This is a genomic window from Xanthomonas hydrangeae (assembly GCF_032697525.1).
GTDB classification, from domain to species: Bacteria; Pseudomonadota; Gammaproteobacteria; order Xanthomonadales; family Xanthomonadaceae; genus Xanthomonas; species Xanthomonas hydrangeae.
Genome location: NZ_CP103836.1, coordinates 2465858 through 2522235 on the forward strand (window position 1 = coordinate 2465858; position 56378 = coordinate 2522235).

The following is a 56378-nucleotide window of genomic DNA, read 5'->3' on the forward strand; positions in this document are numbered from 1 at the left end:
CCTGCACGGGCCGCGCGGGCAGGGCAGTGTGCAAGTGGACGCCACGCGCAGGCACGGCCGCTGGACGTACCAGACGTTGACATTCGCCAGCGCACAGGCCGATCCGATCAGTCTGTTGCCCGCCGCGCAACCGCCGCCTTGCCAGCCATGACCTAAGACGCATTGCCGCCACCGCCGCAGATGGGTAGGGTCGCGCTACTTCTCCTTGCAGATGCCTTTCCATGAAACCACTTGTCGTTGCAATCGCGCTCGTTCTGGGCACCGCGTTGCCGGTGTCGCAAGCCCCGGCCCAGAGCCAGACGACCAAGGCCGCGCCGGCCCAACGCGCCACGCCGGCCTGGGTACAGACCAGCAACGGCTACGCGCAGATCCTGCTCACTGCGCAGGCGCCGTTCCAGCCCGAATACGCCAGCTTCTTCGGCGTGCCCGGCTACGACGACCAGGTCATCGACCTGGGCCCGGACAACGCCGCGCGCTATCGCGATGCGATGAGCAAGGCGCGTACCGCGTTGCAGGCCAAGCTGGCGACCGAGCGCGATGCCAACGTGCGCCAGGATCTGCAGATCATGATCGGCGCGGCCGAACAGAATATCGAAGGCAGCGAGCTCAACGAGCGCTACCTGTTGCCGTGGAACGACGCCCCGCAGCTGGTCTTCAGCGGCCTCAACGGGTTGTTGTCCGACCAGACCGTGCCCGAGCGCCGCGCCAAGGCGCTGGACCGCCTCAAGCGTTACGTCGGCCTGGTGCCGGGCAGCACGCCCACCACCACGCTGGCCCGCAAACGTTACGAAGAACAGCTCGGCAATAAGGCCTTGTTGCAGCCGACCGAACGCGAAGTGGAGCAGGCACTGGCGAACGTGGACACCTACGTCGCCGGCATCGGCGAGCTGTTCGCCAAGTACAAGATCGCCGGCGCCGACGACGCGCTCAAGGCGATGTCCACCCAGTTGAAGGACTACGCCAACTGGACCCGCACCACGGTGCTGCCCAAGGCGCGCAAGGACACCCGCCTGCCCGAGCCGCTGTACGCGTTCCAGCTCAAGCAGGTCGGCATCGATATCGCCCCGCAGCAGTTGATCCAGCGCGCGCAGCTGGAATTTATGGAAACCCGCTCGGTCATGCAACAGCTCGCACCGCTGGTGGCCAAGGCCAAGGGCGTGCAGGGCAGCGACTACGTGCAGGTGATCCGTGCGCTCAAGGGCAACACCATCGCCGACGATCAGCTGGAAACCCACTACCGCGGCGTGATCGACCAGATCGACCCGATCATCCGTCAGCAGCGCATCGTCGATGTGCCCAAGCGCCCGATGCAGATGCGCCTGGGCAGCGCCGCCGAAAGCGCCGCCCAACCGGCACCGCACTTCCTGCCCGCACCGCTGATCGGCAACACCGGCCAGCAGGGCCAGTTCGTGCTGCCACTGGGCAACCCGACCGCCGATGGCGCCAAGAAGGAGCAGTACGACGACTTCAACTTCGGCTCGGCCGCCTGGACGCTCAGCGCGCACGAGGGCCGCCCTGGCCACGAACTGCAATTCACCGCCATGGTCGAACGCGGCGTCTCGCTGGCGCGCAGCATGTTCGCGTTCAACTCGGTCAACGTCGAAGGCTGGGCGCTGTATGCCGAAGCCGAAATGGTCCCGTACGAACCGCTCGACGGCCAGCTGATCGCCCTGCAGTTCCGCCTGCTGCGCGCCGCCCGCGCCATGCTCGACCCGATGCTCAACCTCGGCCTGATCGACCGCGAACGCGCCCGCCAGGTACTGGAAGACGACGTCGGCCTCTCGCCAGCGATGACCCGCCAGGAACTGGACCGTTACACCGTCCGCGCCCCCGGCCAGGCCGGCAGCTACTTCTACGGCTACACCCGCATCCTCGAGCTACGCATGCGCACCGAACTGGCGCTAGGCAAGAAGTTCGACCGCCTGGCCTTCAACAACTTCCTGCTCGACCAGGGCCTGCTGCCGCCGGATCAGCTGGCCAAGGCAGTAGAGACGCAGTTCATTCCGGCGCAGCAAGGCAAGCGCTAGGTCACGGCTTAGGGGTAACGTTCGCTACGTCGGCTGCGGCAATGTGACCAAATGGAGGCACACCGCAGCCACCGAATGACGTGGTGCCCTGACGGTGGTCAGCAGCAGGCCGATGCCGCCTTGCTGCATGGCTTGCGAGACTGATCTTTGCCTCTGGGTCCTCTCGAATCCACTTCGCTGATTGCTCTGCAAATTTCACGTACATTTCTTCAAGGCGTGCCTCATAGGTGTAGCCCTGCATGAGATCGCGTGTACCGCCTAGCCCACCTTGGGTGCCAACACCTTCGACATATCCGGCACCGATATTTTCCAGTCCCTCTTTCCTCCGTGCAGCATCAATCTGCAGGTAGGACTCAGCGACATTCGTTCGATGCTCGGGCGCATCTTTGTATAGATTATTGCCTGTGCCATCGAAAGCGGCAATAAATAGCCGGGAGTGCGGCTGTGCCGAGTCCACTAAGATTGGCACTTCCTGAGCTGAGAGTGCTTGGGTCGCGTTATTGTAGCTGGCAAGATTCCTTTGCATCGGCTGGATAAGTGGTCACACCATCCGGAAGGGGTTTCTTCTCCATGAAACATCTCCATGATTACAATGACAAAAAAACAGCGAGCGCTAGTACGATCTTGTCCAAGCTACGACCAAGTCATCTCTAAAGCCACTGCGAGGATTTCCTGGGATCTGAGGGGTTTTTGTAGGGATGAAGGCACGCATGTAAACATTCACCGTACGATCATTCACCTCCAATACGATTTCCGGATCACCAATTGAAATACCCTCCGGGATATCTTCGCGTTTGACGTTATGACGAATCAGACGGTCGTGGAAAATTTCTTCCAGATCGACCTTGGCCTCATGGGCTTGACCATCTTTGGAGCGCCAGGAGATTTCAATGGGCGGCGGGAAGTTCTTTACGCCAAGATAGCCGCCACCGAGGTTGGAAGGATACTTGGCGCCCAGCGAGGCCGAAGACACTTCGAGCTTGTCATCCGGATCGTCAATGAAGAGGAAATTGTTATAGCGGACCTTGCATCCGTACGTCGAATAGCAGGCTGCACCAAAACTATGGCGTACAAACTTTAAGGGCCAATCTGCTACGGTGTTATCCGGTTTCGCGTAAGCGGTATTCATGGGGTTGCAACCTGTCAGAAAAAGTAAAGACAAGTAAAGCATTAGCATTACATTTATACGCTGGCTCATGTCATGGAGCCTTTTAGGCCCAGGGTAAGCCTTCGTGCAATAAGTATGGTTTTGAGAGTTGCCCATCTGCGTCCTGTCACCCCTAAAACCTCTCAAAAATTTTTTCTGTGCAGTTCTCATAAATTAACTTGCACTGAGCGCCTGTATTTTTTTTTCTGCAAGCGGCAAGTGCGTCATTACTTGCTTCTTGAGAAGTTGCTCTTCCAATATAATAAGTGATTCCACCAGATGGCTTTCCATTTATCTGCGGGGCAGCCACCGCTGCGCACTGATTATTATAAGCCAGCACAAGCTCTCAATTCTGCTCGCCATGAGAAGAACATTGCGAAATTGCTTCTTTTACAGCATCTGATTTTGTAAGCTGCCCGGTAGAGACGCCATAATTTATAACGGAGTCAATAGAGCCAGTGGCAATAGCGCCCCACGTTTTAATCCACTTCCCAATAGGCTTTGGCCGTGGAGCTTCGCTTTGGGGAAGCGGAGCGCATGCCATGGCTCCCTGTCCGCCAATGGGATATTGCCCCGGAGGGCAGCCGCCTTCAGCGCTTGCATCGTGCAGAAGAAATACGATAAAGAACACAAGTGGAAATAAGGACTTCACGGGCAGAAGTCAAAATTTTTCAAAAGTTGCTTCAGAACAAGCTGTGTACACTACCTTGCACTGAGCATTAGGTGTTGCGCTATTCCCTTTTCTACACTTTTCCGTAGCCAACATACTTGCTCTTGCTACACTACTGGCTCCCATAAATGCAGAAAACCCATCAGCGAAAGGTAGCCCGTTTGTCTGAGGCTCAGCAACAGCTGCGCACTGGTTTTTGTAAGCTAGGCCAATACGACAATTCGTCTCCCCATGCGACGAGCAGCGAGTTAGTGCGTCTTCTACAGCATCCGATTTGGATGATTTACCCGTTGTTACACCATATGTGGTAATTGAATTCATGGAGCCCATTGCAATAGCCCCCCAGCTATCAACCCACTTGCCAATTGGACGTTGAGGAGCGGCTTGGGGAAGTGGCGCGCACGATATTGCGCCTTGCCCGCCAATTGGATACTGCCCTGGGGGGCAACCGCCTTCAGCGTACGAATTGCCAGTAAAAGTTGCTATAAGGCAAATCAAAAGCAGAGGAATTTTCATATTTTTTCCAGGATCAGGCAAATCTACTAGGTCCTTGGTTGTTAGCCACGCCCCTAGATCCACTGCCCTCTACAGGAGGCGTAGATTGAGGCATGTTCGAAACTCTTTGATTGCCGGATGTGCTTAGTAGCGGTCCCTCTGAGTCAGTTGTAACTCTTGGCTGCTGTGGCATTTGCCCTTGCCCCTGCGCGGCCGAGCTTGCGGTAGGCCGATCAAACGCCGAGAACGCCATAAAACTCCCCATGCTGCCCTGCCACAACGCCGCTGCCACGGTGGGCATAGTGATGATGACGGTAGTCAGCAACAAGCCGATGCCGCCTTGCTGCATGGCTTGCGAGCTCAGGCCTTCCACATCGTTGCCCATCAGGCTGTTGATGCCTTTTGCGGCCCACAGTGCTGCAGCCACCTTGTAGGAGAGCTTGAGCACGATGGCCGAGACCACCGAGAGCATGGACATCGAGAACAGCGTGCCGATGACGTAGAACAGCCATTTCTTGAACAGGTCCTTGGTGGCATCGAACATGAGCGCCAGGACGAAGATCGGCCCGACGCCGATGTCGATTGGGCTAGAACGCTTTATAGTTCCTAGCTTCACGAAAGATTTATTTTAAAATTGAATAAAATAGAATCAGCTCTAATCTCCTTAGAACTTCTCAAAAATTGGTTCAGAGCATGCTGTATAGATAACTCTGCAATTAAAATACTTGTTGTCTTTTCGGCATAATGAGAGTGCGTCATCGCTTGCAAGTTGTTTGGATGGTGCTCCAGTAAATGCAAGCTTTCCTGACGCGGCTTTCTCTCCCTGATATGGTTCAGCTATCGCTGCGCATTGGTTTTGATAAGAGAAAACGACATTGCATTTCTTTCCGCTTTGAGAGCTGCATTTTGATTCTGCATCTTGCTGGGCATCATTTTTTTTTATTTTACCGGCCGCGACGCCTAAATTGTCGCCACCATCGCTAGCAATTGCTCCCCAAGTCTTAATCCATTTTCCAATTGGTCGAGGTTGCTGCTGAGTGTTATCTTGCGGCATTGGAGCGCATGCCATCGCTCCTTGCCCTCCGATCGGATATTGACCGGGAGGGCAACCACCTTCAGCTAGCGCGCTGGTAGCAGGCATGAGTAAAAAAAAGGCTAACAAAATTGAATTTGAACTGGAGATATTCATTGATACTTCCGAATAATTCTGCTGTGACGGAGTTCAGATGTCATATCGGTTATTTTGTCCCGCAAGTCCCCGCGAACCTGGAGTCACAGTCTCAGAAGCTCCTGCGCCACTTATGGACTTAGTGGCAGCATGAGTTGTAGTGTCTGTGCTCTGGCTAGGCCTTTCGTTGTTAGAAGCAGACATAGCTGGAATATATCCACCCCCTGCCTGTCCCTGGGCAGCTGAACTTGCAGTCGGGCGATCAAACGCCGAGAACGCCATAAAGCTCCCCATGCTGCCCTGCCACAACGCCGCAGCCACCGTGGGCATGGTGATGATGACGGTGGTCAGCAACAAGCCGATACCGCCTTGCTGCATGGCTTGCGAGCTCAGGCCTTCCACGTCATTGCCCATCAGGCTGTTGATGCCTTTTGCGGCCCACAGTGCTGCAGCCACCTTGTAGGAGAGCTTGAGCACGATGGCCGAGACCACCGAGAGCATGGACATCGAGAACAGCGTGCCGATGACGTAGAACAGCCATTTCTTGAACAGGTCCTTGGTGGCATCGAACATGAGCGCCAGGACGAAGATCGGCCCGACGCCGATCAAGAAGGCCATGGTGAACTTGAACAGCAGCAACATCGCACCGGCCGCCATGGCCGGGCTGGATGCGCCAACGCCTGCCATCAGCATGGCACTGCGCTTTTGCTCGAGCGACTCCGGGTCGTCCGGGTCGATGCGCACCACATCCACCGCCGCCAAGGCGAGCTGGGTCAGCGCCAGATTCTGGTCGATCGCATCGGCCGACGTGGTGTCTTCTTCATCGGTGAACAGCTGATGCAGCTCCTTGTCCAGGTTCTGGGTGAGCGTCTTGTGCAGCGGGGCGCCGTTGGCGCCCAGACTGGTGGCGATCATCACGATGAAGACGATCTTGGTCGCCTTGCCCATCACAGCCATGGCCGACTCGCGCGACTGCCCGGTGGCCAGGCGGTACCCCACGACCATCACCCAGAGCGTGGCCAACACCAGGGCTGCGATATTGACCCAATCCATCGCATTCTTCAGCAGTTGCATGCCGAATTGGTCGATCTCGTGATTCAGGTAATCGTTGATCAGTTTGAAAAAAACGTAATCGCCGATGCCTGTATCGGCCATTGGCCGCAACCAGCTCATCGCCCCCTGGAAAACGCTGTCCATGATTCTTCCCGTTAATGCTGATAATGCTGATATTGCGCGCCGTGATTCTCCGACACGTGTTTAGTCGACCGACAGTGCCGTCTTCAATGCAGCAGCCTGAACGAGCTGGCCCAGTATCTTGTTTGGCCCCTTGTCGCCGTTGAGTGCGCGTTTGGCCAACCGCTTCTGATCGTTCTTGAGTGCTACTTCGTAAGAGTCGTACGCCTTGACCCTGGCCTGCCAATAATCAAGATCCATGGAGTTCTGCGTCATGAAGCGCGCTACTTCATTATCGTTGGCTGCCAGGGCGCCCTGGCTCGTGCCAACCGTTCTGCGCTGCCGTTCCACCCTGTTCTGGAAGTCCTGGTTGCGTTGGACCAACCGCTTGAGCATGCGTACCGATTCGTTGTAACGCGCATTGTCGGTCATCACCAGCAACTGGCAGACCTTGAGTTGTTGCGTGACCAAATCACCCTGCATATCGAGTGATATGTTCGGCATCGAGGACTTGATGGCGTTGCCCACCATCGAGACCATGTCACTGCCTCCGGCTCCGGGGCAGGCGTTCTCCATCCCGTAGTTGAGGTCACGCTCGGTAAAATTGTCCTGCATCGTTGAGCCAGTCAGGTTCAGGCTCTGCAGTTTGATCAGCTGTTGCTGGTAGTGATCGTATTCTTTCTTATACTGCGCAGCAGTCTCACCCCAGCGTTTCAATTCCTTTCCGTATTCAGCAATAATGCTTTCCAGCGTCACCGGGTCATGGGTAATCACCTGTGCATTTGCTTGACCAGCACAGAGCGCGATGGCGAGCAGGCCTGCTGCAAGGCGTGACAGCGGCGCGCGCGAACGACGGGCATGTTCAATCATGGCGTGTCTCATTAGGTTGTGACGTAATGCAGAAGTGGTGACGGGCGGCAAGCCCGCAGGACCTTCCTGATCCTGGCCTATTAGCAAGCGCATGTAAGTGTTGAAGCGTCGACAGATGCCCGCGCCGACGTGGTCGTCGACGCAGAGATCATTTCTGTAAGTGCCTGCCACGGCCATCTTCCTTGTATGCGGTTAAACGCAGGTCTGCCGTAAGGTGCCACAACTTACGGCGGTTTTCCATAATTTTAATGAGTTGCCAAAAGCTGACTGTGTTCAGCTTTTGCCGGGCTCATCAGGTGCGCCAGTGTGCACCGTCAGCTGGCGCGATCATCCTGAAAGTCGCTGTTGAACTGCGGCATCACCGTATTTTTGGGGGCACCTGCGAGCCTGCATCATTACCTCCCGCCGGCACCCAGATCGCCATACCAGCCGCGCGTTTCTGCGTGGTCGGGATCCCGATCCCCAGCCCGCCGCCGACGCGGCCGCCGTAGCTGCCGCCGCCCACCGACAGGCCGCCGCCGGAGCGTTCCGAGCCAACGCCCACAATGACCACGCCGTTTGCGCCGAGCTTGGCGGCTTCGCGCTTCAGCCGCATGACGGCAGCATCGGTCTGGCCCTGGGTGCCGAAGCCGGCCGCGCTGGTGGATTCGAGCTGGGCGATCTCCACCGAGCCGACCGGGGCGTTGGAGTACACCTGGACCTGCGCCGGGTCGATCGGCGCACGCGCCTGACCCAGCATGACCTTGGAGCTGCTGGCGCAGCCGGCCAGGAGCATGGCGAGCCCAGCGGCGATGACGACATGCTTGTTCATGGTGAAGCCCCCTGTTGAACGACAGTGACAGCGATGATCCGGCGCCCGGACTGAATCGCGCCGGACTTTGCCGCACCCTAGCCATGCCCGTGTGAGGCTGCCGCCAAGCCGCCATTGGTCAGGGTGACCACCTGCCCACTGCGTCTTGGCGAGCGCGGCGCTAAGCTCAGGCCTTCGATGAATGACGAGGTGACACGTGGGATTGATCAGCCTGCTGTGGGGCATTGTGGCGCTGCTGTGGATGGTTCTGGCCTTTATCCCCCTGTTGGGTTGGGGCAACTGGTTCCTGATTCCGTTTGCGGCGGTGGGCGCGCTGATCGCGGCGATCGCGCTGCTGTTTACCTCGGCCGGCAACCGCGGGCGTGCCAAGACCGGCTTGCTGCTCAATGCCGTGGTGATCGTGGTCGGGGTGATCCGCCTGGGCCTGGGCGGTGGCCTGATCTGACCCGTTGCAGCGCTGCGACACAGCGTCGCAGCGCGTCTAGCGAGGAATGGCGGGCGTAGACTTGTGGGCTGCTGACAGGAGCCCACGATGGCCCATCCCCACTACCGTCCCCGCCGCATGCGCCATGACGCGTTTTCGCGTCGGTTGATGCGCGAAAACACGCTGACCACCGACGATTTGATCTGGCCGGTGTTCGTGCATGAGTTGCCTGGCCGTGCGCCGATCGCGTCGATGCCGGGCGTGGAACGCCTGTCGCTGGACGAGTTGCTGCGCGAGGCGGAAAACGCGCTGGAACTGGGCATCCCGGTGATCGATCTGTTTCCGGTGATCGACCCGGCCGGCAAGAGCCTGGACGCGGCCGAAGCCTGGAACCCGGACGGTCTGGCGCAGCGTGCGGTGCGGGCGCTCAAATCGCGCTTCCCCGAGCTGGGCATCATGACCGACGTGGCGCTGGATCCGTACACCACGCACGGTCAGGACGGCATCATCGATCACAAGGGCTATGTCCTCAACGAGATCACCGTCGAAGCACTGGTCAAACAATCGCTGTCGCACGCGCAGGCCGGCGTGGACATCATTTCGCCCTCGGACATGATGGATGGCCGCATCGGTGCGATCCGCCGCGCGCTGGATGCCGACGACCATCTCAACGTGCGCATCATGGCGTATTCGGCCAAGTACGCCTCGGCGTTCTACGGCCCGTTCCGCGATGCGGTGGGCAGCGCCGGCAATCTGGGCAAGGCCGACAAGACCACCTATCAGATGGACCCGGCCAACAGCGACGAGGCGATGCGCGAGATTGCGCTGGATCTGGAAGAAGGCGCGGACATGGTGATGGTCAAGCCAGGCATGCCGTATCTGGATGTGGTGCGGCGGGTCAAAGAAGAGTTCCGCGTGCCGACCTTCGCGTATCAGGTCAGCGGCGAGTACGCGATGCTCAAGGCGGCCGCCGCCAACGGCTGGCTGGACGAGCGCCGCTGCGTGCTGGAAGCGCTGATGGCCTTCAAGCGTGCCGGTGCCGATGGCGTGCTGACGTATTTCGCGCCGCAGGTGGCGCGTTGGTTGCGCGAGGGCTGATTCCCGTGCAGCCAGTACGCACGCGGATGACGGTGGGTATCGAGCAGTAATCAAGCGTGGCGTGCCGGCATTCGAGTGCCGCGGCACCACCAGTCGTACGCCAAACTGCGATAACGATTCTCATCTACAATGGCGAGCCCACTGCTCCAGGCTGCTCGCGCGTGCTCAAGACCGTTCTGTTCCAACTGCACTGGCTGCTCGGCATCACCGCCGGGCTGGTGCTGTCGGTGATGGGGCTGACCGGCGCGCTGATGTCCTTCGAAAACGAGATCGTGCGGCTGGCCAATCCGGCCATCGCGCAGTTGGCCGAGCGGCATGCGGCAGGTGAGCGGCCGTTGCCGATCGATGCATTGCTGCGCAAGCTCGATCTGGATCAGCAGCAGGCGGTCACGCGCATGCTGATCGACCCCACCGGCGCGCGTCCTTCCACCGCACGTCTGGCCGGCAAAGGTGGCGGGCGGCTGTATTTCGATCCCTATACCGGCGAACAGGTCGCCGCTCCCCGGTTGAGTGGCGCGTTTGCCTTTATCGAAGATCTGCATCGCCACCTGACCGCCGGCAAGCGCGGCCAGGCAGTGACCGGTGCAAGCACCTTGATCCTGCTGTTCTTCTGCGCATCGGGCCTGTATCTGCGTTGGCCGCGACGTTGGTGGAGTCTGCGCACCTGGTGGGCGGTGGAATGGCGACGGCAGGGGCGCAGTTTTCTGTGGAGCCTGCACGCGGTATTCGGCACCTGGTGTCTGCTGGTGTATCTGCTGGTTGCGTTGACCGGGCTGACCTGGTCCTACACCTGGTATCGCGATGGCATGGTGGCCTTGCTCGGCACCGAGCCGGCAATGCGCGGCGACGGGCGCGATCATCGGCCGGCGACGGTGGATTTTGCAGCCGTGCAGCGCACTCTGGATTCGGTCCCGGCCACACGCACGTCTGCGCTGGATCTGCGTATACCCCCCCGCGCCGGGCAACCGCTGAGCGCGCGATTCCTGCCCGACAATCCCGAGCACGATCGTGCTTACGACAATCTGGAAATCGATCCGGCCAGCGGCACGCTGCTGAAACGCCAGGACTACGCATTGCTGCCGTACGGGCAGCAGTTGCTGGTCAGCATGTTCCCGCTGCATTCGGGCAGTTTCTTCGGTCTGCCGGGCCGCATCGTGGTGATGCTGGCCAGTGTCGGCATGTCGGTGTTCTTCGTCACCGGCTGGATGCTGTACCTGGATCGCCGCCGCAAGAAGCGCGAGCTGCGCGCCGCGCGCGTTGTATTGCACAGCGCACCGGCGGCCTCGCAGGCCGAGCCGTGGTTGATCGGATTCGCCAGTCAGAGCGGATTCGCCGAGCGCCTTGCCTGGCAGGCGGCCGGGCATTTGCAGGCCGCCGGTCTGCCGGTGCAGGTGCGCTCGCTGGCGCAGCTGGACGCGCAGCACCTGCAGGGCACCCGGCATGCACTGTTCGTAGTCAGCACCTTCGGCGACGGCGAGCCGCCGGACGCGGCGCGCGGTTTCGAGCGTGAGTTGCTGCGTCAGCGGCTGGCGTTGCCGCAGCTGGCGTATGCGGTGCTTGCGCTGGGCGACCGCCAGTACGCGCAGTTCTGCGGGTTTTCGCGGCGGATCGAGCAGTGGTTGAACATGCAGGGCGCGCAGCCGTTGTTCCCCACGGTGGAAATGGACAACGCCGATCCGCAGGCCCTGGCGCAGTGGCATGCGCAATTGGGGCAGATCGCCGGCGCACCGGTTGCCGCCGTCCCATTGACGCGGCCGACGCTGATGCACTGGACACTGTCATCGCGCACCCACCTCAACCCGGGCAGCGAAGGCGCGCCGATCTGGCGCATCGATCTGCATCCGCCGGCCGATGCGCACTGGCAGGCCGGCGACATCCTCGAAGTGCAGCCCGCGCATGCCGACGTACAGGTACGCACCTGTCTGGCTGCGTGGGGGCTGCAGCCAGATGCGCTGGTGCATGTGCACGCGCAGCTGCTGCCGCTGCAGCAAGCCGCTGCCGAGCGTGTATTGCCGGAAGCGCCAACGCCGCCGCCGGCCTCCACTCCCGATCCACAAACGTGGCTGGATGCCTGCGCCTGGCTCCCCACCCGCGACTACTCGCTGGCCAGCGTGCCGGCAGATGGCACCGCGACCGCCGTCGTGCGCCTGACCACCTGCGCCGATGGCAGTCCCGGTCTGGGCTCGGGTTGGTTGATCTGTCATGCGCCTGTGGGCGCGCCAGTGCATGCGCGTCTGCGCACCAATCCCGGTTTCCATCGTGTCGAACACGCGCCGATGGTGTTGATCGGTAACGGCACCGGCATCGCAGGCCTGCGCAGCTTGTTGCGTGAAGCCGAACTGGCCGGGGTGCACGGACATTGGTTGCTGTTCGGCGAACGTCATGCCGCGCACGACCGGCTGTTTGCCGAGGAACTGCAGGCCTGGCAGCGCAGTGGTCATCTGCAGCAACTGGATTGGGTGTTCTCGCGCGACCAGGCGCACAAGCGCTACGTGCAGCATCAACTGCGCGAAGCCGGTGATGCACTACGCCACTGGATCGATCGCGGCGCGGTGATGTACGTCTGCGGCAGCCTGGACAGCATGGCGCGCGAAGTCGATGCCGCGCTGCGCGAGATCCTGGGCGAAACGCGACTGGAATCGTTGACCGCAGCGGGGCGTTATCGGCGCGATGTGTATTGAGCGTGGTCATGACGACTGCATCGAAGCCTTGGAGGAGCCGACAACACGTCAAAAGCCTGGATGGTTGAGGGCGCGGTGCCCTCACCGCTCGCGGGACACGCCGTAAATCCGTCCGTGGAGGCTCGGTGGCGGCATCCATGCCGCCATACGGTCCCGCAATCGGTGAGGACACCGCACCAGAGGGTGGGTCGATAGCCTTGTGAAAAGCGGACCATCTCGCTGGTTGCCCTGGCTCGCTGATGCGGGCCGCAACTACATGAGAGTTAAGCGCATTAAAGGCAGCTCATGCATGGCTTGCACCATGCACACCGACCATCTCGACTGGTCCTTGCCCGCCCACCGTCGCGGGACCTTACGCGGCATGGATGCCGCGTAAGAGCCTACAGGGACGTACTTGCAGCGTGTCCCGCGACGGTGGGCGGGCAAGGACCCTGCTGCCAAGCCGAAGATCACCGGCTCTACAACTGATCCATCTGCATTGTCTAAACGCTCCTTACTTGCAGCGTGTCCCGCGACGGTGGGCGGGCAAGGACCCTGCTGCCAAGCCGAAGATCACCGGCTCTACAACTGATCCATCTGCATTGTCTAAACACTCCTTACTTTCGGTGTGTCCCGCGATGGTGGGCAGGCAAGGGCCCTGCAGCAAATCCACAGATCAGCCGCAGCCAAGCCCCCAGCGAAGACCCAGATCATCCGCCCTGCAACAGACCGGCGTGACGTAAGTTTTGTCAGCCGCTCTCAGTCTGATTTCGCGCATCCACTCACCCTCAACGGCAACTGGCATCCCCATCCACCGCCGGCGCCTTCATCCGATAGATATCCAACTGCCCCGCACGCGGTGCACGCGCGCTGCCGGTCACCAGCAATTCGCCCGGCTTGGCCGCATCCACCACCGCCCCGAAGGTGCGTTCCTGCGGACCGTTGAACGACAGCGGCAACGCCTGGCCCGCACCGTAATGCCCGTTCTTGCACGTCGCCAGCATTAACTGGCTGGGCCCATCTGTCTGCCCGCGCGCCCACACCAGTCCGCGCCCATCGCCGAGCCAGGCCGCATCCAGCTCATCGGCAGCGCTGTTGATGTCGCTCAACGGCGCAGGTGCAACGAAGGCCTGCCCGTCCCAACGTGCCACGAATACGTCCATGCCGCCGGCACCGCCGTGCCCATCGCTGGCGAACAGCAGGCGCGTGCCGTCCAGCGACAGCGTTGGGGAATGCTCGTTGCCCCGGCTGTTGACCGCCGCGCCCAGCGATTGCACTGCACCGATCCCGCCCTGCGCATCCACTGGCGCGCGATACAGATCCGCGCTCCCGGCACCGCCGGGCCGGGTGGAGGCGAACAGCAGCCAGCGGCCATCGGCACTGAACAATGGCGAAGTCTCGTCATGCGTGCTGTTGATCGGCAGCGGCTGCGCGTTTTGCCAACGCCCGCCGCGCAGTTGGGCCTGCCACAGATCCCAGCCGCCGGCACCCCCGGCGCGGTCGCTTGCCCAGACGATGCGCTGGCCGTCCGGGCTCAACGTGGCACGTGCTTCGTTGGCCGGCGTGGAGACCACGCCCATGCCTTCGATGCCGAACTCGGCAAGCCCCGACGCGGCCGGGACGAAGAGTAAACTTGCCGCCAGCGCGAGCAGCGTCCATCGGTATTGCATGCGGTGTTCCTGCCTAAAGTCGCGCACAGTCTAGTCAACCAGAGAACGTTTCATGCCCGTATCCCGTTATGCCGTGTTCGGTCACCCCGTCGCCCATTCGCTGTCGCCGGCCATCCATGCCGACTTCGGGAAGCAGACCGGCATCGCGCTGGACTACACCGCCATCGACGCGCCGCCGGAGGAGTTCACCGCCGCGCTGGAGCGCTTCGCCGAGGCAGGCGGCAAGGGCGCCAACGTCACGCTGCCGCTGAAAGAGGCCGCCTGTGCGTTGTCGGCCAGCCTGAGCGACCGCGCGCGGCTGGCTGGCGCGGTCAACACGCTGGTGCGCAACGACGGCCAGTGGCAGGGCGACAACACCGATGGCGCCGGCCTGGTGCGCGATCTCACCGACCGCCACGGGCTGGATCTGCGCGGTCGCCGCGTGCTGCTGCTCGGCGCCGGTGGCGCCGCACGCGGCGTGGCGCCGGCATTGCTGGAAGCGGGCATCACCGAAATGGTGGTGGTCAATCGCTCGCCCGAGCGCGCCGATGCGCTGTGCGATGCATTGGGCGAACCGGCACGGGTGATGTCGCGCTATATCGAAGACCTGCGCGATCTGGGCGACTTCGAGCTGATCGTCAATGCCACGGCCGCCGGGCGCGATCGCGACGCTGGTGCGTTCTCGCTGCCGTTGGGGCTGGTCAACAGCCTCACCGCAGCGGTCGATCTCAACTATGGCGAAACCGCCATCGCCTTCCTGGCCTGGGCACGTGCGGCGCAGTGCCGCTACGCCATCGACGGCCTGGGCATGCTGGTCGAGCAGGCGGCCGAAAGCTTCGCGCTATGGCACGGCGTGCGCCCGGACACCAACCCGGTCTACGCCGCGCTGCGCGCACGCGATGCCGTCCTGATCAGCGCCGACTGAGGTGGGCAGCGTGACCGCCACCGATATCCTGCTGACCCTGGTCACCAGCCTGCTGTCGCGCGTGCCGCTGTTGATCGCCTTGCTGTTGGGGCTGGTGCTGCTGTGGCGTGCCCAGCGCGGGTCGCTGCGGCGCGCCGGGCTGGCCGCGCTGTGGGTGCTGCTGGGCTGTTTGCTGGCTGAAGTCGCCTTTCAGGCCATTCCGATGCTGTTGCTGCAACAAGGCAATGTGCGCCAGATCAGCAGGGTGGTCGGTGTCGCACATTTCGTGCTGATGGCCGTGCAGGCCGTGGGCATCGGCGTGCTGGTGTGGACGCTGGCGCGCAGCCTGCAACGCTCATCGCCCGCAGCCAGCGAGCGGCCATGATTCCGATCAAGGCCCTGGGGCTGACCATGGTCGGCCTGGTCAGCATTGGCCAAGGCATCTGGACGCTGCTGTATCCGCACAACCTGGCGGCGGTCAACCGGGGCGGCAGCTTGTACGAACGCTTCGGGCCGACCGGTGTGGGCGCCGGCATGCTGGTCATGGGCCTGGCGATGGTGGTGATCGGCGTGGTATGGGCGCGCTACGCCTGGCTGCGACGTACCTAGAGTGGCGAACAAAACCGCGCGGTAGTTTTGATGGCCGCTCTTAGGTAAAGACAACCGCGTTCAGTTGTTCCGCACGCCGGTCGCAGCCGCTGCGCCGGTCCGTGCGAAAATAGCGCGATGAGTGAAGTCGCCACACCGGCCGCGCCGTCGGCGCCCGTCCCTCCCCAGCGCAGCCTGACCGATCCGGTCAAGGCCAGCATCCGCGAGGCTTACGCCAAGCTGCAGGCCAACACGCCCGGCTTCGCCACGCGGCGGGCGCAGAGTCAGATGATCGGCCTGGTCTCGCGCGCACTTGCCACCTCTGGCGGCATCGGCATTGCCGAGGCGCCCACTGGCGTCGGCAAGAGCCTGGGCTATCTCACTGCCGGCGTGCCGATCGCCCTGGCCACCAAGAAAAAGCTGGTGATCAGCACCGGCACCGTGGCCTTGCAATCGCAGTTGGTGGAGCGCGATATCCCGGCCTTCCTCAAGGCCACCGGCCTGGAAGCGACCGTAGCACTGGCCAAGGGCCGCACGCGCTATCTGTGCACCCGGAATGCCGCTGAACTCGAAGGCGACACCAGCCAGAACGCGATGTTCGAAGACGAGCAGGCGCTCTACGACCGCCCGCTCAGTCCTGTCGATGCCGATCTGGCCAAACGTCTGGCCAAGGCCTACGCCGCGCGCAGCTGGAACGGCGACCTGGACGACGCGCCCGAACAGGTCTCGGTGCCGCTGCGCATGCGCATCACCACGCCGGCCTCCGGTTGTGCGGGCCGCCGTTGCAGCTACGCCGCGCAGTGCCCGGTGCTCAAGGCACGTACCGATGTGCGCGAGGCGCAGATCGTGGTCACCAACCACGCCTTGCTGCTGTCTTCGCTGTCGCTGGGCGATGCCGAAAACGGCCAGCCGTTGATCGCCCCGCCCGCCGACATGCTGCTGGTGCTCGACGAAGGCCATCACATCGCCGGCGTGGCGATCGACCAGGGCGCGGCCAATCTGCCATTGGACGAAATGGCCAGGCGCACCGGCCGGTTGCAGATCCTCATCGCCGCCGCCTACCGCGCGGTGGACAAGGACAAGATCGGCAATCTGCTGCCCAACGAAGCCATTGAGGTCGCCGCGCGCGTTTCCAAATTGCTCAAGGCCTTCCACACCGAAGTCGAACACGTGTGGAAGCCCGAACCCGGCGAGCGCGATCCGCTGTGGCGCGCGGCCAACGGCAAGTTGCCGCCGCAGTGGGGCCCGGCGATCGAAGAACTCGGCGAAGAAACCCGCGCGCTGTTCAACTGGGTGCATGCCGCACACAGTGCGATCGCCAAGGGCAAGCAGGACGATTCGGCGCGCGAACGCCTGCAGCGCAGCCTCGGCATGGCCTTGGAAATGGCCGAGCAGCAACACAATCTGTGGAGCGGCTGGCGACGCGAAGACAAGGAAGGCCAGCCGCCGATGGCGCGTTGGATCACCCTGTCGCGCGATGGCGATCTGATCTGCCATTGCTCGCCGGTGTCGGCCGCGCAGGTGTTGCGCACCATGATCTGGAACGAGGTGGATTCGGTGGTGATGACCTCGGCCACGCTCACCGGCGGCGGCGATTTCCAATCCTTCGCCATCGACAACGGTCTGCCCGATCACGCCGAGATGGCCTCGCTGGCCTCGCCGTTCGACCTGCCCAATCAGGCCGAATTGATCGTGCCCAATTTTCCGGTCACCCCGGACGATCGCGAAGGCCACCCGAAGGAAGTCGCGCGTTATCTGGTGCGCGAGCTGGATTGGACGTCCAAGGGCAGCATCGTGCTGTTCACCTCGCGCTGGAAGATGGAAAAGGTCGCCGACCTGATGCCGCTGGCGCAGCGCAACCGCGTGCTGGTGCAGGGCGAGGGCAACAAGTCGCAACTGATCACCGAACACATGCGCCGCATTGCCGCCGGCGAGGGCTCGGTGCTGTTCGGTTTGAACTCGTTCGGCGAAGGCCTGGATCTGCCCGGCGATGCCTGCACCACGGTGGTCATCACCCAGGTGCCGTTCGCGGTGCCGACCGACCCGCAGACTTCGACCCTGAGCGAATGGCTGGAAAGCCGCGGTCATAACGCTTTCAACCTGATCGCCATCCCGCACGCGCTGCGCACACTCACGCAATTTGCCGGCCGCCTGATCCGCAGTTCCAACGACCACGGCCGCGTGATCATTCTCGACTCACGCCTGCTCACGCGTCGCTATGGAAAACGCATCATCGACGCGCTGCCGCCGTTCAAGCGGGTGATCGGTTGATTGGCTGATCGAACCTTGCGACGCAGCATTGTTGGAAGCGTCATGCGCGCTTGCGTTACGCAATACGAAGTTCGTCAGTTCACAGATCAAATCGGCAATGCCGTTATCTGCAACCTGCTGCCCGCATATTTGGCGATGCATATCACGCTACACAGTCATCATCATGTTCGCCTATCGCAGCGATCATAACTAACGACTTCTCACACTTCGGCCTGCTGGCCATGATTCAGTTCCTTCAAACGAGCTGACGCCATGCGCCCTGGATCCCTCATGGTGCTAGCCCTGCTAGCCCCGACGCTGATCGCCCCGCCGGTCTTCGCCCAATCCGTTCTGACCCGCGACAATGGCGCCAAGGTCGGTGATAACCAGAATTCCCAGACGGCCGGTCCGACCGGCCCGGTCTTGCTGCAGGACGTGCAGCTGATCCAGAAACTGCAGCGCTTCGATCGCGAGCGCATCCCGGAGCGTGTGGTGCATGCCCGCGGCACCGGCGTCAAAGGCGAGTTCACCGCCACCGCCGATCTGTCCAGCCTGACCAAGGCCAAGGTGTTCAGTGCCGGCGAAAAGACCCCGGTGTTCGTGCGCTTTTCCTCGGTAGTGCACGGCAACCATTCGCCGGAAACGCTGCGCGACCCGCACGGGTTTGCCACCAAGTTCTACACCAGCGAAGGCAACTGGGATCTGGTCGGCAACAACTTCCCCACCTTCTTCATTCGCGATGCGATCAAGTTCCCCGACATGGTCCACGCGTTCAAGCCGGACCCGCGCACCAACCTGGATGACGATTCGCGTCGTTTCGATTTCTTCTCGCACGTGCCCGAAAGCACGCGCACGCTGACGCTGCTGTATTCCAACGAAGGCACGCCCGCCGGCTATCGCTTCATGGACGGCAACGGCGTGCACGCCTACAAGCTGGTCAATGCGCAGGGTGAAGTGCACTACGTCAAGTTCCACTGGAAGACGCTGCAAGGCATCAAGAACCTCGATCCCAAGCAGGTTGCTGCCGTCCAGTCAAAGGACTATAGCCACCTGACCAACGATCTGGTCGGTGCGATCAAGAAGGGCGACTTCCCGAAGTGGGACCTGTACGTGCAGGTGCTCAAGCCGGAAGACCTGGCCAAGTTCGATTTCGATCCGCTGGATGCCACCAAGATCTGGCCGGACGTGCCGGAGCAGAAGGTCGGCCAGATGGTGTTGGACAAGAACGTGGACAACTTCTTCCAGGAAACCGAGCAGGTGGCGATGGCGCCGGCAAATCTGGTGCCGGGTATCGAGCCGTCGGAAGACCGTCTGCTGCAGGGCCGTATTTTCTCCTACGCCGATACCCAGCTGTATCGCATCGGTACCAACGGCCTGAGCCTGCCGGTCAACCGCCCGCGTGTGGCCGTCAATAACGGCAACCAGGACGGCGAAGCCAATAACGGGCACACCACCAGCGGCGTGAACTACGAGCCTAGCCGCCTTGAACCGCGTCCGCAGGACACCGCTGCGCGTTACAGCGAGCTGCCGCTGTCGGGCACCACCCAGCAGGCCAAGATCACCCGCGAGCAGAACTTCAAGCAGGCTGGCGAGTTGTATCGGTCCTACAGCAAGAAGGATCGTGCCGACCTGGTGCAGAGCTTCGGCGAGTCGCTGGCCACCACCGACACCGAGAGCAAGCATCTGATGCTGTCGTTCCTGTACAAGGCCGACCCCGAGTACGGCACCGGCGTAACCCGCGTTGCCAAGGGTGACCTGGCCCGCGTCAAGCAGCTGGCCTCCAGCCTGCAGGACTGATCCACCCGACGGCATCGCGGCCTGTGCCGCGGTGCCGTTCTCGTTTTCGGGAGAGCCACATGCGCACCCTGCTATTTCTGATGCTCGGCACCTTGTCTGCGGTTGCCAACGCTGCTTCACCCGCGTCTGTCCCTGCCAGTACCACGAATGCGGCCACCAACCCTGCGCAGATCAAGCTGCAGTTGCGCGAGTATTTTTTCGATGCGGCACGCGAAGGTCGGCAGGACATGCTCGCCGAGTTCATCCGCTCGCACTACGACCTCAACACCCGCGACGAGAAGGGCTATACCGCCCTGATTCTGGCCGCCTATCACGGCCAGCGCCCGGCGGTGGAGCAGTTGCTCAATGCCGGCGCCGACCCTTGCGCGCAGGACAAACGCGGCAACACTGCGCTGATGGGCGCCATCTTCAAGGGCGAGCTGGGCATCGCCAAACGGTTGATGCAGGCTGATTGCGCCCCGGACCAGCGCAACAATGCCGGCCAGACCGCGGCCATGTACGCGGCACTGTTTCAACGCACCGATGTCCTCAAGGATCTGGCTGCCAAAGGCGCAGACCTCAGCCTCAAGGACGGGCAGGGCAACGATGTGACCAAGCTGCAACGCGGCGAGTTCGCCACCGCTCCGGCGCGCTGAGCGCGCCTTTCCTGTTGGCCGGTCGGGTCCTCCTGAGAAGACACCTGGCCCAATGATGCACGTCGGCTCCGGCGACTGGCTCTACCGCCAGGGGGCATCGAAGCACTGCCTCCAGTAGCGAAGGTTGATGGCCTGGACGATGCTCAGTCGTGATGCCTGTCGCACCGTGCTCGCACGCGCGGCAACCGATTCGCTAAAGCCGGTAACTGCCCGATAGGTGTCGTTGCCATGGCTTATGCAGGCACGCCATTGTCCGGGCAACGAAGTCCCCCAATCCTGTTCCTCCATCGGTAACCATGCGCGTCCTCCGCCATGGCAGGCCCAGACCCCGGTCAGCACTTCGACGTGCCGTGACAAGCGCGGTGAGCGGCAACCTGATAGCTGGCCCCGCGCGGTCGTCCCACATCTGTCGCGTCGGTTGCCTGCACCCGGCCATGGGCCGGATGTTCGGCTAAAGATCCGCACCTCAATCGCAGCTGCCGAAGCTGCCCTTTGGCGGCGCCATCGGCTCCATGTCGCCCCGCCGGTTTTCTGCCGCGCGTGCGTTGGAACTCTGGCGGAGGTGGTGATTTTTCTGCCAGTACGTCAGGAGTTTTCTGACGTTGAAACCTTTGTGCGCCAAGGCTTTGACATAAATCTGAGCGCGCGCTGACTTGCTTGAAGTTCATTGGGAAAAATCGCAGAAAACAGTTCAAGAAAGCGCTGGCAACGCCGATGCTGAAGCTATCGCACCTTGGAACCCCCGGACCATGAAGCTCGATCCTTCCATCCCTTTCCTGATGTCCCTGCTCGCCATGGTGCTGTGCACCGCCACCGCCGTCGTGGCGCTGGTGTTCGGCCAGGTGCATGTCCTCGCCACCTCGTGGAGCTTCTACACCGTGCTGGGCACTGCCCTGATCACGCTGGTCGCCTCCTACCACGCACTCGGCAAGCCGCTGACTGCCGAAGAGCGCGTTGGTTTCCGCAACCCGTAAGCATTGCTCACGTCCAGGCGCAGCGCGCAATCGCGCTGACGCCAGCAGTGGACGCAAGAATCCCGCTTGTAAGCAGTGATGTAGCGCGTTCGCTCGATAGGGGCGGGCGCCGCCAGGGACAGCAGCATCCTGCTCGACGAATGCGACACCCACGGCCAGACTCAGCCTGCCAAACTGGCCCACGCCACCGCTGAGGCGGCGCGATGCCGGCAAATAGCGATGCCGCTCGACGGCACTCGGACTTGGCAAGCTGGAACCAAAACGGTGCGAGCGCGATGCCGTTCTCCGCGCCGACGGCAGGCGTGGCGGTGATGGTGGTTGCCGAAGCGCGCCTCCAACGCAATCCATAACGCTCACATCGTCTCGAATTCTGCCTGTCGATACGCGGTCGATCGCATGACGCTGCGAACAACTGATCCTGCAGCCAGATCTGACAGCCAAGAGCTTCGGCATGGCTCCTGCGCTGCGGAAAATTCATCGGTGCCCGTGTAAGCTGTTGATCCTGCTCCGCATTCCGATGGCCACTCACGGTGGCCAACTTGTCGATGACCGCTTCCGCCGATCGTTACGCCGCTTCCTTGCGTCTGTCCATCGCCCCGATGATGGACTGGACCGACCGCCATTGCCGCGTGTTTCATCGCCTGCTGGCGCCCTCCGCGCGGCTGTATACCGAGATGGTGCACGCCAACGCGGTGATCCATGGCGATCGCACGCGGCTGATCGGCTTCGATCCGGTCGAACATCCGCTGGCGCTGCAACTGGGCGGCAGTGAACCTGCCCTGCTCGCGCAGGCTGCGGCGATCGCGCAGGAGTGGGGCTATGACGAAATCAACCTCAATTGCGGCTGCCCCTCCGATCGCGTGCAGGCCGGGCGTTTTGGCGCCTGCCTGATGCGCGAGCCGGCGCTGGTGGCCGAGTGCGTTGGCGCCATGTGCGCGGCAACCACGCTGCCGGTCACGATCAAGTGCCGCCTGGGCGTGGACGACGATGACGACTACCTGGTGTTCGCCAGTTTCGTCGATCAAGTCGTCGCGGCCGGCGCTGCCATGGTGGTGGTGCATGCGCGCAACGCCTGGCTCAAGGGCCTGTCGCCCAAGGAAAACCGCGAGGTGCCGCCGCTGCGCTACGACTGGGCCTATCGCCTCAAGCAGGAGCGCCCCCAATTGCCGGTGGTTATCAACGGTGGCATCGCTGCGGTGGACACCGCGCTGGAACATCTGCAACACACCGATGGCGTCATGCTCGGCCGTGCGGCCTACCACGACCCTTACGTGCTGCATTGCCTGGACGCGGCACTGAATCAGCGCCCGGAACAATCGCGCGAGGCATTGCTACGCGCGCTGCAGCCCTATGTAGAGTCCCAGCTGGAGCAAGGGCTGGCGCTGAAGCACATCACCCGACATGTCCTGGGACTCTTCCACGGGCAGCCCGGCGGACGCGCATTCCGCCAGGTGCTGAGCGAGGGCGCACACCGGCCCGGCGCCCGGTGGGACCTGGTCGAGCAGGCATTGCAGTGCACCGACACGCACGCATGGCGCGTGGTTGCCTGAGAGTGGTCCGGCACTTGCATGGCCTGAACCAACTCTTGAACGGCCGCATTTGTTAGCTCACAGCGCGGCAGCCACAACCGCGAGAGCGAGCACAGGCAAGGCTTTCGGCCTCGAATGGCGTTCATTTCACTGAATCGCGTTAACACGAAGCTAAAAAGTTCAGATCGGATTCACTCCCCAAAATCAAGAATTTGGGTCTATTCTCGGGCTCGACCACGCTGTGACGCATGGCCGGTTTCACGAATTTTGAATGTTCCTGAACAACCCGCTAGGATTCGTTTGTGACCCAGCCGTTCTGCCGCGCTAGCCATGTTGTCCTGGTTGCCCTTTGGGTCGCCACGGCAGCGCCGTCGGCATGGTGTCAGGGATATCCGATGGGGCATTCGGGCCGTGAGGCGTTACCGCCCTCAGCCCGCGGCAACGGGCGCACGCTGTCGGACACCATTCGGCAGGTGCAGCGGTCCACCGGTGGACAGATCCTCAGCGCCGAACGTGTGCCATTCGACGGTGGCAATCTCAACCGGGTCAAGTACATGTTGGATGGGCGCGTGCACACCGTGTACGAATCGGAACAGATGCAGCCCCCGCCGCCACGTCGCCCGGCGCCGCCAGATGCGCCACCACGCGACGATAACCAGTAAACGTAGATAGTTCTGCGTTCAGTCTCATAAATTCCCCGGCACCCGCCGACAACGTAACTAGGGAGAGTGCATGCGTATCCTTTTGGTCGAAGACGAAGCTCCGCTGCGCGAGACACTTGCCGCGCGCCTGAAGCGTGAAGGCTTTGCTGTCGACGCTGCACAAGATGGCGAAGAAGGCCTGTACATGGGCCGCGAAGTGCCGTTCGACGTCGGCATCATCGACCTTGGCCTGCCCAAGATGTCGGGCATGGAGCTGATCAAGGCGCTGCGCGACGAGGGCAAGAAATTCCCGGTGCTGATCCTGACCGCGCGTTCGAGCTGGCAGGACAAGGTCGAAGGCCTCAAGCAGGGCGCCGACGATTACCTGGTCAAGCCGTTCCATGTCGAAGAGCTGCTGGCGCGCGTCAACGCGTTGCTGCGGCGCGCGGCCGGCTGGAGCAAGCCGACCCTGGAGTGCGGCCCGGTCGCTTTGGATCTGGCAGCGCAGACGGTGAGCGTCAACGGTGCCAATGTCGACCTGACCAGCTACGAGTACAAGGTGCTCGAGTACCTGATGATGCATGCCGGCGAACTGGTCTCCAAGGCCGATCTGACCGAACACATCTATCAGCAGGATTTCGATCGCGATTCGAACGTGCTGGAAGTGTTTATCGGTCGCCTGCGCAAGAAGCTCGATCCCGACGGTGAGCTCAAGCCGATCGAGACCGTGCGCGGTCGTGGCTACCGCTTCGCCATCCCGCGTACCGAAGGCTGAGTCCGCGCGTCGGCAAACAGGAAGATAGGGTGTCGGTGCGCTCCAAGTGGTACAAACGCTGGCGGCCGCGCTCCCTGCAGGCCCGCCAGCTGTTGGCTGCCAGCCTCAGTCTGGTGGCCTTCCTGGCGCTGGCAGGCTACGCGCTGGATGTGGCGTTCGCCGACACTGCCGAAAAGAATCTGCGCGAGCGGCTGAAGAACTACGCCTCGGCGTATGCCGCCAATATCGATTTCGTTCGCGATGGTTCGCTGTATATCGGCGGCCAGCCGCCGGATCCGCGTTTCGATGTGCCCGGCGGCGGGCTGTACGTGGAAGTCGTGCGCCCGGATGAAAGCTGGACGTCGATGTCGGCCGAGGGCCCGAATATTCCGCATGGGCGCATGCTCGAGCCGCGCCAGGAAGAGTTCATCGGCCCGCTGGAGATGACCCAGATCGACGGCAGTCTGGGCGAGCTGTACCGCTACGGCCTGGGCGTGAGCTATGTCGAACGCGAACACGGCGGCGAGATTCCGTACACCATTTACGTGATGGAAGACGCGCGCTCGATGGGCGCGCAATTGCGCGTGTTCCGTGGCGCGGTGTGGTTCTATCTCGGTAGTGCCGGCGTGGTGCTGTTGGTGCTGCAGGCCTTCATCCTGCAGTGGAGCCTGCGACCGCTGCGGCGGGTCATCAACGAATTGACCAAGGTGCAGCGCGGCGAAATTCAGCGCATGAGCGAGCAGCATCCGCGCGAACTGGAGCCGCTGACCGAAAGCATCAACGCCTTTATCGAAAGCGAGCGCGACAACCTGGATCGTCAGCGCAATACGCTTGCCGATCTGGCACACAGCCTCAAGACGCCGATTGCCGTGTTGCGCACCCAACTGGACAGCGGTCAGTCCGAGCGCGATCTGCACGAGGAAATGGACGTGCAGCTGCGGCGCATGAACGACTTGGTGTCTTACCAGCTTGCACGCGCGGCCTCCAGCGGGCACAAGCTGTTTGCCGCGCCGTTGCCGATCGAGTCGACCGCCGAAGAAATCGTGCGCGGGCTGGAGAAGGTGTATTCGGTCAAAGGAGTGCTGTGCGAATTCGATATCTCGCCCGAAGCGCGTTTTCATGGTGAGCCGGGCGATCTGCAGGAGCTGCTAGGCAATCTGCTGGAAAACGGCTTCAAGTGGGCGCGCAGCCGCGTGCTGCTGACTGCGCAGCCAGGTCCCACCACCGGGAGCCGCCGCGCCGGATTGATCCTGTCGGTGGAAGACGATGGTCCCGGCATCGCGCCGGAAGATGTGGCCAAGATTCTGCAACGTGGCGTGCGCGGCGACGAACGCGTGCAAGGCCACGGCATCGGCATGTCGATCGTGCAGGACCTGATCAAGGCCTACCGCGGCGAATTGCAGGTGGTGCGCTCGCAGGAACTGGGCGGCGCCCGCTTCGATGTGACCTTGCCGCCGGGACTGTGACCGGCATGCGTTGCGGGATGAACCCGTGGCCAATGTCGCGCCACGCTCCGACAACCGTTTAACGCCTCACGCGTTGGCTTGACCATACTGGGCCGGTTGCAGGCCGTTGCGATGGAGAACTGCATGTTCGAGCGCGTTGCACAGGCACAGTGGGTCACTGCACTTTCCGTCCGGACACGTCGACAGCGCAGATGGCGTGTGCCGTTGCTGTTGGCGGGTTGCGTCGTCGTGCTGTCGTGTAGCGCCGCCGAAGCGCCATTGACCCAAGTACAGACACGCTGGTTGCAGCGTGCAACCTACAGCGTGGATGCCGATAGCGCGGCGCAGCTGCAGCGGCTCGGCACCAAGCGCTATGGCCGGTTGCTGCTGCAGGCCGGCGACGATGCGACATTGCCCGCGCCGATCCGTGCCCAACTGCAGCAATTCGATGCATTGCACACGCCCTTGCTGGCCTTGCTGACGCAGTACGAGGCCGACAAGATCCGCCTGCAGGGCATGCCCGATGGCGAAGAAAAGATCGCCTTGCGCAAGGCCTGGCAGGCGCGTGGGGGGCAGATGCTGACCCAGGCGCGTCAGGCGCAATTGCTGCGTGCGGTGTATGCGCCGGCGCAGCTGCGCGAGCAGTTGGTGTGGTTCTGGCTCAATCACTTCAGCGTATACGCCGACAAGGGGCGCGTGAAATGGATGGCGGCCGACTACATGGAAAACGCGATTCGTCCGCACGCCACCGGCAAGTTCGCCGACCTGGTGATGGCGACGCTGGAAAGCCCGGCGATGCTGGAATATCTGGATAACGCCAAGAATGCCAAAGGCAAGGTCAACGAAAATTACGCGCGCGAATTGATGGAACTGCACACGCTGGGCGTGCATGGCGGTTACAGCCAGCAGGATGTGCAGCAACTGGCGCTGATACTCACCGGTGCCGGTCTGGTGCCGATCAAGGCCGAAGGTGCTCCGCCCTTGCCGACTGCTGCACCGGGGCAACCGCAAGTGGTGCGCAAGGGCTTGTTCGAATTCAATCCTGCGCGGCATCAACCCGGCGACAAGACCTTGCTGGGCCAGCGCATCGCCGCTGGCGGTCTGGATGAGATCGAGCGCGCCGTGCAGCTATTGGTGCGGCAACCGGCGTGTGCGCAGTTTGTGTCGCAACGTATTGCCGAGTATTTCGTCAGCGACAAGCCGCCGGCCGCGCTGGTCGCGCGCATGGCAAAGACCTTCCAACGCAGCGATGGCGATATCGCCAAGGTGATGCAGGCCATGCTGGACGCGCCGGAATTTGCGCAGGCGCAACCGCGCAAGTTCAAGGATCCGAATCGGTTTGTGGTGTCGGCCATGCGGCTGGCGTACGAAGATCAGCCAGTGGTCAACGCCGCGCCGATGGTGAGCTGGGTGCAGCAACTCGGCGAGCCGATGTTCGGGCGCATCACCCCCGATGGATGGTCGTTGCAATCGCAGGCGTGGACCAGCTCCGGGCAACTGGCGCGACGCTTCGAGGTGGCGCGTTCCCTGGGCAGCGGACCCAAGCAACTGTTTCGCTTCGATGGCGACAACGACACGCCACTTCCTGTGCTGACGCAGATCGATACGCGTCCATCGTATCGCTGGGTGGCGCCGTCGCTTTCCAGCGGCACGCGCGATGCCTTGGGGCAGGCGCGTTCGCCTGCGGAATGGAATGGATTCCTGCTGTCATCGCCGGACTTCAACTATCGCTGATTCGAGGGTCGCCGATTAGACGGCTGTCGATTCAAACCCGCTGTTTCAACGTTCGATTAGCGATCACCGCCACAGGAGCGCGCCATGCAACGACGTCAATTTCTGCTTGCCTCTGCAGCGGCCGCAAGTCTGCCGTGGTCCGGTCGCCTGTTTGCTGCGCCACGCGACAGTGCGCGCCTGCTGGTGGTGTTTCTGCGCGGTGGCTACGACAGCAATAATCTGCTGGTGCCGCATGCCAGCGATTTTTATTATCAGGCGCGCCCGACCCTGGCGATTGCGCGGCCGGATGCGGCCAATCCTAACAGCGCCATTGCGCTGGATACGCAATGGGGTCTCAACCCGGTGATGCGCGATGCGCTGTTGCCGCTCTGGCAACGCAAGCAGCTGGCCTTCGTGCCGTTTGCCGGCACCGACGATGTGTCGCGCAGCCACTTCGAAACCCAGGACGACATCGAATCCGGCCAGGCCGGCAGGCAGCGCCGCGATTATCGGTCCGGTTTCATGGCGCGTTTGTCGGGCGTACTCAGCGGGGTGCCGGCGATTGCGTTTACCGATTCGCTACCGCTGACGTTTCAAGGCGGCGGCGATTTACCCAATGTGTCGTTGCGTGGGATCGGCAAAGGCGGTCTGGATGCGCGGCAGGCACAGATCCTGTCGCAGATGTACGACGCAACGCCGCTTGCGGCAGCCGCGCGCGAAGGTCTGGCATTGCGTCAGCAGGTGAGCGCGCAGCTGCGCGAAGAGATGGAGCAGGCCGGCCGCGGCGCTGCCAGTGCGCGCACCTTCGCCGACGAAACCCGGCGCATGGCGAGCCTGATGCGCGACCAGTACCGGCTGGGATTCGTCGATGTCGGCGGCTGGGATACGCATGCCAACCAGGGCAGTGTCGAAGGTGGGTTGGCGAATAATCTGCGCAATCTCGGCGAAGGGCTGGCGGCATACGCCGATGCCTTGGGGCCTGCATGGAAGGACACCGTGGTGGTGGTGCTCTCCGAGTTTGGCCGTACCTTTCGCGAGAACGGCAGCAAGGGTACCGATCACGGGCACGGCACCACATATTGGGTGCTGGGTGGCGGCGTGCAGGGTGGTCGTATCGCTGGCGAACAGGTCGCGGTCGAACAACCGCAGCTGCTGCAGAATCGCGATTACCCGGTGCTTACCAATTACCGCAGTCTGTTCGGCGGTCTATTGAGTCGATTGTGGGGGCTGTCGCCAGCGCAGTTGGAGCGGGTGTTTCCTGGTGCCAGGCCGCGCGATCTTGGGCTGGTGTGAGTGCATTGCAGCGTGCTGTTGAAATCAGCAGTGCCGAGCGGGCACTTGGACGACATTGCGCAGCGTTGTTTTCAATTCGGCTAAGCGTGTGCGGGCAACGCGCGCGAAGCGGTTGCATGGCAACCATCGCAAGCAACGTGTTGATGCCACCACACCCTCAGCGTTACGCAGAAGAAGCAAACGGCGATGGCCCGTAAAAACGCGTCAACTGCGCAGCGACATCCGGCATGACGCGCGCGATCACTTGCGGCGCCGAGAAGTGATATTCGCTCACGACCGCGAAGAATTCTTCCGGTGCCTCGGCGGCATACGGGTCGATCTCGGTGTCTTCGCCGGCATCGACGCGTTGGCAGAACGCATCGAAGGCCCGCTGAAAATCGCGCACCCAGGCGCGTTGCGCATCGCGCGGCAGTGGCGGGGTGCCGTCGAGTGCGCCATCCAGTGCATCGAGCTTGTGCGCCATCTCGTGCACGATCACGTTGAAGCCTGCCTGCGGGTCGTCCAGGTCGGCTTGCACGTCGGCCCAGCTGACGATCAGCGGGCCTTGCTCCCAGGATTCGCCGATCAGGGTGTCGTCCCATGCATGCAGCACCCCGGCCGCATCCAGATGCGTGCGCTGCACACGGAACGCGTCCGGGTAGACGATCAGTTGCGACCAGCCGCGCCAGCCCACTGCACCGATTTCCAGCAGCGGCAGGCAGCAGGTGGCCGCCAGCAGCACATGATCGTGCGGATGCAGCTGCAACCCATCGACCGGGGAAATGGTTTTTTGCTGCAGGAACTGCGCAGCTAGGGTGCGCAGACGGTGCTGGCGGGGCGGATCGAGCGCGGCGACCCAGGCGCAGCCGTTGCAGACCGGCAGCCATAACGCATCAGGAATGTCGATGGGCGGCCGGCGCAGCCAGCGCGACAACCACTGGATCAGCGGAACATGCCCGGCAGAAAACTGTGCCAGCGCGGCATCGTGCGCATGCGTGGGAACAGCGCGTCGCCGTCGCTACCGCCGCCGCCGGTGGCCGGCGTGGGCTTGTGCGCGGGAGCGCGTGCCGGTGCAGCGGCCTCGCCATTGGGCGTCCTGCCGCGCGCAGCCGAATTGGTGCTGACGCAACTCTCATGGTCGCCGTCGACCAGTTGGTCCGATGCCAGCGCGGCAAGCGGAGCCAATAACAGGAGCAGGCAAACCGTGATTCGGCGCATCGTCCACATCCAGGGCAAGCGGCGTGAGTTGGCGATCATAACGCGCTTTTCACTCCCTCACGCAAGCCGTGCTGGGCGCCTGGGTGGGCTTGGCGCATACTTTCACGGATCGATTTGGGGACCTTGCCGTGGATGACCGCGCGTTGCTGGCCAAACTTGCGAGCGGCCGGCTATCCGGCGATGCGCTGGCGCGCGATGCCGGGTTGACCCGTGCGGCAGTGTGGAAGCGCATTCAAATTTTGCGCGCAGCCGGGGTCGACATCGAAGGCCGGGCCGGTGATGGCTACCGTTTGGCCGCGCCGCTGGATCTGCTGGAGGCTGCGCGGATTCGTGCGGCCATGTCGAGCGATGCGCTGGCGGGCCTGGCTGCACTCGATGTCGCCTGGACGCTGGAATCCACCAACACCAGCTTGCTGGCGCGTGCGGCGCCGGAGCAGGGCGTGGCGGTGCTGCTGGCCGAGCGTCAGACCGGGGGACGCGGCCGTCGCGGCCGTCAATGGACCTCGCCGCTGGGTGCGCACATCTATCTGTCGGCCTCGCGCCGTTTCAGCGGTGGGTTGGGCCAGCTGGCCGGGCTCAGCCTGGCGGTGGGTGTGGCGGTGGCCGAAGCCTTGCGCGGTTGCGGGTTTGCCGATGTCGGGCTGAAGTGGCCCAACGATCTGCTGGCGCGCGAGCGCAAGCTGGGCGGCCTGTTGATCGAAGGCGGCGGCGAAATGGCCGGCAATGCGCGTGCGGTGATCGGACTGGGCTTGAATGTGCACATGCCGGCTGCGGCCGCCGCTGCGATCGACCAGCCATGGGTGGATCTGGATACGCTGGCTGGCCGTGCGGTGTCACGCGATACCGTGGTGGCGGCGGTGTTGTCCGGGCTGCTGCCGGCGCTGGATCTGTTCGAGACGCAGGGGCTGGCCCCGTTCCTGAGCCGCTATGCGGCATTGGATGTATTGAGCGGCCGCGCGGTGCAGGTCGAAGAGGCCGGCACCCGCCATCACGGTGTTGCGCTCGGCCTGGCTGCCGACGGCGCGTTGCGGGTGCAACTGGGCGAGACGGTGCGCCTGTTCCACTCCGGAGAAGTGAGCGTGAGACCTGCATGAGCGAGTGGTTGTTCGATCTGGGAAATTCGCGGTTCAAGTACGCCCTGCTGCAGGGAGATCGCGCCGGCGATGTGCAGGCGTGGCCGCACGGCGCCGAGGCGATGGATGCGGCCGCGCTGTCGGCGCTGCCGACCGGGCGCATCGCGCATGTGGCCAGTGTGGCTGCGCCGGCGTTGACGCAGCGGATGCTCGCCTGCCTGCACGAGCGCTTCGATCAGGTGCGCATCGTGCGCACAGCGGCCGAATGCGCCGGCATCCGTATTGCATATGCGGACCCGAGCCGCTTCGGCGTGGATCGCTTTCTGGCGCTGCTCGGCGCACGTGGCGAGGTACCGGTGCTGGTGGCCGGCGTGGGCACTGCGTTGACCATCGATCTGCTTGGGGCCGATGGGCAGCATCACGGCGGGCGCATCGCCGCATCGCCGACCACCATGCGCGAGGCGCTGCATGCCCGCGCGGTGCAATTGCCGGCCAGCGGCGGCAATTATGTGGAGCTGGCCAACGACACCGACGATGCGCTGGCGTCCGGTTGCGATGGTGCGGCGGTGGCGCTGATCGAGCGCAGCCTGCAGCACGCGCAACGCAGTCTGGGCGTACCGGTGCGCTTGCTGGTGCACGGCGGCGGCGCGCCACCGTTGCTGCCGTTGTTGCCCGATGCCACGTTCCGCGCTGCGCTGGTGCTGGATGGGCTGGCGATCTGGGCGAGGTCTGCGTCGGCGCCCTGAGGGCGGTGATCGAAACGACGCGCCGCCGCCAGATGGGCGGCCGGTGCTCGGCATCGGGATGTCGCGCTCGTACACTGGGGTCACTGGCTGCCTGCCGCTCGCGCCGAGTCGTCGAGTTCTCGCCAGCGGTTATCGGCCACTCGTAGAATCCATTGCATGTATGTACGCGCGCTCATCGTTGTCTTGATCGTCCTCAATGCCGGCGTGGCGTTGTGGTGGGCCCTGCAGCCGGCACCGGCCGCGTTGGCCGCTCCGGCGCAGCCGGTGGGTGTGGCACGGCTGGAGGTGTTGCCGAACATCGCAACAGGCGCGGCGGCTGCGATCTCGAGAGAGGCAGCGACAGCAGCTCCAGACGCTGCGCCGGCAGCAACATCGGTTGCACCGGCACCGGCACCGGCACCGGCACCGGCAGCAGTACCAGCTCAGACATCACCAGCTCAGACATCAACGGAACAAGCGGCGGCGGCCGCTTCGACAGCTGCGGCTACCACCGCAGTGGCCGAAACATCGCCAGTACCGTCCGAGATTCCGGCCACAACCAAGGTCGCTCCGAAACCGGCCGAGGTTGCTGTGGCGGCTGCACCAAAGACATCGCCAACGGTGCCGACTCCCGCACCCGTTCCAGAGCGCTGCGCCAGCCTGGGCCCCTATCCGGTACGCGCCGACGCCGATGTCGCGCTGGCACGCATTCGTGGTCAAGCCACGCGCAGCAGCGTGCGCGAAGACAAGGACGCCGGGGTCAGTACATTCCGGGTGATGCTGCCCAGCGTGGGCGATCGCGCCGCAGCGCAGGCGTTGGTCAAGCGCATCGCTGCGGCTGGCATCGGCGACTATTACGTGATTGCGCAAGGCGAGGACAACTCCGTCGCCCTGGGCCAATACCAGAGCCGCGAGCGCGCCGAGCGGCGTCAGGCGAGCCTGGTGAGTGCGGGGTTTCCCGCGCAGCTGATGCCCAGCGGTACCGGGCAATCGCGCTGGTGGATCGATGTGCGTAGTGCCTCGGCACCCACTGCGTTGCAGGGCGCCGCGGGTGCAACGCGTCAACGATCGCTAGATTGCTCCGCGCTGCGCTAGAATGTGCACCGGCGCGCAATGCGCTTGGCCTTTGCCGGCATAGCTCAGTTGGTAGAGCAACCGCCTTGTAAGCGGTAGGTCCCCAGTTCGAATCCGGGTGCCGGCACCATCTTCGATCCATAAGTTTGTGCACACACCTGTTCTGGCCGTGCCGTCGTTTGGGTGCGTTTTCTGTGCGTGCAATTTCCACTGCAGCCGATCGCCACGCACGGTGGGTGTGCGGGCCAACGCGACATCCTCTATCGGAATATTGGTTCCTTTATGAGGCGAAGCGCTTGGTGAAGGAGCGGTTTCGTCGGGAATTGTGGCTGGCCGTACCCTCACCCCAACCCCTCTCCCGCAGGGAGAGGGGCTTTAGATAAGTTGCGCGTTGCGCGCAAATCGTATTGCGCAGTTTGTTGTTGCCTGCGCGTAAGCACGCGCAGCAGATCAGGCCGGGCGACCGGCCGATAGCAATCCCAGGACGGCCCTTTCTGCGTCAGTGTGCGCAGCGTCGCCGCTCAGCCGTTCGGCCAGTGCGGCAACGACGATGGCGTGGGCTTGGCGTAGCACGCTGTCTGCATCGGCGCTGGCATCCACCACGTGTTTGCCCGGCAATTGCAGGGCATTGAAGATGGTGCGGCAGCGTTCCAGGTTGTCCTGGGTTTCGAAGTGGTTGGGGGCGTCGCCGCGGGCGCGGATGCGCGCCAGGCCGGTGGGCGGGGGCAGGTCGAGCAGCAGCAGCACGTCCGGACGCGGTGCGAACGCGTTGCGTTCCAGCAGATCGTCCAGCGGCAGGCCGGCGGCGCCCTGGTAGGCAACCATCGACGGAAAGTAGCGGTCCAGGATCACGATCTCGCCGCGCGCCAATGCGGGCGCGATGAGGGTGTCCACATGTTCGTGGCGGTCGCGGATCAACAGCTCGGCTTCTTCGTCTGCGCTCAGGCGGCCGGTCGCGGCGGATTGGCGCAGCTGGGTGCCCCAGGGGCCGTTGGTCGGCTCCTTGCTCAGTACGACGCGGGCGCCGGCCGCTTCCAGCGTGGTGGCCAGGCTGCGGGCGAGGGTGGTCTTGCCGGCGCCGTCGATGCCTTCGATCGCGATCAACAAGCCGCCGGGCTTAAGTTCGATTGTCATTGCGCTACTTTATCCGATCGGGGTGCTGGATCAGCACTTGGCATCGGCGTGGAAGCCGCCCTGCAGCTGCCGATCCCGGCGCACCGGGTATCCGCTGCGCGTCACCGATGGCGGCACTGACGCCGCGTATCGAAGCGTGTGCGAGACGGCCTGACGACCGTCAGTCCAACGCATTGCCGGGCGCGCACAACAACCGCATACGAGCGCCGGTTGCAGGCGCGACTGGCTGCCCGCTGCCGGCGCTATTGCTGATGCCGTATGACCGGTATGTCCTGCGCAATGTCGGGAACGTCCCGATGTCCTGGCTCTTGATCGCGCGCCATACTGAACAAGTCAGGCAAGGCGCTCGAATGTATGACGTTCGCGTCGCGTGTCTGGCATCAAGGAAGATGGACGCGTCGCCGCCACCCTAGAGGCGGCATCCCCCGCGTGACGCCCTTTCAGGCACCGTCGTGACCGGATTCCTTGTTTTGTCCTGCGTGTCGATCACGCAGGTACGCGCGCCAGGCGCTGCCGATCAGCTGTGCGCCGAGGTGTAGCGATAGGACAGCAGCGATTTCACCAGGAAGGTGATCTGGGTCGCCGAGCGCGCATCCACGCGCATGACCGGGATGCGAAAGCCTTCGGCAACCAGTGCGTCGCGGAACGGCGGCAGCAGAAAATCCTGCATTTCGTCGGTCATGGTGATGCCCACCGCCAGGCTGGCCTCGGGTGCGATCTGCGAAAATTCGCGCAGCAACGCCAGCGTGGCCTCGAGCATCTGCGGATCGCGCGCGTTGGTCAGCACGATCACACCCAGTGCGCCGTCGCAGACCAATGGCCACATGAAATCCAGGTATTTCTGGCCCGGCACGCCGTACACGTGCAGCAACTCGCCGTCTTCCAGTTCGATCGAGCTGTAGTCCAGTGCGACCGTGGTGTAGGTCTTGTCGCCATAGGCATCCTGGCTGAGCGGCATCTCGGTGCTGACCGGCTCCACGTCGGAAATGGCGCGCACTGCCGTGGTCTTGCCGGCGCCCATGCCGCCAACGAACACCAGTTTGTTGGCCGGAAGACTCATGACTGCGCCTGAAAGAGAGAGAGGCCAAACCGACGTGCGACCCAGGAGAAGAACCGGGAGTTGCTGCTGTCCGGACGAGGCTGCGTTGCAGGCACGGCAATCTCCGCAGTCTGGGCAAGGCCACTGGCAAGTGCAGCGGCGAACAGGCATTCCACCGTTTGCAGCGGCAGCTTGCAAGCGTTGGCCAGCGCCTGCGCGCGCCACGGACGCGCGTGCAGGTGGGCGATGGCGAGCAACTGTGCCGGCGAGCTGGTTTCGGCACTCAGCTCCGGCCATTGGCGCAGCTGCAGCGCATGGCTGGGTTCCACCGCCGGCAGCGCGGGGCGCAGATGCTCGGGCAGGGCGAAATACAGCGCTTCGAATGAGATGCGTTGCGGCAGTGCTGCATCGGTTGTGTCCGGTGCGACCTGCCAACCGGGGCGATCCAGTGCGGCGACCAAGTCGGACAACGGCAGGCCGGGTGCAAGTTGCACGCAGGCATTGGCCGGATCTACACGGACGTGCAGCTGCGCGTGGCGTAGCAGCACTGCAGCGTTGCCGAATTCACCGCGGCAATGGCGGATCAGCAGCGCCGGTTCGGCGATCTGCACGGTATGCGGCGAGGACAGCAGCAGACGCAGGTGTTCGTTGAGTTCGCGCACGGTGGCGCCGTGCTTGATCCATGCGCCGGCGACCGGTGTCCGCGACACCACCAGCACGCGCATCGGCTGGCCTTGCAGCGCCTGCCATGCGGCCAGGCCGTCGGCGCTTTCCAGACCCAGTACCACCACGTCGGCCGCGTGTTGCGGCCATTGCCCCAATTGCACGTCGACGCGCTCGGCCAGCAGCAGCGAGCACGCCAGTTTCAGGCGCGTGGTGTGCAGCAGGTCCAGGCCGGCCGTAGCGACCCGCAGGGCGTGAATGGGTATGGTCATGACATGGCGCCGCATCGGCGCGTTGGAGTGCGACGCCTGCCGGTGCAGACCGGCAGGCCGGACAGGCGACGCGCGTGCGCCGCCAGGTTGGCATCAACCGAAGTCGAGGGTCTTTTCGAACGCCTTGAGCTCGTGACGGGCCATCGCCAGATTGGCCTTGGCGCGGTCCAGCACGACGTACAAGAACAGCGTGCCGTTGCTCTCCAGTGGACGCAGCAGGTGGTACTGACGGGCCAGGGTGATCAGGATGTCTTCGATCGTGTCGTTCAGACCGAGCTGCTCGGCGATGCGACGCTTGGCGCGCACCACTTCGGTATTGCCGGCGGCGGCCAATTCCAGGTTGAGATCGGTGCCGCCGGTCATGCCCAGTGCCATGCCGCTGTCGCTATCGACCAGCGCGGCGCCGACGAAACCGGCGATTGAATGCAGATGTTCCAGATTGAGTTGTGCCACGGGATGTCCTTACAAGCGGTGAGTAATGAGTGCACGAAAGGCAAGCACGAACAATGCCAAGCCTCAGGTCGCTGGCTGCGCCATGGCCTTGGCCAGACGGCCGGCGCAGTCGCGTGCGTTGAACAACAGTGCGGCGGCATTGAGTTGCGGGCCGCCAATTGCGGTGAGCGTCAGCGGCTTGTCGGCGCGAATGCGGATCAGCACCAGCTGGCCGCCACGGGTGCTGACGGTGGCGTAATCGGCCTCGTTCAGACTGGATTCGCGCGCCAGGGTCTCGCCCAGGGTCAGAAACGAATTGGCCATCGCCGCCAGACGGCGACCGTCGACATCCAGACTGGATTGCTCGGTAATGGCGCGCCCGTCGGCAGTGGACAGCATCAACAAACGGATGCCCGGCTCACGCTCGATGGTCTGCGCGAACTCGCGGCCGATGCGCTGCAGGTCGTACTGATGCGACGCCCGCGCGACCTCGCCCACGGCAGCCTTGACGACCTGGTTGACGGCGTTGTGCGGCATGAACTTCTCCCCCCTATACAAAACGCACTGCGCGATGAAAAAACCTGTCGATGGCACTGAGGTCCCGCGCTGGCGGGCAGACAGTGACATCGGCATCCCCAGCCATGGTCTAACTGTGCGGGCAGGCAGGCGCATTCCGCAAAGCACAGATGCGCCACAAACTGCCCAACCACGTCACGTGAAGCAGCAATCAACCTCTCTACGCAGCTGACAAGCGAACGCGGCTGGTGTTCGGTAATGCTCCGGCCGGGATGGATCACGCTGACACCACAGCCTTTGCGCATGCCATCCGCACCCGTCCGACGCTTGCCCGCTACGGGGTATCGGCCGCTGTTCGGATTGCTGCAGTGGCAGATGCGATTGCGTAATTGGTGACGCAGGCCTTGCGCCGTGCTGCGCTGCCGCGCGTCAGTGCGCAGGCCGGCGACTAGACTTCAGCGCTTTCTCGATGCTGGAGCAATGCATGGCGACGCAGTACCTGCCGGTTTCCCTGATTGGCGTTCCCACCGATATCGGCGCCGGCCACCGTGGCGCGCGCATGGGGCCTGAAGCGCTGCGCATCGCCGGCTTGCAGGAGGCCTTGATCGGCCGCGGGGTGGAGGTGCGCGACCTGGGCAATCTGGATGGCCCGCGCAATCCCTGGCTGGCCCCCCAGGCCGGCTACCGGCATCTGGACGAAGTGGTGGCCTGGAACCAGGCGCTGATGGAGGCCAGCTACGCTGAATTGTGCGCCGGGCGCATGCCGATCATGCTCGGCGGCGACCATTGCCTGGGCATCGGTTCGATCACGGCGGTGGCCAAGTACTGCCGCGAACAGGGGCGCGCGCTACGGGTGCTGTGGCTGGATGCGCATTCGGACTTCAATACCAGCGAGGTGACGCCATCGGGCAACGTGCACGGCATGCCGGTAGCCTGCCTGTGCGGGCTGGGCCCGCAGGCGTTGACCCATCTGAGCGGCAGCGCGCCGGCGCTGCTGCCCGAGCAGGTCCGGCAGATCGGCATCCGCTCGGTGGACCCGGAGGAGAAACGCCTGATCAAACAGCACCGCATCGATGTCTACGACATGCGCTACATCGACGAGGCCGGTATGAAGCGCACCATGGAGGCCGCGCTGGCAGACATGAGCGATGACACCCATCTGCACGTGAGCTTCGATGTGGACTTCCTCGACCCCAGCATCGCGCCGGGCGTTGGCACCACCGTGCCCGGTGGTCCCAACTACCGCGAGGCGCAGCTGGTGATGGAGATGATTGCCGACACCGGGCGTATGGGGTCGCTGGACATCGTCGAACTCAATCCGGTGCTGGACAACCGCAACGCGACCGCCGAGCTGGCGGTGGATCTGGTGGAGAGCCTGTTCGGCAAGTCCACGCTGATGCGAGATTGATCGATTGCTGAACGCGGCGCACCACGTTCACATCAAATCCACGGCCACGCAGTCAGATTTGGCGCCAAGCGCGGTGCGTTGGCACCGAATGCAGAACTGAGGAAGACCGATGAAGCGACTGCTGACACTGATGGTGCTAGGCCTGTTTTCGGCTGGCGTGATGACTGGCTGCAACACCATGGCCGGCGCCGGCAAGGACATGCAGGGCGCAGGTGAAAAGGTCGAAAAGAAGGCCGATAATTGCAGCGACGGTAAGTGCTGATTCCAGGTTTTGTTTGATCTTGTTGTTCGAATTGATTGATCTGCGGCACGTCGCCGTTTACCCACGAAGGAGTTTGTTATGAAGCGTGCAATTATGCTGCTGGTGCTGTCGGTGTTTTCGGTCGGTATGCTGGCGGGTTGCAACACCGTCGCAGGTGCCGGCAAGGACGTGCAGGGCGCTGGCGAGAAAGTGGAAGACGCTGCGCGCAAGTGATCTAGCGCTGCATGCTTGAAAAACGGGCCGCAAGGCCCGTTTTTTTTTGCCTATGTTTTTGGGGGCTGCTGCGTTCGACGCGCCAGTTTTGCGTAGATCGACATGCACGCGTGCATCGCACGCGTAAGCGACCATTCAGTGCGGTGAGTCTGGGTTTGACAGTTTTTGATCTGCAGCGAACGCGTCCATCGGCAACCTGACGCCACGGTCAATCGCGGCCGCATCAAGCGGAGTCAACGCATGAACACTGACATCATTTCCGGCAAGTGGACCCAGCTCAAAGGCAAGGCGCAGGCCAAGTGGGGCGACCTCACCGACGACGATTTCAAGATCGCAGAAGGCAACGCCGAGTATCTGCAGGGCAAGCTTCAGGAGCGCTACGGCTGGGATCGCGATCGCGCCCAGACCGAAGTGCGCGCCTTCGAAAAGTCGCTGCGCGACGACACCTGAGCCATCCGCAAGGTCGCTCGCGCGATGAAGTGAGCGATACCTGCACACGACGGGCCGCCTGATGCGGCCCGTTTTGCGTCTGCGGGCAGGAATAACGCACGCAAAACCGGCGCGTCCATGCCCGGCGCACGGAACCGCTAAACTTGTGCGCTGACTTCCTGGCCTTCCTGCAGATGACCACTCGCGTCCTTACCGGCATCACCACCTCCGGCACCCCGCACCTGGGCAATTACGTCGGTGCGATCCGCCCGGCGATCCAGGCCAGCGCCGGCGCCGATGCGGAGAGCTTCTATTTCCTGGCCGACCTGCACAGCTTGATCAAGGCGCAGGACCCGGCGCGTACGCAGCGCTCCACCCTGGAAATCGCCGCCAGCTGGCTGGCCTGCGGGCTGGACCCGGAGACGGTGTGGTTCTATCGCCAGTCCGATGTGCCGGAGACCACCGAGTTGCTGTGGCTGCTCACCTGCGTGGCCGGCAAGGGCATCCTCAACCGCGCGCATGCCTACAAGGCGGCGGTGGACAAGAACCGTGCCGAGGGCGAGGACGAAGACGCGGGCGTGAGCGCCGGCTTGTTCATGTACCCGGTGCTGATGGCGGCGGACATCCTGATCTTCAACGCGCACAAGGTGCCGGTGGGGCGCGACCAGATCCAGCATATCGAGATGGCGCGCGATTTCGCCCAGCGCTTCAATCATGTGTATGGGCGCGACTTTTTCACCTTGCCCGAGGCGGTGATCGACGAGCAGGTGTCCACGTTGCCAGGTCTGGACGGCCGCAAGATGAGCAAGAGTTACGGCAATACGATTCCGCTGTTCGCACCGCGCGAGGAACTGCGCAAGCTGGTGTTCTCCATCCTCACCGATTCGCGCGTGCCCGGCGAAGCCAAGGACACGCAGGGGTCGGCCCTGTTCCAGCTGTATCAGGCCTTCGCCACGCCGCAGGAAACGGCTGCCTTTGCCCAGGCCTTTGCCGATGGCATCGGCTGGGGCGATGCCAAGCAGCAGTTGTTCGAGCGGATCGACCAGGAAATTACGCCGCTGCGCACGCGTTATGAGGCGCTGATGGCCGAGCCGGCGAAGATCGAGGCGATTCTGCGCGCCGGTGGCGCACGTCTGCGCGCGCGCTATGCCACGCCGTTTCTGGCCGAGCTGCGCGCTGCAGTGGGTCTGCGCGATCTCTCCAGTCAGGCCGCGACGACGTCCGTGGACGCAGATGAAAAAGTCGCACCGCCGGTGTTCAAGCAATACCGCGAGAGCGACGGGCAGTTCTATTTCAAGTTGACCGATGGTGCCGGTGCCTTGCTGCTGCAGAGCGATGGATTCGCCTCGCCACGCGATGCGGGTCAGTTGATTGCACGCTTGAAACAGGCCGAGCAGGCCAGTGATCTACAATTGCAGGGCGTGCATGCGCAGGTGGATGCGGAGGTGATTCTTGCCGCGATGCGTGTGTTGCGCGAGGGGTGATCGGCGCGCAGCAATGCATCGCGGCTGACGGCTGACGACTGACGGCCGACGGTACGAGGTGATCGCCTGGCCGCGCCAGGTCGAATTCCGATAAGCGCAGCCTGACGGCAGCGCTGTCCGGGCGAGTGATGCATCGCTGCCTGGAACTGCGAACACAGCCAGCGCAAAGCCCTTGCGCCTACACTGCGGTTTTCTGGGCAAGCATGGTGTGGGAATGACAGCGACGGCCGATTCCAGCATCCAGACCATCGATACCGGCTTTGGCGGTGTGCAGTTCGATGCGGCGTACCTGATCGTCGAGGCGCAACGTGGCGCCTTTGTCGATTGCGGCACTTCGCTGTCGGTGCCGCACATGCTGGCTGCGTTGCACTCCGCCGGGCTGAGGCCTGCGCAGGTGGAGTGGTTGATCCTGACCCATGTGCATCTGGATCACGCCGGTGGCGCGGGCGCGTTGCTGCAGCACCTGCCCAATGCGCGCGTGCTGGTGCACCCGCGCGGCGCGCCGCACATGATCGATCCCACCCGGCTGATTGCCGGTGCCACCGCCGTGTATGGCGAGGCGGAAATGGCGCGCAGTTATGGCGCCATCGTGCCGGTGCCCGCCGAGCGGGTGGTGGAAGCAGCCGATGGGCAGACCGTGATGCTGGGCGAGCGCGCGCTGCGCACGATCGAGACGCCCGGGCACGCGCGGCATCATCTGTGCGTGTGGGATGCGCGCAGCCGCAGTTGGTTCACTGGCGACACCTTCGGCTTGTCGTATCGCCAGCTCGATAGCGCGCAGGGCGCCTTCATCCTGCCGACCTCTTCGCCGGTGCAGTTCGAGCCGGAAGCGATGCTGCACTCGATCGCGCGGCTGATGGAGACGACGCCGGCCGCAATGTATCTGACCCATTACGGGCGCGTCACATCGCCGGGGCCGTTGGCGCAGGCGTTGATCGAGCAGATCCATGCGATGACGGCCATTGCACTGAGCTGCGCACAGCGTGCGGACCGCCATCGCTGCATGGTGGCGGCGTTGAGTGAGCTGTATCTGGAGCGCGCCCGCCTGCACGGCTGCCGCCTGGACGATGCGAGCGTGGCGCAGTTGCTGGCCACCGATATCGAACTCAACGCGCAGGGCCTGGCGTGCTGGCTGGATCGCGCAACGCGGACGAGTTAGCGCGCTTGGAGCGGCTGACAAAATCTCTTGAACGCTGTATCGGTGGCGGCAACGTGTTGGCCGCACTCGCCTTGGTTGACAAGTGGAGTGATGTCGGGAATGGCAGTGACGTTGCTCGCATCGAAAAGAGCCGATCAGACCGCAGCGCAACGCGCACTGCTCGCAACCATGCACCGAAACTTGGCTGGTCGAGGGCGCGGTGCCCTCACCGCTTGCGGGACACGCCGCAAGTACGTCCGTGTAGGCTCGGTGGCGGCATCCATGCCGCCACACGGTCCCGCAATCGGCGAGGACACCGCACCATAAAGTTGGTCGGTGGTTGGGTGAAGCCTGCCTGTGATCATGTTGCGTAGCTGATCGCCGCAGCGTTATCCGACAACACACGTCATGCGTTGCTTGCAACCATGCGCACCGACCATCTCGACGGGTCCTTGCCCGCCCACCGTCGCGGGACCTTATGCGGCATGGATGCCGCAGAAGAGCTTACATGGACGTACTTGCAGCGTGTCCCGCGATGGTGGGCGGGCAAGGGCCCTGCAGCAAAGCGGCGGATCAATCGCTCTGCAACTGCTCTATCCGCAGTGTCCAATCACTTCCACGATAAGCGGGATTTCGAATAGCCATGCATACCGACCATCTTGGCTGGTCCTTGCCTGCTCACCGTCGCGGGACCTACAAGGACGTACTTGCAGCGTGTCCCGCGATGGTGGGCGGGCAAGGGCCCTGCAGCCTAGCCGCAGCTCAGCCGCTCTGCCCACGACGCATCCATACCGTAGGAAAAATGTTGTGTGTGATCTGTTTCATCGGCGTCTGGCGCAATGAGACATTCCCGAATAACGCTACCTGTGCGCTGGCTTCAATGAAAAACGCTTCCCGCGCTTTAGCAAGGCATGCAGTCCATGCGATCGAATGCGTTCTCGTATCATGGTGCTCCGATGTCGGCCGCACGCTTGTAAACTGTGTGTCATCTAACTGTTGCAAGGCCACGCCGTGAATCCGATGCGCATCCTGTTGTTGTCCGCCTGCCTGTTTGTGGGAGGCGTGGCGCAGGCCGACAACGATCTGCCCGGCGGGGGCATCGATGCCGAGGCGTTATCGCGGCATGTGCGCCTGCTGGCATCGGACCAATTCGAAGGGCGCGCGCCGGCCAGCGCCGGCGAGCAGCGCACCGTGGATTACCTGGTCGAGCAGTTCAAGACGGCAGGGTTGCAGCCGGGCGGCGAGCAGGGCGGTTGGACCCAGGCGGTGCCGTTGGTACGCGCGCAGGTGGATGGCCCGGTGCGCGCCAGCCTGCGCGTCGGTGGCAAGACCCAGACCCTGGTCAATGGCACCGATGTGACCTTGCAGAGTCTGCGCCCGCTGGATGCAGTGGCCTTGAAGAACGTACCGCTGGTGTTCGTCGGCTACGGCATCAGCGCCCCGGAGCGGCAGTGGGACGACTACAAGGGCGTGGACCTGCACGGCAAGATCGCGGTGGTGCTGATCAACGATGCCGACTTCGAAGCGCCGCAGCCTGGCGCATTCGATGGCAAGGCGGTGACCTACTACGGCCGCTGGACCTACAAGTACGAAGAGGCCGCACGCCGCGGTGCGGCCGGCGTGTTGATCGTGCACGAGACCGCGCCGGCCGCGTATGGCTGGGCGACGGTGCAGAGCTCGGGCCTGTCGCCGTTGTTCGATATCGAACGCAGCGATGCCGATGCGAAGGCGCAGCATGTGCCGGTGCGCGGATGGATGCAGCAGGCGTTGGCGGTGTCGCTGTTCCAGCGCGCCGGGCTGGATTTTGCGCAGGCCAAGCAGCGTGCGCAGCAGCGCGATTTCGCGCCGATTGCGCTGGGCGATGCCATGCTGTCGGTGGACTTCAAGCTCAAGCGCGAGCGCGTGGTCACGCATAACGTGGTGGCCAAGCTCACCGGAAGCCAGCATCCGGACGAGACGGTGATCTTCTCCGCGCACTGGGATGCCTTCGGTGTGGGCAAGGCCGACGCTAGCGGCGACACCGTGCGTCGTGGCGCGGTTGACAACGCCACCGGCGTGGCCAGCGTGCTTGAACTGGCGCGCGTGTTCGCAGCCGGCCCCCAGCCGCAGCGCACGCTGTATTTCATCGCATTGACGGCAGAAGAAAAGGGCCTGCTCGGCGCCAACTATTACGCCGCGCATCCGCTGGCGCCGTTGGACAAGACCGTGGCCGTGCTCAACATGGAGATGTTCAGCCCGGATGGCCTCACCCGCGATATCGCCTCGTGGGGACGTGGGCGCGTCTCGCTGGAAGGCGAGTTGGAACAGGCCGCCAAGGCGCGCGGGCGCAGCTATTCGCCCGACCCGAATCTGGAAGCGGGTTTCTTCTACCGCGCCGATCATTTCGCGTTCGCACGCATGGGTGTGCCGGCGATCACTGCAGGCCCCGGTCTGGACATGCTCGAAGGCGGTGTCGCAGCCGGCAAGGCGCTGCGCGAGAAGTATTTTGCCGAGTGCTATCACCAGCCCTGCGATCGCTGGACCCCGCAATGGGATGCCAGCGGCCATGCCGCCGACACCATGTTGATCTACGACGTGGGCGTAGCGTTGGCCAATGGCCGGCAGTGGCCGAGCTGGCAGGACGGTTCGGAGTTCAAGGCGATCCGTGCCAGTAGCGATGCGGCGCGCAAGTAAGCGCGCAGTAGTGAGCGCATCGCGCCCTCGACCAACTGGGCGACATTCGACTGCCCTGCGCTGTGGTCAACGCTCAGGCATTGAAGGGTTGCCGATGGACCTGCGCTAAGGGCGGCTAACAAGCCGTAGAGAGCAGTCGTCAGGCGGGTGAGGACGGCACGCTCAGAACCGGAGTGTACGAGTGGTACATGCCGCACCGATCACCGGCCGCGCCCGCCTGGCGGTGAGCGCAATCGTTTATTAGCCGCGCTAAGGCTTGCCAGGATTGCGCTGCGCGTTGCCCGCCGCAGCCTTGGCGCGCGCGCCGCCGCAGGGATAGCGTTTGGCCAGCGCCTGGACGATCAAGTCAGGCGCTGCTTGGTCCTGGCGCGCGTCGGGCAGCGCGCCGATATCGGCGATGATCGCCTGCAGATCCGGTGTGCCTGCCTTGCCTGCCGGCATGCACCACTGCTTGCGGTAGCTGGCGCTGGCGACGCCGAGCAGGTAAGCGCCCGCTCGGCTGGCCGAAACCAGGACCTTGAATTCGAGCTGCGCTGGCGCGCCGATTTCCGGTGCCAGCGATCCGTCCAGCCCGGCCTCGATCAACTTGCGCCCGCTGAGTTCCCAGGGCTCGGGTGCGCGTGCCGATGCCGTGGTGGAAAGCGTGGTCAGGGCGGCCAGGGCCAGCCAGGGAAGGTGAAGCTGCATGTGCACTCTCGGATGCGGGTTGGCTCGCACCATACCGCGATAGGCGGCCGCTGGCTGCGTGCGGCGTCGGCTTGGGCATGTGCTCTAGAATTGAAGCTTCCGCTGCACTTGGCCCTGTTCCGATGTCTTCCTCTCACGACGCTGCCGCGCCTGCGCGCAGCGGGTTGGTCGCTCTCGCGTTGTTGCTGGTCTACGTGGTCTGGGGCTCGACCTATCTGGCGATCCGGTTTGCGCTGGAAGGTGGCGCGTTGCCGCTGACCATGGTGTCGGGCACGCGCTTCATCGTGGCCGGCACGGTGCTGTATGCGGTACTGCGCTGGCGTGGTGTGACCGCGCCAACGCGTGCGCAATGGAAGAACGTGGCCTTGATGGGCGCGGCCTTGTTGCTGCTGGGCAACGGCATGGTGGTATTGGCCGAGCGCAGCGTGTCGTCCGGCCTGGCCGCCACATCGGTGGCATCGGTGCCGTTGTGGATGGCCTTGTTCGGCGCGTTGCGTGGGCAGCATGCCAGCCGTGGCGAATGGCTGGGCATCGTGATCGGCTTCCTCGGTGTGGTCTGGCTAAACGCCGGTAGCAGCCTGACCGCGACGCCGGGCGGATTGGTGTTGTTGCTGATCGCACCGATCGGCTGGGCGTTCGGTTCGGTGTGGTCGCGCGGGCGCGATCTGCCCTCGCCGTTCATGACTGCCGCCGGGCAGATGCTGTGCGGCGGCGTGCTGTTGGTGAGCGTCGGCCTGCTGATCGGCGAGCGCCCCCACAGCTTGCCGACACCGCAGGGGCTGCTGGCGGTGGCGTACCTGTGCGTGTTCGGCTCGATCGTGGCATTCACCGCCTACGTGTGGCTGCTGCATCACGTGCGCCCGGCGTTGGCCGGCAGCTACGCCTACGTCAATCCGGTGATTGCGGTGGGGTTGGGCGCGTGGCTCGGGCATGAGCGTTTCAGCGCGCACGATATCGGTGCGATGGCCGTGATCCTGGCTGGCGTGCTGGTGGTGACCTTGGCCAAGGCGCGGCGATGAGTGCGGTCTCGCCGATCGAGGCGCGTCGCGGCCTGTTGATCACCGCATCGACCTTCGTGATCTGGGGCCTGGTGCCGCTGTACTGGCATCTGCTCAAGGCGGTGCCGTCGCTGCAGATCATTGCGCACCGCATCGTGTGGAGCACGGTGCTGGTGGTGGCGTGGTTGCTGGCGACATCGGGCCTGCGTTGGTGGCGCGCCATCGCCGCGCAGCCACGCGCGTTGTGGATGCTGGCCGGCAGCAGCGTGGCGATTGCGTTCAACTGGGGCCTGTACATCTGGGCGATCAACGCCGGGCATGTGATCGAGGCCAGCCTGGGCTACTTCATCAATCCGTTGCTGAGCGTGTTGCTGGGCGTGCTGGTGCTCAAGGAACGCCTGCAGCGCATTCAATGGGTGGCGGTGGTGTGCGCAACGCTTGGCGTGCTGTGGTTGACCCTCGATGCCGGTGCGCCGCCGTGGATCGCCTTGGGGCTTGCGTTCTCATTCGGTGCCTACGGCTTGCTGCGCAAGTTGGTGGCGGTGGATCCGGTGGCCGGGCTGGGCGTGGAAAGCGTCTATCTGTTCGTGCCGGCGCTGCTGCTGGCCGGCTGGGGCGAGCAGGGCCATGGTGGCGCCTTCCTGAGCGGCTGGGAGTTGCGTACCGACCTGCTGCTGATCTTTGGCGGGGTGGTGACGGCGGTGCCGCTGATCGGGTTTGCGTATGGCGTGCGGCGGATTCCGCTGTCGCTGGTGGGCATCCTGCAATACATCGGGCCGAGTCTGCAGCTGCTGCTGGGCGTGTGGTTTTTCCACGAGCCGTTCGATCAAGGACGTGCGATCGGGTTTGCGGCGATCTGGGTTGGGCTGCTGTTGTTCGTTGGCGACAGCGTATGGCGTTCGCGGCGGCCGGTTGTGGTGGCTCCCTAAGCATCGGTCGTGCGCGCTCCGGCAGCCTGCCGTTGTACGGCTCCCGTCTGGATGCCGGGCGACTGCCAGACCACTGCGCTCAGCGCCGTGCGGGGCGCAGTCGCTGCTCGACATCGGCATGTCATTTGTAAACGCCGGTCAGGAGCGTGCTGTCCGCTCCCACTGAGGACCGCGCGCGACGTTTTGTCGGCCGCTCTCAGCCGCGCGGCGCCACTGCCGGTGTCGCCACCGCGAGCGTGGAGGTCGGCAGTGCCTGTGGTGCGGGACAGTGGTCCGGGTCCTGTTGCGTTTGCGCCAGCCAGTGATCGATGGGCCCGCCGAGCAGATCCAGCCGCAGCGGCAGGCTCAGATGGTTTTCACCCGGCAACTCGACGTAGTGCGCGCGCGGGCTGGCCAGCGCCAGCGCACGCCCGTGTGCGACCGGGATGTGCAGATCGGCGTCGCCGTGCAGCAGCAGCACGCAGCTGCGGGTGTCGGCCAGTGCGTGCGCGACATCGACGTGGTCCAGATCCAGCTTGAGTTGATTGTCGGCGGCGGCGATCACCGCATCGATATTCTGGTCGGCATAGCGCCAACGTGCATAGGCGGCCACCGCCTGCCCGCGCCAGCCGTTCGGCTGGCTGCTGAGCAGGTGCGGCACCATGTCGCGGATGCCACGCCCGGCATTGGCGAAGGATTCCATCGCCACCACACCGGCGACGCGCGGCCCAAGTTTGTCGGCGGTGAACAGCGCGGTGGCAGCGCCATAGGAAATGCCGAACAGATACAGCGGGCCGCGGATTTCGCCGCGCGGCTGCAGCGCATCGAGCACATCGATCACGTCATCGGATTCGCGTGTGCCGTAACCGGATGGGCCACCGCCGGAATGGCCATGATTGCGCAGGTCGATGGTGATCACCCGGTAGCCGGCCTGCGCCAATTCCAGCGACCATGGCAGCAGCGAATCGCCATCCATCATCCAGCCGTGCAGCAGCACCACGGTGCCGCGCGGCGTCGGCGGGGGGGCGGTGGGCACCTTGAAGCTGAAATCGACATCCAGCACATGCGCCGGATCGTTGCGCTGGCCGAGGTAGCGATACTGCATGGCGTACTGGCCGGGGTCGATGGCGCGCCAGAAGATCGGCACCTGATCGCGCGTCACCACATGCCCGCTGCGGTTGGGCACCGTGGCGATGGTGGCGGCGATGCGCTCCTCGTCCAGCAACGGCGATACGCCACCGGGCGCTACCAGGCGCTCGCTGAGCGAGGTGGAGGACGATGAACAACCGGCCAGCCACAGGCAGGCGCAGGCCAGCAGAATCAGGCGCATCATGGTGAGAGATCGATGGATGAAACGGCCGAGCAGGCTACGTCCTGCCCGGCCCGCGCATCTACCGCATTGCAGTGACAGAACGATGACAGCCTGCAATGTGTTCAGCCGCGGCACCCGCGTTCGATCTGCTTTGGCTGCCACAAATCCCGAATCCCGCCTCCCGAATCCCGGCGGGCCAACAGCCCGCCTTACACCTCCCGCAACGCCGTGGTGATCGGCAATCGCGCCGCGCGCAATGCCGGGAACAGCCCGCCGACCAGACCGATGCCCAGCGCCCATTTCAGCCCGCTCCACAACAGCTCCGGCGAGACCTTGAACTGGAATACGATCTGGCTGAAGTTGTTGCCCAGCGTGGACACGCTATAGCCGTTGAACACCGCCCAGGCGATCAGGCCACCGAGCAGGCCGCCCAGCAGCGCCAGCAACATGGTTTCCAGCATCAGCGCCATGATCACCGGCGTGCCGCGAAAACCGATCGCACGCATTGTGGCGATCTCGCGCGCCCGCGTGGCTACCGCCGCATACATGGTGTTGAGCGCGCCGAACACCGCGCCCACCGCCATGATCGCGCCGATCACCGTGCCCAGGATGCTGATCAACTTGTTCAAGCCGCCGCCTTGTTTGCCGTAGTACGCGCGGGTGGTTTCCACATCCAGTTTGAGCCGCGGGTCGGCGGCCATGGCGGTCTTGAACTGGCTAAATCCAGCCTTGCCCGCAGTGCGTACGCTGATCGACTGGTAGGCGCTGCGGTTGTAGGTGGTGGCCAGCGTCTGCGCGTCGGTCCACAGCTCCGAATCGTGCGCATCGCCGGAGGCGAACACGCCGACCACGGTCCATTGCTGGCTGCCGAGGGTGAGCGTCTTGCCCAGCTCCAATCCACGGAACTGAGTCAACGCGCCCTTGCCGACCACGATCTCGCGCAGGCCGGTGGTGAAGCGCCGGCCCTGCACGAGCTTGACCTTGGAGTGCACCGCCCAGGCCTGTTCGCCCACGCCGCGCACCTGCGCGTTGACGTCGGTGCCATCGGATTTGGAGGCGATGTTGACCACCTGCGAAAGCTCCGGCGACAGCAGCGGGCGGCCGCTGGCATCGGCGGCGATGCCGGGCAGGCTGCTGATCAGCGGCACCAGGTTGCGGGTGATCACCGAGTTGGTTTCCGCCTGCGAGCCGCCGCGCAACACAATGGCAGTGGTGTCGTCGCCGGTGTTGTTGAGCGTGGCCTGGAAGCCCTGGCCCATCGCCAGCATCGCCACCAGCACGCCGACCACGCCGGCAATGCCGACCACGATCACCGAGCTGGCACCCCAGCGTTGCGGCAGGGTAGCGATGCCGATACGCGCGGCGGCCAACGACAGCCGGCCGCTGCGTGTGGCCACCAGCCACACCGCCAGCAACGCCGCGATGACCAACACGCCGATCCACGGCAACACGATCCACACGCCCAGCCCGACGGCCAGCAACACGACCGACACCAGATTGACGAGACGGTTCTTCCATTTGGCTTGCATGTGCATGCTCCTGTCAGCGCCCGGCGAGGGCATCGACGATCTTCAAGCGCTGCGCGCGTAACGCCGGCAGCACACCCACCACGATGCCGATGCCGGCCATCAGCCCCAGCCCGACCAACCAGGTCTGCAGCGGCACGCTCTGCACCGGCATCACCCCGCCGCTGCGTGCGGCCACTGCCGGGATCACCAACGCTGCCAGGCCCATGCCGATCAACCCGCCCAGGCCGATCAACAGCACCGACTCCACCATCACCAGACTCAACACGGTGCGGTCCTGAAAGCCCAGCGTCTTGAGTGTGGCCAACTCCGGTATGCGTTCGCGCACTGCCTGCGCCATGGTGTTGCCGGTCAGCAGCAACAAGGTGAAAAACACCGCCGCCATGATCGAAGTGACGATCAGCCCGATATCGGCGAACTGTTTGAGGAAGGCCTGCTGGAAGGCCGATTCGGTCTGCGACTTGGTTTCGTGATCGGAGTTGGCCGACAACGCATCGATCGCCTGCGCCACGCGCGAGGCCTGGTCGGCGTTGCGCAGCGTCACTGTGTACCAGCTGACCTTGCTCTTGATGTAGTCGTTGGACTCGTCGAAGTATTTCCAGTTCATCATCAACTGGCGTTCCTGATTGGCTGCCACCGTGCGGTCCTTCATGCGAAAGATGCCGACCAGTTGCAGCGGCCAATCGTTGCTGCCACCGCGCGGAAAGATGGTGGCCTGCAACGGGATGGTGTCGCCGATCTTCCAGCCATTGGCCTTGGCCAGGCTCTCGCCGACGATGGCGCCGGTGCGCGTGGTCTGGAAGGCCTTAAGCTGGTCCTTGGGCAGCTCGTATTCGCTGTAGACGTCGAAGAAGTTGGGCGCGACCGAGAAGTTGGGGAAGAAGTTCTTCGGGTCGCGATAGATACCGCCGAACCACATCGCCGAGGTCACATCGCGCACGCCCGGCACGCTGCGGATCTGCGATTCCAGGCTGATCGGCAGCGATTGGGTGATCGACAAACGCGAAGCGACCACCAGCCGGTCCACGCCGCTGACGTTGCCGCCGGCCGTAAAGGCCACGCGCACCGAATCGAGCATGCCGAACAACAAAAACGCCGCCACCACCGACAACAGCGTCAACAAGGTGCGGGTCTTGCTGCGGAACAACTGCGCCCAGACCAACGAGAGATACTTCATGGCATCGGTCCTTTAGAGCGCAAGCGGCGCGTCGGCCAGCTCGCCCTTGTCCAGATGGATGGTATGGGTGGCGTATTCGGCGGCCTTGGGGTCGTGGGTGACCATCACGATGGTCTTGCCGTGTTCGCGATTGAGTTCCTGCAGGAGGCGCAGGATCTCTTCGGCGTTGTGGCGGTCCAGATCGCCGGTGGGTTCGTCGCAGATCAAGAACGTGGGATCGGACACGATCGCGCGCGCAATCGCCACGCGCTGCTGCTGGCCGCCGGACAGTTCGCTGGGTTTGTGGGTGCGGCGTTCCTGCAGGCCGACCAGGGTCAGGGCGATTTCCGCATTGCGTTTGCGTTGTGCGGAATTGAGCGCGGTGAGCAGCAACGGCAGCTCCACATTCTTTTGCGCAGTGAGCATCGGCATCAGGTTGTAGAACTGAAACACGAAGCCGACGTGGTGACTGCGCCAGGTCGCGAGCTGGCCGCCGCTCATGCGATCGATGCGCTCGCCCTGGATCTCGATCTCGCCACCGCTGGGGCTGTCCAGACCGCCGATCAGATTGAGCAAGGTGGTCTTGCCCGAACCGGACGGACCCATCAATGCGACGAAGTCGCCGTTGGCGATGTCCAGGTCGATGCCGTGCAGCACCTGCACCTGCTCGGGGCCGCGTTGGTAGGTCTTGGTGATGTTGCGCAAGCTGACGAGAGCGGTCATGGCGACTCCTGGCGGTGCAATGGGAAGAGTGAGGGCGGTGCGGCATGGCGACTGCGATTGCATGAAGCGGCACGGCGAAGATGCGATGACTGTGGCGTTGTAGCGCAGCGCAACGCCATGCGATCAAGGACGCGAATGCCGGGCGAAGCGCTCGATTGCGCCTGGCGGCGACGCCCGAGCGTTTTATTTCTGCAATGACCGATAACCAGGTTCGATGCGGATCAAGATCGACATCGCGTTCTTTGGTGCGTGGTTACTGCGCTTTGTTCATCCGCAACGCTATCCATGCAGCAACGTGCATATACAACTGGCTGCCGAGTGGGTGCCGCGTTTCCCTAAGCGGCATCGCTACCCACGTTTTACCGCAGTTGTCGTTGCCGTTACTCGGCAGCGTCCGGTTCTCCTTCCGCCACCGTGTCGCCGTCTTTCAGGCTTTGCGGCGGATCCAGCACCACGCTGTCGCCTGCACTCAAACCCGATAGCACCTGGCGGTCCTCGCTCATCACCATGCCGGGAGTGACCGTCTGCGCGCTGACGGTGTTGCGCTCGCCAACCACGAACGCCACCGTGCGCGTGTCGCGTTCGACCAGCGCCGCCGCCGGCACGCGTACACCCTGCGGCTTGCTGGCTTCCTGCGGTTTGGCCTGTTCGAGAAAGCTCACCCGCACGCCCATCTCCGGCACGATGCGCGGGTCCTTGACCTTGAAGGCCACGCGCACCTTCACCGTGGCCTTGCCGCGGTCGGCGGTGGGAATGATGGCGATCACCTCGCCGGGAATCTTCCAGTCCGGGTAGGCGTTGAGCACCGCTTCCACCGGCATCTTCGGCTGCACGCGGCCGATGTAGGACTCGCCGACTTCCACCTCGATCTCCAGCGATTCCATATCCACGATGGTGCCGATGCCGGTGCGGGTGAAGCCGCCGCCGGCCGACAGCGGCGAGACGATTTCTCCGGGTTGCGCAGCCTTGGCGGTGACCACGCCGGCAAACGGTGCACGCACCACGTTGAAGTCCGAGCGGATCGCCGAGATCGCCAGCTGGTCCGATGCCACGCGCACGTTGCGCTGCGCGTTCTGCAGCTGCGCGCGCAAGGCGTCGCGTTGTGCGGTGGCCTGCTCGTACTGCGAGCGTGAGACCAATTGCGCGCCGACCAGCGATTGCAGACGTGTCGCATCGGCATTGGCCACCGCCAGTTGCGCCTGCATGTTGTCGACCTGGCTGCGAGCGGCAGACAGTTGCGATGCCGACAGCGTGCGCTGCGCTTCGGCATCCAGCGGGTCGAGCGTGGCCATCACCTGGCCTTGTTCGACACGCATGCCTTCTTCGATCATCACCTCGCGCACCTTGCCGGTGACCTGCGCCGACACCGTGGCCATGCGCCGCGCCACCACATAGCCCGACGCATCCAGCACCGAGGCGCTGCTGCTGCCGGCGCTGATCGCCACCACCGGTGCTGTCTGCACCTTCGCCACCGGGCGACGGCTGAACCACCACGTCGCAGCCGCCAACAGGATCACGATGACAACGGCGGCGATGATCCAGCCACCGCGCCGTGCAGGCTCAGGGGTGACAGGACGCTGGCGGTCGATGCGGAGTTGCTTGAGTAGATCGGCGGAAGTATTCATCGATGACCAGGACGGGATGCTGCGCAAAATGTGACGGGCCGCAGGCGGCGCCGCAAGCTGCCGGAAGTCACCAACACGGCTGCGGCGACGAACGGTCGTGCGATCCAACGCTACTGCAAGGTGCTGCGCAGCATGCGACCACGGCGGCGTCGGCCACCAGTGACAGCTGTCACCTGCACGCCATGACAGCGGCGACTGGCAGCGCTCGTAGTGCTGGGCCACGCTGCGCCATCGTCACGACTGCCGGAATCGCCATGCTCTATCTCCACCTACGCTGTCCGTGCGTGCCGCTCGCTGTTTCAAGGGATTGCCAGGTACCTGCGCAACCGCGCGCTGCAGATGCATGAGACCGCTCGCCCGCAGCGGCCCGTTGCCTCGCCTCACGCGGCGGGCCCGGCAGTGGCAGAATCCGATCACTCACATGGACCCATCCCGATGCGCTTGTGGCTTCCCGCCTGGCTTCGCCCCGCCGCCAATTCGCAGGTTGCAGCACGGCTGGCGCAGGGCCAGTCGCCATGGATGGATGGCGTGCACCTGCTGTGGTCGAGCTGGGTGTTCGTGGTGCCGGTGTTTTCCTCGCGCGGGTACGACAGCACCTGGCTGCTGTGCACGCTGCTGTCCTATCCGGTGTTTTTGCTGCTGTACGCGCGCATGTTGCTGGCGCCGCGCGGCACCCTGTATCGCTATGCCTGGGCGATGGGTGTGCTCAGTGCTGCGTTGCTGCCGGTGTATCCCTCCGGCATCAGCTATTTCGTCTTCGCCTGCTGAGCCTGCGCCCGTCCACGCGGCATGCGGTGTGGCGACACTTCGCGATGCTGGTGGTGATGAACGCGCTGTACCTGGGCTGGGCGCACTGGCTGGGGATGCGCCTGCAGTCGCTGGTGTGGCTGCCGGTGTCGGTGCTGGGCATGGCTGCGGTTGGGGCTGTCTACAGCATCAACGAACGCAAGGACGCGTTGCTGAGGCTGTCGCAGGACGAAGTACGTCGATTGGCCGCCACCGCCGAGCGCGAGCGCATCGGGCGCGACCTGCACGATCTGCTCGGCCACACCTTGTCGTTGGTGGCGCTCAAGTCCGATCTGGCCGCGCGCCTGATCGAACGCGACCTGCAGGCCGCGCGCAGCGAGATCGATGCCGTGGCGCAGATTTCGCGCGATGCCTTGGCGCAGGTGCGGCGTGCGGTCACCGGCATCCGCGCCGCCGGGCTGGTGGCCGAGCTGGCATCGGCACGTGTGTTGCTGGAGATGGACGGCATCGTGCTGGAACACCAATTGGAGACGCTGGCATTGCCGCCCGAACATGAGACCGCCCTGGCCCTGGTGGTGCGCGAAGCGGCCACCAATGTGCAACGGCATGCGCAAGCCAGACGCGTACGCGTGAGCCTGCGCGCGCAAGGCGAGCAGGCGGTGCTGGACATCAGCGACGACGGGCGCGGCGGTGTGATCGTGCCCGGCAATGGCCTGGACGGCATGCGCACGCGCCTGCATGGACTGGGTGGCGCGCTGGAGGTGGAAGCACTGCCGCGCGGCATGCACCTGCGCGCCAGCGTGCCGTTGCCGCGCCCCACGCTGGCACCGGCACTGCCGCCATTGCCGGTGCCGCTGGTGCCGCAGTCGCGTTGATTGCACCTGCCTCGACTGCACCTGTCTCAATGCACGGCATGCGCCACGGCTGCTATCGTGCGCCACCGTTGTCTGCATGCGAGCGCGCGCGATGATCCGGGTGTTGTTGGCCGAAGACCAGGCGCTGCTGCGTGGCGCATTGGTCGCCTTGCTTGGACTGGAAGACGATATCGAGGTGGTCGGCAGCGCAGGCGATGGCGAAAGTGCCTGGCGCGAACTGCAACGCCTGCAGCCGGATGTGTTGATCACCGATATCGAAATGCCCCGCTTGACCGGCCTGGAGCTGGCCCAGCGCATCCAGCGCCAGGCACTGCCGGTGCGGGTGATGATCGTCACCACCTTCGCCCGCCCCGGGTTTTTGCGCCGCGCACTGGACGCCGGCGTCGCCGCGTATCTACTCAAGGATGCGCCGGCCGAACAACTGATCAGCGCGCTGCGTCAGGTGCAACGCGGCGGGCGGGTGATCGACCCGCAACTGGCAGTGGACGCGTGGGTGGAGGCCGACCCCTTGAGCGAACGCGAGCGCACCGTGTTGCGGTTGGCTGGCGAAGGCCGCTCGGCCAGCGAGATCGCGCAGCAACTGCAGCTATCGCACGGCACCGTGCGCAACTACCTGTCCGAATGCATCGGCAAGCTGGGGGTCGCCAATCGCATCGAAGCGTATCGCCTGGCGCGGCAGAAAGGCTGGCTGTGAAGCACCGACGCAAACGCGTTGCGGTGCCAGCCAGCGCGGCATTGGCCGCGCAATGCCGCGCATCAGTCGTGTACTGCCGCAGCGGGCAGCTTTCCAGACCGTGCCCGGATGCGGCTGACACCACGCCTGCGCTCACCGCCAGGCGGGCGCAGCAGGTGCGCGGTGCAGCATGCACCGCTGGCGCGCCTCGGTTCTGATCACGCAGTCCGCAGAGTCCGCCTTCAGCTGACGACTCCTCGCCGCGATTTGTCAGTCACTCTAAAAAGCCTGCCGTGCGCACGCAGGTACACTGCCGACCGAGTGATCACCGCGAGCGAACCGCATGAAATATCTGTGGCTGTTGGGTCTGCTGTGGGTCTGCGCGTTCAACGCGTCTGCAGAGCAATTCAAGATTCTGGTGGCGGCGATCCCCAACCAGTATCACCACGACTATATCCCGGTGGCCAAGCCGCAGTTCGAAGCGATGGCGCGCAAACATTATGTCGAGCTGGTATGGGCGTGGAATGCCAAGGCCTTCGATGGCGATCTATCGCAGTACGCGGCGATCGTGCTGCTCAACACACCGGCCACCGATCTGGATCCCACCCAACGTGCGAACTTTCAAAAATTTGTGCGCAACGGCGGCGGCGTGGTCGCGGTGCACAAGGCGTTTGCCATCAGGCGCGGCGAGTGGGAGTGGT

General features: G+C 63.8%; 55 protein-coding genes, 1 tRNA gene, 1 other RNA gene and 2 pseudogenes (2 of these 59 running past the window's edge). 34 read left to right on the forward strand and 25 right to left on the reverse strand.

The genetic code is table 11. The features are described 5' to 3' along the window. Both NYR97_RS10150 and NYR97_RS10155 read left to right on the forward strand, forming a co-directional pair. On the forward strand, positions 1–151 hold the end of the coding sequence (locus tag NYR97_RS10150; protein WP_316697805.1) for a cytochrome c oxidase assembly factor Coa1 family protein. Its footprint begins 317 nt before the window's first position; 151 of the gene's 468 nt are visible here — the last part of the coding sequence; its start codon lies off the left edge, out of view; it ends in the stop codon at positions 149–151. A gap of 70 nt (positions 152–221) precedes the next feature. After that, positions 222–2027 (forward strand): DUF885 domain-containing protein, encoded by a 1806-nt coding sequence (locus NYR97_RS10155; protein ID WP_316697806.1) that lies wholly within the window; start codon positions 222–224, stop codon positions 2025–2027. 1 nt (position 2028) lies between these two features. Here NYR97_RS10155 and NYR97_RS10160 read toward each other — a convergent pair whose 3' ends face one another. The 9 genes from NYR97_RS10160 to NYR97_RS10200 form a co-directional block, all read right to left on the reverse strand. Continuing rightward, positions 2029–2553, reverse strand: a complete 525-nt coding sequence (locus tag NYR97_RS10160) for a hypothetical protein (protein WP_316697807.1) — start codon at positions 2551–2553, stop codon at positions 2029–2031. A gap of 87 nt (positions 2554–2640) precedes the next feature. Then, positions 2641–3156 carry a hypothetical protein gene (locus NYR97_RS10165; RefSeq protein ID WP_316697808.1) on the reverse strand — a complete coding sequence of 172 codons (516 nt, stop codon included), beginning with the start codon at positions 3154–3156 and terminating at the stop codon, positions 2641–2643. Positions 3157–3307: 151 nt separating this feature from the next. Further along, the gene (locus tag NYR97_RS10170; protein ID WP_316697809.1) at positions 3308–3514 is read right to left on the reverse strand and encodes a DUF4189 domain-containing protein; all 207 of its coding nucleotides are present in this window, start codon (positions 3512–3514) and stop codon (positions 3308–3310) included. A gap of 321 nt (positions 3515–3835) precedes the next feature. Next, positions 3836–4360, reverse strand: coding sequence for a DUF4189 domain-containing protein (locus NYR97_RS10175; RefSeq protein WP_316697810.1), 525 nt, complete (start codon positions 4358–4360; stop codon positions 3836–3838). Positions 4361–4373: 13 nt separating this feature from the next. Continuing rightward, positions 4374–4883, reverse strand: coding sequence for a type IV secretion system protein (locus NYR97_RS10180; protein WP_425613055.1), 510 nt, complete (start codon positions 4881–4883; stop codon positions 4374–4376). A 120-nt stretch (positions 4884–5003) separates the two neighbouring features. Then, entirely contained in the window at positions 5004–5528 is a 525-nt protein-coding gene (locus NYR97_RS10185) for a DUF4189 domain-containing protein (RefSeq protein ID WP_316697811.1), read from the reverse strand. Positions 5529–5561: 33 nt separating this feature from the next. Continuing rightward, complete coding sequence (locus NYR97_RS10190; protein ID WP_316697812.1) at positions 5562–6704, reverse strand: TrbL/VirB6 family protein; 1143 nt, start codon at positions 6702–6704, stop codon at positions 5562–5564. Between the two features lie 60 nt (positions 6705–6764). Continuing rightward, positions 6765–7550 (reverse strand): hypothetical protein, encoded by a 786-nt coding sequence (locus NYR97_RS10195; protein ID WP_425613071.1) that lies wholly within the window; start codon positions 7548–7550, stop codon positions 6765–6767. Between the two features lie 358 nt (positions 7551–7908). Then, positions 7909–8361: a hypothetical protein gene (locus NYR97_RS10200; RefSeq protein WP_268213113.1), complete on the reverse strand. Its 453-nt coding sequence runs from the start codon at positions 8359–8361 to the stop codon at positions 7909–7911. Positions 8362–8563: 202 nt separating this feature from the next. Here NYR97_RS10200 and NYR97_RS10205 point away from each other — a divergent pair, with 202 nt between their 5' ends. The 3 genes from NYR97_RS10205 to NYR97_RS10215 all read left to right on the forward strand — a co-directional run bounded on the left by NYR97_RS10205 (position 8564) and on the right by NYR97_RS10215 (position 12564). Then, positions 8564–8806, forward strand: coding sequence for a hypothetical protein (locus tag NYR97_RS10205; protein ID WP_316698159.1), 243 nt, complete (start codon positions 8564–8566; stop codon positions 8804–8806). 87 nt (positions 8807–8893) lie between these two features. Beyond that, positions 8894–9883 (forward strand): porphobilinogen synthase, encoded by a 990-nt coding sequence (gene hemB, locus NYR97_RS10210; protein ID WP_316697814.1) that lies wholly within the window; start codon positions 8894–8896, stop codon positions 9881–9883. A gap of 161 nt (positions 9884–10044) precedes the next feature. Continuing rightward, positions 10045–12564: a PepSY domain-containing protein gene (locus NYR97_RS10215; protein ID WP_316697815.1), complete on the forward strand. Its 2520-nt coding sequence runs from the start codon at positions 10045–10047 to the stop codon at positions 12562–12564. On the opposite strand, the pseudogene NYR97_RS22450 reads toward NYR97_RS10215, so the two are convergent. Continuing rightward, positions 12543–12737, reverse strand: a pseudogene (locus NYR97_RS22450) (hypothetical protein); the annotation flags it as partial. The gene NYR97_RS10215 and the pseudogene NYR97_RS22450 overlap by 22 nt on opposite strands. A gap of 594 nt (positions 12738–13331) precedes the next feature. After that, the gene (locus tag NYR97_RS10220) at positions 13332–14213 is read right to left on the reverse strand and encodes a TolB-like protein (protein ID WP_316697816.1); all 882 of its coding nucleotides are present in this window, start codon (positions 14211–14213) and stop codon (positions 13332–13334) included. A gap of 52 nt (positions 14214–14265) precedes the next feature. Here NYR97_RS10220 and aroE point away from each other — a divergent pair, with 52 nt between their 5' ends. The 13 genes from aroE (at position 14266) to NYR97_RS10285 (ending at position 28715) form a co-directional block, all read left to right on the forward strand. Then, positions 14266–15117 (forward strand): shikimate dehydrogenase, encoded by an 852-nt coding sequence (aroE, locus tag NYR97_RS10225; protein ID WP_006452106.1) that lies wholly within the window; start codon positions 14266–14268, stop codon positions 15115–15117. Position 15118: 1 nt separating this feature from the next. Beyond that, positions 15119–15481, forward strand: a complete 363-nt coding sequence (locus NYR97_RS10230; protein ID WP_205392835.1) for a hypothetical protein — start codon at positions 15119–15121, stop codon at positions 15479–15481. Continuing rightward, a complete protein-coding gene (locus NYR97_RS10235; protein ID WP_316697817.1) occupies positions 15478–15705 on the forward strand; it encodes a hypothetical protein in 228 nt (75 codons plus the stop codon). The genes NYR97_RS10230 and NYR97_RS10235 overlap by 4 nt, the downstream gene beginning before the upstream one ends. Before the next feature lie 117 nt (positions 15706–15822). Continuing rightward, entirely contained in the window at positions 15823–17955 is a 2133-nt protein-coding gene (dinG, locus tag NYR97_RS10240; RefSeq protein ID WP_316697818.1) for an ATP-dependent DNA helicase DinG, read from the forward strand. A gap of 270 nt (positions 17956–18225) precedes the next feature. Continuing rightward, the gene (katB, locus tag NYR97_RS10245) at positions 18226–19731 is read left to right on the forward strand and encodes a catalase KatB (RefSeq protein WP_316697819.1); all 1506 of its coding nucleotides are present in this window, start codon (positions 18226–18228) and stop codon (positions 19729–19731) included. Between the two features lie 59 nt (positions 19732–19790). Continuing rightward, the gene (locus NYR97_RS10250; RefSeq protein WP_205392832.1) at positions 19791–20366 is read left to right on the forward strand and encodes an ankyrin repeat domain-containing protein; all 576 of its coding nucleotides are present in this window, start codon (positions 19791–19793) and stop codon (positions 20364–20366) included. Positions 20367–21115: 749 nt separating this feature from the next. After that, complete coding sequence (locus tag NYR97_RS10255; protein WP_006452100.1) at positions 21116–21340, forward strand: hypothetical protein; 225 nt, start codon at positions 21116–21118, stop codon at positions 21338–21340. Between the two features lie 545 nt (positions 21341–21885). Continuing rightward, a complete protein-coding gene (dusA, locus tag NYR97_RS10260) occupies positions 21886–22890 on the forward strand; it encodes a tRNA dihydrouridine(20/20a) synthase DusA (protein ID WP_316697820.1) in 1005 nt (334 codons plus the stop codon). Between the two features lie 374 nt (positions 22891–23264). Next, a complete protein-coding gene (locus NYR97_RS10265; protein ID WP_006452098.1) occupies positions 23265–23531 on the forward strand; it encodes a hypothetical protein in 267 nt (88 codons plus the stop codon). Between the two features lie 70 nt (positions 23532–23601). Then, complete coding sequence (locus NYR97_RS10270) at positions 23602–24285, forward strand: response regulator transcription factor (protein WP_002808458.1); 684 nt, start codon at positions 23602–23604, stop codon at positions 24283–24285. 74 nt (positions 24286–24359) lie between these two features. Continuing rightward, the gene (locus NYR97_RS10275) at positions 24360–25730 is read left to right on the forward strand and encodes an ATP-binding protein (RefSeq protein WP_172839287.1); all 1371 of its coding nucleotides are present in this window, start codon (positions 24360–24362) and stop codon (positions 25728–25730) included. Between the two features lie 123 nt (positions 25731–25853). Continuing rightward, positions 25854–27443, forward strand: coding sequence for a DUF1800 domain-containing protein (locus NYR97_RS10280; protein ID WP_316697821.1), 1590 nt, complete (start codon positions 25854–25856; stop codon positions 27441–27443). 84 nt (positions 27444–27527) lie between these two features. Then, positions 27528–28715 (forward strand): DUF1501 domain-containing protein, encoded by a 1188-nt coding sequence (locus NYR97_RS10285; RefSeq protein WP_316697822.1) that lies wholly within the window; start codon positions 27528–27530, stop codon positions 28713–28715. A gap of 163 nt (positions 28716–28878) precedes the next feature. Here the strand turns inward: NYR97_RS10285 and NYR97_RS10290 are convergent, their stop codons facing one another. Together NYR97_RS10290 and NYR97_RS10295 are read right to left on the reverse strand one after the other, a co-directional pair. Continuing rightward, on the reverse strand, positions 28879–29628 hold the full coding sequence (locus NYR97_RS10290; protein ID WP_316697823.1) for a M90 family metallopeptidase: 750 nt from the start codon (positions 29626–29628) through the stop codon (positions 28879–28881). Positions 29629–29636: 8 nt separating this feature from the next. Continuing rightward, a complete protein-coding gene (locus NYR97_RS10295) occupies positions 29637–29951 on the reverse strand; it encodes a hypothetical protein (protein ID WP_115039388.1) in 315 nt (104 codons plus the stop codon). 44 nt (positions 29952–29995) lie between these two features. On the opposite strand from NYR97_RS10295, the gene birA reads away from it, so the two are divergent. The 4 genes from birA (at position 29996) to NYR97_RS10315 (ending at position 32914) form a co-directional block, all read left to right on the forward strand. Then, a complete protein-coding gene (birA, locus tag NYR97_RS10300; RefSeq protein ID WP_316698162.1) occupies positions 29996–31006 on the forward strand; it encodes a bifunctional biotin--[acetyl-CoA-carboxylase] ligase/biotin operon repressor BirA in 1011 nt (336 codons plus the stop codon). Next, positions 31003–31731: a type III pantothenate kinase gene (locus NYR97_RS10305; RefSeq protein WP_316697824.1), complete on the forward strand. Its 729-nt coding sequence runs from the start codon at positions 31003–31005 to the stop codon at positions 31729–31731. Before birA ends, NYR97_RS10305 begins: the two co-directional genes overlap by 4 nt. A 156-nt stretch (positions 31732–31887) precedes the next feature. Further along, positions 31888–32805, forward strand: a complete 918-nt coding sequence (locus tag NYR97_RS10310) for an SPOR domain-containing protein (protein WP_316697825.1) — start codon at positions 31888–31890, stop codon at positions 32803–32805. Between the two features lie 33 nt (positions 32806–32838). After that, positions 32839–32914, forward strand: a tRNA-Thr gene (locus NYR97_RS10315). A 320-nt stretch (positions 32915–33234) separates the two neighbouring features. Here the strand turns inward: NYR97_RS10315 and tmk are convergent. From tmk to NYR97_RS10340, 5 genes are all read right to left on the reverse strand, one after another. Next, positions 33235–33918, reverse strand: a complete 684-nt coding sequence (gene tmk, locus NYR97_RS10320; RefSeq protein WP_316697826.1) for a dTMP kinase — start codon at positions 33916–33918, stop codon at positions 33235–33237. Between the two features lie 517 nt (positions 33919–34435). Then, positions 34436–34978 (reverse strand): GTP-binding protein, encoded by a 543-nt coding sequence (locus tag NYR97_RS10325; RefSeq protein WP_316697828.1) that lies wholly within the window; start codon positions 34976–34978, stop codon positions 34436–34438. Next, complete coding sequence (locus NYR97_RS10330) at positions 34975–35892, reverse strand: hypothetical protein (protein ID WP_316697829.1); 918 nt, start codon at positions 35890–35892, stop codon at positions 34975–34977. The genes NYR97_RS10325 and NYR97_RS10330 overlap by 4 nt, the downstream gene beginning before the upstream one ends. A 93-nt stretch (positions 35893–35985) precedes the next feature. Next, positions 35986–36345 carry a roadblock/LC7 domain-containing protein gene (locus NYR97_RS10335; RefSeq protein ID WP_006452081.1) on the reverse strand — a complete coding sequence of 120 codons (360 nt, stop codon included), beginning with the start codon at positions 36343–36345 and terminating at the stop codon, positions 35986–35988. Between the two features lie 63 nt (positions 36346–36408). Then, positions 36409–36861 carry a roadblock/LC7 domain-containing protein gene (locus NYR97_RS10340; RefSeq protein ID WP_316697831.1) on the reverse strand — a complete coding sequence of 151 codons (453 nt, stop codon included), beginning with the start codon at positions 36859–36861 and terminating at the stop codon, positions 36409–36411. A gap of 463 nt (positions 36862–37324) precedes the next feature. Here NYR97_RS10340 and rocF point away from each other — a divergent pair, with 463 nt between their 5' ends. The 7 genes from rocF (at position 37325) to NYR97_RS10375 (ending at position 44447) form a co-directional block, all read left to right on the forward strand. Beyond that, positions 37325–38248, forward strand: a complete 924-nt coding sequence (gene rocF / locus NYR97_RS10345) for an arginase (protein ID WP_205392817.1) — start codon at positions 37325–37327, stop codon at positions 38246–38248. A gap of 109 nt (positions 38249–38357) precedes the next feature. Next, entirely contained in the window at positions 38358–38510 is a 153-nt protein-coding gene (locus NYR97_RS10350) for an entericidin A/B family lipoprotein (protein WP_006451340.1), read from the forward strand. A gap of 78 nt (positions 38511–38588) precedes the next feature. Next, positions 38589–38723 carry an entericidin A/B family lipoprotein gene (locus NYR97_RS10355; protein ID WP_006451341.1) on the forward strand — a complete coding sequence of 45 codons (135 nt, stop codon included), beginning with the start codon at positions 38589–38591 and terminating at the stop codon, positions 38721–38723. A 240-nt stretch (positions 38724–38963) separates the two neighbouring features. Beyond that, the gene (locus tag NYR97_RS10360; RefSeq protein ID WP_006451342.1) at positions 38964–39173 is read left to right on the forward strand and encodes a CsbD family protein; all 210 of its coding nucleotides are present in this window, start codon (positions 38964–38966) and stop codon (positions 39171–39173) included. A 173-nt stretch (positions 39174–39346) separates the two neighbouring features. Next, a complete protein-coding gene (locus tag NYR97_RS10365) occupies positions 39347–40636 on the forward strand; it encodes a tryptophan--tRNA ligase (RefSeq protein ID WP_316697832.1) in 1290 nt (429 codons plus the stop codon). Positions 40637–40850: 214 nt separating this feature from the next. After that, positions 40851–41795, forward strand: a complete 945-nt coding sequence (locus NYR97_RS10370; protein WP_486684780.1) for an MBL fold metallo-hydrolase — start codon at positions 40851–40853, stop codon at positions 41793–41795. Between the two features lie 999 nt (positions 41796–42794). After that, positions 42795–44447, forward strand: coding sequence for a M28 family metallopeptidase (locus NYR97_RS10375; protein WP_316698164.1), 1653 nt, complete (start codon positions 42795–42797; stop codon positions 44445–44447). Between the two features lie 113 nt (positions 44448–44560). On the opposite strand, the gene NYR97_RS10380 is transcribed toward NYR97_RS10375, so the two are convergent. Beyond that, a non-coding RNA gene (locus NYR97_RS10380) (sX9 sRNA) lies at positions 44561–44637 on the reverse strand. Between the two features lie 59 nt (positions 44638–44696). After that, positions 44697–45167: a Rap1a/Tai family immunity protein gene (locus NYR97_RS10385; protein WP_316697834.1), complete on the reverse strand. Its 471-nt coding sequence runs from the start codon at positions 45165–45167 to the stop codon at positions 44697–44699. A gap of 44 nt (positions 45168–45211) precedes the next feature. On the opposite strand from NYR97_RS10385, the gene yedA reads away from it, so the two are divergent. After that, positions 45212–46153, forward strand: coding sequence for a drug/metabolite exporter YedA (gene yedA / locus NYR97_RS10390; RefSeq protein ID WP_316697835.1), 942 nt, complete (start codon positions 45212–45214; stop codon positions 46151–46153). Beyond that, positions 46150–47061, forward strand: a complete 912-nt coding sequence (gene rarD / locus NYR97_RS10395) for an EamA family transporter RarD (RefSeq protein WP_316697836.1) — start codon at positions 46150–46152, stop codon at positions 47059–47061. The genes yedA and rarD overlap by 4 nt, the downstream gene beginning before the upstream one ends. A gap of 196 nt (positions 47062–47257) precedes the next feature. Here rarD and NYR97_RS10400 read toward each other — a convergent pair whose 3' ends face one another. The 5 genes from NYR97_RS10400 to NYR97_RS10420 all read right to left on the reverse strand — a co-directional run bounded on the left by NYR97_RS10400 (position 47258) and on the right by NYR97_RS10420 (position 53382). Further along, positions 47258–48373 carry an alpha/beta fold hydrolase gene (locus tag NYR97_RS10400; protein WP_316697837.1) on the reverse strand — a complete coding sequence of 372 codons (1116 nt, stop codon included), beginning with the start codon at positions 48371–48373 and terminating at the stop codon, positions 47258–47260. A 188-nt stretch (positions 48374–48561) separates the two neighbouring features. After that, a complete protein-coding gene (locus NYR97_RS10405) occupies positions 48562–49887 on the reverse strand; it encodes an ABC transporter permease (RefSeq protein WP_425613056.1) in 1326 nt (441 codons plus the stop codon). 7 nt (positions 49888–49894) lie between these two features. Next, on the reverse strand, positions 49895–51055 hold the full coding sequence (locus tag NYR97_RS10410; RefSeq protein ID WP_316697839.1) for an ABC transporter permease: 1161 nt from the start codon (positions 51053–51055) through the stop codon (positions 49895–49897). Between the two features lie 12 nt (positions 51056–51067). Then, on the reverse strand, positions 51068–51757 hold the full coding sequence (locus NYR97_RS10415; protein ID WP_316697840.1) for an ABC transporter ATP-binding protein: 690 nt from the start codon (positions 51755–51757) through the stop codon (positions 51068–51070). Between the two features lie 380 nt (positions 51758–52137). Continuing rightward, positions 52138–53382 carry an efflux RND transporter periplasmic adaptor subunit gene (locus NYR97_RS10420; RefSeq protein ID WP_316697842.1) on the reverse strand — a complete coding sequence of 415 codons (1245 nt, stop codon included), beginning with the start codon at positions 53380–53382 and terminating at the stop codon, positions 52138–52140. Positions 53383–53817: 435 nt separating this feature from the next. On the opposite strand from NYR97_RS10420, the pseudogene NYR97_RS10425 reads away from it, so the two are divergent. The 3 genes and pseudogenes from NYR97_RS10425 to NYR97_RS10435 form a co-directional block, all read left to right on the forward strand. Then, positions 53818–55004 (forward strand): annotated as a pseudogene (locus tag NYR97_RS10425) (sensor histidine kinase). 91 nt (positions 55005–55095) lie between these two features. After that, a complete protein-coding gene (locus NYR97_RS10430) occupies positions 55096–55698 on the forward strand; it encodes a response regulator transcription factor (RefSeq protein ID WP_316697844.1) in 603 nt (200 codons plus the stop codon). Between the two features lie 322 nt (positions 55699–56020). Then, positions 56021–56378 carry the 5' portion of a ThuA domain-containing protein gene (locus NYR97_RS10435; RefSeq protein WP_316697845.1) on the forward strand. 431 nt of this gene lie beyond the right edge of the window, so the window shows 358 of its 789 coding nt (coding positions 1–358); the start codon lies at positions 56021–56023; the stop codon falls past the right edge of the window.

Bases quoted from the DNA above. Each gene is read 5' to 3' on its own strand.
- NYR97_RS10155 (WP_316697806.1), top strand. From the start codon at position 222: ATGAAACCACTTGTCGTTGCAATCGCGCTCGTTCTGGGCACCGCGTTG.
- NYR97_RS10160 (WP_316697807.1), bottom strand. From the start codon at position 2,553: ATGCAAAGGAATCTTGCCAGCTACAATAACGCGACCCAAGCACTCTCA.
- NYR97_RS10165 (WP_316697808.1), bottom strand. From the start codon at position 3,156: ATGAATACCGCTTACGCGAAACCGGATAACACCGTAGCAGATTGGCCC.
- NYR97_RS10175 (WP_316697810.1), bottom strand. From the start codon at position 4,360: ATGAAAATTCCTCTGCTTTTGATTTGCCTTATAGCAACTTTTACTGGC.
- NYR97_RS10180 (WP_425613055.1), bottom strand. From the start codon at position 4,883: ATGTTCGATGCCACCAAGGACCTGTTCAAGAAATGGCTGTTCTACGTC.
- NYR97_RS10185 (WP_316697811.1), bottom strand. From the start codon at position 5,528: ATGAATATCTCCAGTTCAAATTCAATTTTGTTAGCCTTTTTTTTACTC.
- NYR97_RS10190 (WP_316697812.1), bottom strand. From the start codon at position 6,704: ATGGACAGCGTTTTCCAGGGGGCGATGAGCTGGTTGCGGCCAATGGCC.
- NYR97_RS10195 (WP_425613071.1), bottom strand. From the start codon at position 7,550: ATGATTGAACATGCCCGTCGTTCGCGCGCGCCGCTGTCACGCCTTGCA.
- NYR97_RS10200 (WP_268213113.1), bottom strand. From the start codon at position 8,361: ATGAACAAGCATGTCGTCATCGCCGCTGGGCTCGCCATGCTCCTGGCC.
- hemB (WP_316697814.1), top strand. From the start codon at position 8,894: ATGGCCCATCCCCACTACCGTCCCCGCCGCATGCGCCATGACGCGTTT.
- NYR97_RS10220 (WP_316697816.1), bottom strand. From the start codon at position 14,213: ATGCAATACCGATGGACGCTGCTCGCGCTGGCGGCAAGTTTACTCTTC.
- aroE (WP_006452106.1), top strand. From the start codon at position 14,266: ATGCCCGTATCCCGTTATGCCGTGTTCGGTCACCCCGTCGCCCATTCG.
- NYR97_RS10235 (WP_316697817.1), top strand. From the start codon at position 15,478: ATGATTCCGATCAAGGCCCTGGGGCTGACCATGGTCGGCCTGGTCAGC.
- dinG (WP_316697818.1), top strand. From the start codon at position 15,823: ATGAGTGAAGTCGCCACACCGGCCGCGCCGTCGGCGCCCGTCCCTCCC.
- katB (WP_316697819.1), top strand. From the start codon at position 18,226: ATGGTGCTAGCCCTGCTAGCCCCGACGCTGATCGCCCCGCCGGTCTTC.
- NYR97_RS10250 (WP_205392832.1), top strand. From the start codon at position 19,791: ATGCGCACCCTGCTATTTCTGATGCTCGGCACCTTGTCTGCGGTTGCC.
- NYR97_RS10255 (WP_006452100.1), top strand. From the start codon at position 21,116: ATGAAGCTCGATCCTTCCATCCCTTTCCTGATGTCCCTGCTCGCCATG.
- dusA (WP_316697820.1), top strand. From the start codon at position 21,886: ATGACCGCTTCCGCCGATCGTTACGCCGCTTCCTTGCGTCTGTCCATC.
- NYR97_RS10265 (WP_006452098.1), top strand. From the start codon at position 23,265: ATGGGGCATTCGGGCCGTGAGGCGTTACCGCCCTCAGCCCGCGGCAAC.
- NYR97_RS10270 (WP_002808458.1), top strand. From the start codon at position 23,602: ATGCGTATCCTTTTGGTCGAAGACGAAGCTCCGCTGCGCGAGACACTT.
- NYR97_RS10280 (WP_316697821.1), top strand. From the start codon at position 25,854: ATGTTCGAGCGCGTTGCACAGGCACAGTGGGTCACTGCACTTTCCGTC.
- NYR97_RS10285 (WP_316697822.1), top strand. From the start codon at position 27,528: ATGCAACGACGTCAATTTCTGCTTGCCTCTGCAGCGGCCGCAAGTCTG.
- NYR97_RS10295 (WP_115039388.1), bottom strand. From the start codon at position 29,951: ATGATCGCCAACTCACGCCGCTTGCCCTGGATGTGGACGATGCGCCGA.
- NYR97_RS10305 (WP_316697824.1), top strand. From the start codon at position 31,003: ATGAGCGAGTGGTTGTTCGATCTGGGAAATTCGCGGTTCAAGTACGCC.
- NYR97_RS10310 (WP_316697825.1), top strand. From the start codon at position 31,888: ATGTATGTACGCGCGCTCATCGTTGTCTTGATCGTCCTCAATGCCGGC.
- tmk (WP_316697826.1), bottom strand. From the start codon at position 33,918: ATGACAATCGAACTTAAGCCCGGCGGCTTGTTGATCGCGATCGAAGGC.
- NYR97_RS10325 (WP_316697828.1), bottom strand. From the start codon at position 34,978: ATGAGTCTTCCGGCCAACAAACTGGTGTTCGTTGGCGGCATGGGCGCC.
- NYR97_RS10330 (WP_316697829.1), bottom strand. From the start codon at position 35,892: ATGACCATACCCATTCACGCCCTGCGGGTCGCTACGGCCGGCCTGGAC.
- NYR97_RS10340 (WP_316697831.1), bottom strand. From the start codon at position 36,861: ATGCCGCACAACGCCGTCAACCAGGTCGTCAAGGCTGCCGTGGGCGAG.
- rocF (WP_205392817.1), top strand. From the start codon at position 37,325: ATGGCGACGCAGTACCTGCCGGTTTCCCTGATTGGCGTTCCCACCGAT.
- NYR97_RS10350 (WP_006451340.1), top strand. From the start codon at position 38,358: ATGAAGCGACTGCTGACACTGATGGTGCTAGGCCTGTTTTCGGCTGGC.
- NYR97_RS10355 (WP_006451341.1), top strand. From the start codon at position 38,589: ATGAAGCGTGCAATTATGCTGCTGGTGCTGTCGGTGTTTTCGGTCGGT.
- NYR97_RS10360 (WP_006451342.1), top strand. From the start codon at position 38,964: ATGAACACTGACATCATTTCCGGCAAGTGGACCCAGCTCAAAGGCAAG.
- NYR97_RS10365 (WP_316697832.1), top strand. From the start codon at position 39,347: ATGACCACTCGCGTCCTTACCGGCATCACCACCTCCGGCACCCCGCAC.
- NYR97_RS10370 (WP_486684780.1), top strand. From the start codon at position 40,851: ATGACAGCGACGGCCGATTCCAGCATCCAGACCATCGATACCGGCTTT.
- NYR97_RS10375 (WP_316698164.1), top strand. From the start codon at position 42,795: ATGCGCATCCTGTTGTTGTCCGCCTGCCTGTTTGTGGGAGGCGTGGCG.
- NYR97_RS10385 (WP_316697834.1), bottom strand. From the start codon at position 45,167: ATGGTGCGAGCCAACCCGCATCCGAGAGTGCACATGCAGCTTCACCTT.
- yedA (WP_316697835.1), top strand. From the start codon at position 45,212: ATGTGCTCTAGAATTGAAGCTTCCGCTGCACTTGGCCCTGTTCCGATG.
- rarD (WP_316697836.1), top strand. From the start codon at position 46,150: ATGAGTGCGGTCTCGCCGATCGAGGCGCGTCGCGGCCTGTTGATCACC.
- NYR97_RS10400 (WP_316697837.1), bottom strand. From the start codon at position 48,373: ATGATGCGCCTGATTCTGCTGGCCTGCGCCTGCCTGTGGCTGGCCGGT.
- NYR97_RS10405 (WP_425613056.1), bottom strand. From the start codon at position 49,887: ATGCACATGCAAGCCAAATGGAAGAACCGTCTCGTCAATCTGGTGTCG.
- NYR97_RS10410 (WP_316697839.1), bottom strand. From the start codon at position 51,055: ATGAAGTATCTCTCGTTGGTCTGGGCGCAGTTGTTCCGCAGCAAGACC.
- NYR97_RS10415 (WP_316697840.1), bottom strand. From the start codon at position 51,757: ATGACCGCTCTCGTCAGCTTGCGCAACATCACCAAGACCTACCAACGC.
- NYR97_RS10420 (WP_316697842.1), bottom strand. From the start codon at position 53,382: ATGAATACTTCCGCCGATCTACTCAAGCAACTCCGCATCGACCGCCAG.
- NYR97_RS10430 (WP_316697844.1), top strand. From the start codon at position 55,096: ATGATCCGGGTGTTGTTGGCCGAAGACCAGGCGCTGCTGCGTGGCGCA.